The sequence below is a fragment of the Bradyrhizobium sp. 17 genome, from assembly GCF_023073515.1.
GTDB classification, from domain to species: Bacteria; Pseudomonadota; Alphaproteobacteria; order Rhizobiales; family Xanthobacteraceae; genus Bradyrhizobium; species Bradyrhizobium canariense_D.
In genome coordinates, this window is sequence record NZ_JADPJQ010000106.1 from 30319 (window position 1) to 86779 (window position 56461).

The 56461-nt window shown below is 64.2% G+C and carries 50 protein-coding genes and 2 pseudogenes (1 of these 52 cut by a window edge); 36 read left to right on the forward strand and 16 right to left on the reverse strand.

Translation table 11 applies throughout. From position 1 onward, the window contains the following. From IVB13_RS21025 to IVB13_RS21035, 3 genes and pseudogenes are all read right to left on the reverse strand, one after another. Positions 1–2150 (reverse strand): annotated as a pseudogene (locus tag IVB13_RS21025) (hypothetical protein); the annotation flags it as partial. A 367-nt stretch (positions 2151–2517) separates the two neighbouring features. Next, positions 2518–4478, reverse strand: a pseudogene (locus IVB13_RS21030) (EAL domain-containing protein). A gap of 344 nt (positions 4479–4822) precedes the next feature. Beyond that, entirely contained in the window at positions 4823–5188 is a 366-nt protein-coding gene (locus IVB13_RS21035; RefSeq protein ID WP_018455021.1) for a nuclear transport factor 2 family protein, read from the reverse strand. A 100-nt stretch (positions 5189–5288) separates the two neighbouring features. Between IVB13_RS21035 and IVB13_RS21040 the strand changes: the two genes are divergently transcribed. The 3 genes from IVB13_RS21040 to hemC are packed head-to-tail and all read left to right on the forward strand — an operon-like array spanning position 5289 to position 8562. Further along, complete coding sequence (locus tag IVB13_RS21040; protein ID WP_247490305.1) at positions 5289–5879, forward strand: TetR/AcrR family transcriptional regulator; 591 nt, start codon at positions 5289–5291, stop codon at positions 5877–5879. Between the two features lie 51 nt (positions 5880–5930). After that, positions 5931–7556: a choline dehydrogenase gene (locus IVB13_RS21045; protein ID WP_018455019.1), complete on the forward strand. Its 1626-nt coding sequence runs from the start codon at positions 5931–5933 to the stop codon at positions 7554–7556. A gap of 25 nt (positions 7557–7581) precedes the next feature. Further along, positions 7582–8562 carry a hydroxymethylbilane synthase gene (gene hemC / locus IVB13_RS21050; RefSeq protein ID WP_247490307.1) on the forward strand — a complete coding sequence of 327 codons (981 nt, stop codon included), beginning with the start codon at positions 7582–7584 and terminating at the stop codon, positions 8560–8562. A gap of 202 nt (positions 8563–8764) precedes the next feature. Here the strand turns inward: hemC and hemE are convergent, their stop codons facing one another. Next, positions 8765–9799, reverse strand: a complete 1035-nt coding sequence (gene hemE / locus IVB13_RS21055) for a uroporphyrinogen decarboxylase (protein ID WP_247490309.1) — start codon at positions 9797–9799, stop codon at positions 8765–8767. Positions 9800–9909: 110 nt separating this feature from the next. Here hemE and IVB13_RS21060 point away from each other — a divergent pair, with 110 nt between their 5' ends. Then, positions 9910–10125 carry a hypothetical protein gene (locus IVB13_RS21060; RefSeq protein WP_007595236.1) on the forward strand — a complete coding sequence of 72 codons (216 nt, stop codon included), beginning with the start codon at positions 9910–9912 and terminating at the stop codon, positions 10123–10125. A 171-nt stretch (positions 10126–10296) separates the two neighbouring features. Beyond that, positions 10297–12201: a diguanylate cyclase gene (locus tag IVB13_RS21065; RefSeq protein WP_247490311.1), complete on the forward strand. Its 1905-nt coding sequence runs from the start codon at positions 10297–10299 to the stop codon at positions 12199–12201. Positions 12202–12207: 6 nt separating this feature from the next. On the opposite strand, the gene IVB13_RS21070 is transcribed toward IVB13_RS21065, so the two are convergent. Both IVB13_RS21070 and IVB13_RS21075 read right to left on the reverse strand, forming a co-directional pair. Further along, positions 12208–12426, reverse strand: coding sequence for a SlyX family protein (locus IVB13_RS21070; protein WP_007606917.1), 219 nt, complete (start codon positions 12424–12426; stop codon positions 12208–12210). Then, on the reverse strand, positions 12416–13198 hold the full coding sequence (locus tag IVB13_RS21075; RefSeq protein WP_247490313.1) for a rhodanese-related sulfurtransferase: 783 nt from the start codon (positions 13196–13198) through the stop codon (positions 12416–12418). Before IVB13_RS21075 ends, IVB13_RS21070 begins: the two co-directional genes overlap by 11 nt. Before the next feature lie 185 nt (positions 13199–13383). Here IVB13_RS21075 and ggt point away from each other — a divergent pair, with 185 nt between their 5' ends. From ggt to IVB13_RS21100, 5 genes are all read left to right on the forward strand, one after another. Further along, positions 13384–14970, forward strand: a complete 1587-nt coding sequence (gene ggt, locus IVB13_RS21080; protein WP_247398037.1) for a gamma-glutamyltransferase — start codon at positions 13384–13386, stop codon at positions 14968–14970. A 167-nt stretch (positions 14971–15137) separates the two neighbouring features. After that, positions 15138–15752 (forward strand): (2Fe-2S)-binding protein, encoded by a 615-nt coding sequence (locus IVB13_RS21085; RefSeq protein ID WP_247398041.1) that lies wholly within the window; start codon positions 15138–15140, stop codon positions 15750–15752. 4 nt (positions 15753–15756) lie between these two features. Further along, positions 15757–16773, forward strand: coding sequence for a xanthine dehydrogenase family protein subunit M (locus IVB13_RS21090; RefSeq protein ID WP_247490314.1), 1017 nt, complete (start codon positions 15757–15759; stop codon positions 16771–16773). Positions 16774–16775: 2 nt separating this feature from the next. Further along, positions 16776–19067 carry a xanthine dehydrogenase family protein molybdopterin-binding subunit gene (locus IVB13_RS21095; protein WP_247490316.1) on the forward strand — a complete coding sequence of 764 codons (2292 nt, stop codon included), beginning with the start codon at positions 16776–16778 and terminating at the stop codon, positions 19065–19067. 60 nt (positions 19068–19127) lie between these two features. After that, a complete protein-coding gene (locus IVB13_RS21100) occupies positions 19128–19592 on the forward strand; it encodes an FKBP-type peptidyl-prolyl cis-trans isomerase (protein ID WP_007606926.1) in 465 nt (154 codons plus the stop codon). A 57-nt stretch (positions 19593–19649) separates the two neighbouring features. Here IVB13_RS21100 and IVB13_RS21105 read toward each other — a convergent pair whose 3' ends face one another. Then, on the reverse strand, positions 19650–19868 hold the full coding sequence (locus IVB13_RS21105) for a CsbD family protein (RefSeq protein WP_247475132.1): 219 nt from the start codon (positions 19866–19868) through the stop codon (positions 19650–19652). 127 nt (positions 19869–19995) lie between these two features. Between IVB13_RS21105 and IVB13_RS21110 the strand changes: the two genes are divergently transcribed. From IVB13_RS21110 to IVB13_RS21120, 3 genes are all read left to right on the forward strand, one after another. Continuing rightward, positions 19996–20508, forward strand: coding sequence for a cupin domain-containing protein (locus IVB13_RS21110; RefSeq protein ID WP_247475133.1), 513 nt, complete (start codon positions 19996–19998; stop codon positions 20506–20508). Between the two features lie 132 nt (positions 20509–20640). Next, entirely contained in the window at positions 20641–21069 is a 429-nt protein-coding gene (locus tag IVB13_RS21115) for a VOC family protein (protein WP_204513805.1), read from the forward strand. A 41-nt stretch (positions 21070–21110) separates the two neighbouring features. Further along, positions 21111–21599, forward strand: a complete 489-nt coding sequence (locus tag IVB13_RS21120; RefSeq protein WP_204513806.1) for a VOC family protein — start codon at positions 21111–21113, stop codon at positions 21597–21599. A gap of 158 nt (positions 21600–21757) precedes the next feature. On the opposite strand, the gene IVB13_RS21125 is transcribed toward IVB13_RS21120, so the two are convergent. Together IVB13_RS21125 and IVB13_RS21130 are read right to left on the reverse strand one after the other, a co-directional pair. Then, complete coding sequence (locus tag IVB13_RS21125) at positions 21758–22924, reverse strand: hypothetical protein (RefSeq protein ID WP_247475134.1); 1167 nt, start codon at positions 22922–22924, stop codon at positions 21758–21760. Between the two features lie 2 nt (positions 22925–22926). After that, a complete protein-coding gene (locus IVB13_RS21130) occupies positions 22927–23625 on the reverse strand; it encodes a FecR family protein (RefSeq protein WP_346731706.1) in 699 nt (232 codons plus the stop codon). 51 nt (positions 23626–23676) lie between these two features. Between IVB13_RS21130 and IVB13_RS21135 the strand changes: the two genes are divergently transcribed. Further along, on the forward strand, positions 23677–25107 hold the full coding sequence (locus tag IVB13_RS21135) for a phospholipid carrier-dependent glycosyltransferase (protein ID WP_085352672.1): 1431 nt from the start codon (positions 23677–23679) through the stop codon (positions 25105–25107). Positions 25108–25164: 57 nt separating this feature from the next. Here IVB13_RS21135 and IVB13_RS21140 read toward each other — a convergent pair whose 3' ends face one another. Continuing rightward, entirely contained in the window at positions 25165–25806 is a 642-nt protein-coding gene (locus IVB13_RS21140; protein WP_018455001.1) for an OmpA family protein, read from the reverse strand. A gap of 513 nt (positions 25807–26319) precedes the next feature. Between IVB13_RS21140 and IVB13_RS21145 the strand changes: the two genes are divergently transcribed. The 13 genes from IVB13_RS21145 (at position 26320) to IVB13_RS21205 (ending at position 42461) form a co-directional block, all read left to right on the forward strand. Further along, on the forward strand, positions 26320–26565 hold the full coding sequence (locus IVB13_RS21145) for a hypothetical protein (RefSeq protein WP_018455000.1): 246 nt from the start codon (positions 26320–26322) through the stop codon (positions 26563–26565). 119 nt (positions 26566–26684) lie between these two features. Continuing rightward, the gene (locus tag IVB13_RS21150; RefSeq protein WP_007595197.1) at positions 26685–26933 is read left to right on the forward strand and encodes a hypothetical protein; all 249 of its coding nucleotides are present in this window, start codon (positions 26685–26687) and stop codon (positions 26931–26933) included. A gap of 108 nt (positions 26934–27041) precedes the next feature. Beyond that, complete coding sequence (locus tag IVB13_RS21155; RefSeq protein ID WP_247475136.1) at positions 27042–28205, forward strand: crosslink repair DNA glycosylase YcaQ family protein; 1164 nt, start codon at positions 27042–27044, stop codon at positions 28203–28205. Positions 28206–28351: 146 nt separating this feature from the next. Further along, on the forward strand, positions 28352–29683 hold the full coding sequence (locus IVB13_RS21160) for an MFS transporter (protein ID WP_247475137.1): 1332 nt from the start codon (positions 28352–28354) through the stop codon (positions 29681–29683). A 218-nt stretch (positions 29684–29901) separates the two neighbouring features. Further along, a complete protein-coding gene (locus tag IVB13_RS21165; protein ID WP_247475138.1) occupies positions 29902–31008 on the forward strand; it encodes an efflux RND transporter periplasmic adaptor subunit in 1107 nt (368 codons plus the stop codon). Between the two features lie 179 nt (positions 31009–31187). Then, complete coding sequence (locus tag IVB13_RS21170; protein ID WP_247398087.1) at positions 31188–34325, forward strand: efflux RND transporter permease subunit; 3138 nt, start codon at positions 31188–31190, stop codon at positions 34323–34325. A 34-nt stretch (positions 34326–34359) separates the two neighbouring features. Further along, positions 34360–34959: a TetR family transcriptional regulator gene (locus IVB13_RS21175; RefSeq protein ID WP_085361299.1), complete on the forward strand. Its 600-nt coding sequence runs from the start codon at positions 34360–34362 to the stop codon at positions 34957–34959. 177 nt (positions 34960–35136) lie between these two features. Then, complete coding sequence (locus IVB13_RS21180) at positions 35137–35760, forward strand: flavin reductase family protein (protein ID WP_247475139.1); 624 nt, start codon at positions 35137–35139, stop codon at positions 35758–35760. A 176-nt stretch (positions 35761–35936) separates the two neighbouring features. Beyond that, a complete protein-coding gene (locus tag IVB13_RS21185) occupies positions 35937–38204 on the forward strand; it encodes an acyl-CoA dehydrogenase (protein ID WP_247490323.1) in 2268 nt (755 codons plus the stop codon). Continuing rightward, positions 38204–39487, forward strand: coding sequence for an acetyl-CoA C-acetyltransferase (locus IVB13_RS21190; protein WP_018454992.1), 1284 nt, complete (start codon positions 38204–38206; stop codon positions 39485–39487). The genes IVB13_RS21185 and IVB13_RS21190 overlap by 1 nt, the downstream gene beginning before the upstream one ends. 2 nt (positions 39488–39489) lie before the next feature. Next, positions 39490–41586 carry a 3-hydroxyacyl-CoA dehydrogenase NAD-binding domain-containing protein gene (locus IVB13_RS21195; protein ID WP_247490449.1) on the forward strand — a complete coding sequence of 699 codons (2097 nt, stop codon included), beginning with the start codon at positions 39490–39492 and terminating at the stop codon, positions 41584–41586. A 50-nt stretch (positions 41587–41636) separates the two neighbouring features. Next, entirely contained in the window at positions 41637–42047 is a 411-nt protein-coding gene (locus IVB13_RS21200; protein WP_018454990.1) for an acyl-CoA thioesterase, read from the forward strand. Between the two features lie 222 nt (positions 42048–42269). Next, positions 42270–42461, forward strand: a complete 192-nt coding sequence (locus IVB13_RS21205) for a hypothetical protein (protein ID WP_018454989.1) — start codon at positions 42270–42272, stop codon at positions 42459–42461. 230 nt (positions 42462–42691) lie between these two features. Here IVB13_RS21205 and IVB13_RS21210 read toward each other — a convergent pair whose 3' ends face one another. Further along, on the reverse strand, positions 42692–43168 hold the full coding sequence (locus IVB13_RS21210; protein ID WP_026232853.1) for a nuclear transport factor 2 family protein: 477 nt from the start codon (positions 43166–43168) through the stop codon (positions 42692–42694). A 154-nt stretch (positions 43169–43322) separates the two neighbouring features. Here IVB13_RS21210 and IVB13_RS21215 point away from each other — a divergent pair, with 154 nt between their 5' ends. After that, on the forward strand, positions 43323–43997 hold the full coding sequence (locus tag IVB13_RS21215; RefSeq protein ID WP_247372638.1) for an HAD-IA family hydrolase: 675 nt from the start codon (positions 43323–43325) through the stop codon (positions 43995–43997). A 91-nt stretch (positions 43998–44088) separates the two neighbouring features. Beyond that, the gene (locus tag IVB13_RS21220) at positions 44089–44931 is read left to right on the forward strand and encodes a DeoR/GlpR family DNA-binding transcription regulator (protein ID WP_018454986.1); all 843 of its coding nucleotides are present in this window, start codon (positions 44089–44091) and stop codon (positions 44929–44931) included. Positions 44932–44933: 2 nt separating this feature from the next. On the opposite strand, the gene IVB13_RS21225 is transcribed toward IVB13_RS21220, so the two are convergent. Next, on the reverse strand, positions 44934–45359 hold the full coding sequence (locus IVB13_RS21225) for a type II toxin-antitoxin system VapC family toxin (protein WP_247372640.1): 426 nt from the start codon (positions 45357–45359) through the stop codon (positions 44934–44936). Beyond that, positions 45356–45634, reverse strand: coding sequence for a type II toxin-antitoxin system Phd/YefM family antitoxin (locus IVB13_RS21230; protein WP_085361304.1), 279 nt, complete (start codon positions 45632–45634; stop codon positions 45356–45358). Before IVB13_RS21230 ends, IVB13_RS21225 begins: the two co-directional genes overlap by 4 nt. Before the next feature lie 230 nt (positions 45635–45864). Here IVB13_RS21230 and glpD point away from each other — a divergent pair, with 230 nt between their 5' ends. The 7 genes from glpD (at position 45865) to IVB13_RS21265 (ending at position 53567) form a co-directional block, all read left to right on the forward strand. Beyond that, positions 45865–47415: a glycerol-3-phosphate dehydrogenase gene (gene glpD, locus IVB13_RS21235; protein ID WP_247490325.1), complete on the forward strand. Its 1551-nt coding sequence runs from the start codon at positions 45865–45867 to the stop codon at positions 47413–47415. After that, positions 47412–48551 (forward strand): ABC transporter ATP-binding protein, encoded by a 1140-nt coding sequence (locus IVB13_RS21240; RefSeq protein ID WP_018454982.1) that lies wholly within the window; start codon positions 47412–47414, stop codon positions 48549–48551. Before glpD ends, IVB13_RS21240 begins: the two co-directional genes overlap by 4 nt. A 12-nt stretch (positions 48552–48563) precedes the next feature. Beyond that, positions 48564–49649 carry an ABC transporter ATP-binding protein gene (locus IVB13_RS21245; RefSeq protein ID WP_247391643.1) on the forward strand — a complete coding sequence of 362 codons (1086 nt, stop codon included), beginning with the start codon at positions 48564–48566 and terminating at the stop codon, positions 49647–49649. Then, on the forward strand, positions 49649–50551 hold the full coding sequence (locus IVB13_RS21250) for a sugar ABC transporter permease (RefSeq protein WP_247490327.1): 903 nt from the start codon (positions 49649–49651) through the stop codon (positions 50549–50551). Before IVB13_RS21245 ends, IVB13_RS21250 begins: the two co-directional genes overlap by 1 nt. After that, on the forward strand, positions 50551–51357 hold the full coding sequence (locus IVB13_RS21255) for a carbohydrate ABC transporter permease (protein WP_018454979.1): 807 nt from the start codon (positions 50551–50553) through the stop codon (positions 51355–51357). The genes IVB13_RS21250 and IVB13_RS21255 overlap by 1 nt, the downstream gene beginning before the upstream one ends. A gap of 10 nt (positions 51358–51367) precedes the next feature. Next, complete coding sequence (locus IVB13_RS21260; protein WP_018454978.1) at positions 51368–51697, forward strand: DUF2160 domain-containing protein; 330 nt, start codon at positions 51368–51370, stop codon at positions 51695–51697. 127 nt (positions 51698–51824) lie between these two features. After that, a complete protein-coding gene (locus IVB13_RS21265; protein WP_039799251.1) occupies positions 51825–53567 on the forward strand; it encodes an ABC transporter substrate-binding protein in 1743 nt (580 codons plus the stop codon). A 202-nt stretch (positions 53568–53769) separates the two neighbouring features. Here the strand turns inward: IVB13_RS21265 and IVB13_RS21270 are convergent, their stop codons facing one another. From IVB13_RS21270 to IVB13_RS21280, 3 genes are all read right to left on the reverse strand, one after another. Beyond that, positions 53770–54870, reverse strand: coding sequence for an alkene reductase (locus tag IVB13_RS21270; protein WP_247490329.1), 1101 nt, complete (start codon positions 54868–54870; stop codon positions 53770–53772). 183 nt (positions 54871–55053) lie between these two features. Beyond that, positions 55054–55557, reverse strand: coding sequence for a DUF1993 domain-containing protein (locus IVB13_RS21275; protein WP_018454975.1), 504 nt, complete (start codon positions 55555–55557; stop codon positions 55054–55056). A 256-nt stretch (positions 55558–55813) separates the two neighbouring features. After that, positions 55814–56461 carry the final stretch of a lytic murein transglycosylase gene (locus IVB13_RS21280; RefSeq protein ID WP_247490331.1) on the reverse strand. Its footprint extends 654 nt past the window's final position, so 648 of the gene's 1302 nt are visible here — the last part of the coding sequence; its start codon lies off the right edge, out of view — the gene reads right to left on this strand; its stop codon occupies positions 55814–55816.

The window sequence follows — 56461 nt, forward strand, 5'->3', positions numbered from 1 at the left end:
TTGGCGAGACCGGAGCCGGTCAGAGCGAACAGCGCGTTGAAGCCCGCCGGCATGTTGGCGCCGGCCAACAGCGCATTGTCGATTCCGGCCGCGACGTTCTTCTGGTTGATATTGGCGTTGGCGGGCAGGTTCGGCGACAGCAGGCCGGGATCGACCGTCAGTAATACCTCGTTGCCGACATAACTCACCCGCGCATTGCGGGCGAAACTGTTGCCGGCGAGAACGCCCGCCGTGTCGAAGGTGCCGTTGACGGTGCCCGCGATCATGATGGTGTAGGTGGTGGTTGCGCTGATGCGCGCCAGCGGATCGACCGTGACCTTGCCCGCAAGGTTGGCGATGCCGGTCACAACCGTCATGTCGCTCGATGCGCCCGATATCTGCACCAGATAGGTCGATGCCGCCGTCATCGTCAGGCTGCCGCTGACGGTGAGCGTGCCGATCGAATTGCCAGGCGCCAGCGTGCCGCCGTTGACGTTGGTGTTGCCGACCGTGCCGATGCCGCCAAGCGTACCTCCAGTGTTCACGGTGATGCCGCTTGCCGAGGTGATATCGCCGTTGACCGCGAGCGTGCCACCATTGACGTTGACCGGACCTGCAAAGGTGCTGGTGCCGGTCAGGGTCCAGATCGAATTGTCGACCTTGTTGAAGGTGCCGAACCCCTGATACTGCGCGGCCGCGTCGATCTGCGAGACATCGAAGCTCGCCGCGCCAGTGCCGCCGAGCTGGAACGTGTCGGCGCCGGTGCCAAGCACATTGGCCGTGATCACCGAGCCCGGCGCCAGCGTCAGCGTATTGCCACCGACGGCAAACCGGATCGCGGCGGTGCCACCGCTGATGGTACCGGCATTGAAGACCGAAGAACCGGCGCCGGTGGCGTAAATTCCGTACTGGCCACTGGTGATGCTGCCGGAATTGGTGACGTTGGCAAAGCCTCCGATGGCGCCAATGGCGACGACGGTGCCGGTGATGTTGCCGGAATTGGTGACGTTGGCGGAGCCTGCGGCGACGTAAATTCCCACCTTGCCGCCCGCAATAGTACCGCCGGCCTTGTTGGTTACTGTTGCCTTCTGGTCGGCAATAATACCACCGTCGACGAAACCAGCGATGGCGCCGCCGGTGATGCTGCCGGAATTGGTGACATCGGCGATCGCGGCCCTAATTCCATACAGGCCGCCTGTAATACTGCCGCCGGCACTGTTGGTTACCGTTGCGGTCGTTTGGGCGAAAATACCGGCGTCGGTGCCGCCGGTGATGCTGCCGGAATTGGAGACATTGGCAAAGCCTCCGACGGCGGAAATTCCGCTCTCGGCGCCGCTGATGTTGCCGGAGGCATTGTTGGTCACCGTCGCGTTGGACTGAGAGATGACGCCGAAGGAGCCCGCGCCAGTGCCGGTGATGCTGCCGGAATTGGAGACATTGGCAAAGCCTCCTCCGACGGCGGCAATTCCGAACCCGCCGCCCGTGATGTTGCCGGCAGCATTGTTGGTCACCGTCACGCCGACTGAGCCGGCAATGCCGACCTGGCCGCCCGTGATGTTTCCCGAATTGGTGACATCGGCGACCGTGGCGCCAATTCCGTAAAAGCCGCCCGTAATACTGCCGCCGGCATTGTTGGTTACCGTTGCAGTGCCTACCGCGCCAATACCGGCGTTGGCGGCGCCGGCGATGCTGCCGGAATTGGTGACATCGGCAGATCCGAGAGCAAAAATTCCGTGCGCGCCGCCTGTGATGCTGCCGGCGGCAAGGTTCGTCACCGTCGCGTTGGTGTCGGCGTAAATGCCGCGGCCCAAAAGGCCGTCGGTGCCGGTGATGCTGCCGGAATTGGTAACAGCGCCCGAACCGAGAGCGAGGCCGTTCTGAAGACCGGTGACGGAGGCGTTGATATCGACAGTGACCGTGACGCCAGTTTCGACGGCGGTGCCGTAGCCGTTGTTGGGGTCTGCGCTGGTGCCGGGCGCGCCGGCGCCCTGATTAATGGTGATCCCGGTACAGGTCGCGGTGACATCGTTGGCGGATGCGGGGGTGCAATCCGCCTGCGCGGCTGTATCGGCCAGCAGCACGATTGCGATGGCGGCGACCAGAGTTGGCGCCGCGGCCGTGATGGCACGCCACCAGGCGGAGCCACTACGCAGCCGCGCAGTCCCGGACATTTGCGCTAGCCCCGTGGCTGCGCGCGATTCCGTTAGTGCAGTATCCGAGCGAGCGCGATGGCGCGCATTGAGCAACTGTCGCGCCATACAAATTTCCGTTATTCCAAAATTGATCTTCACTGTGGACTATCGTCAGCATCAAAGATTCCGCCGCTGAACCACGGGGCGCAGTTTGATGGTGATCGTTGCCTCAAAGGCACAGCTGGGTGAGATGGCAAACCTGGTGCGGTCCGAAAACCCCCTAATTAGGTGGCTCGCTGTCTTTTATGCATGCCCGACTTGGGCCAAAGGTCGAAACTGCGGGACTGCTTGTGCAAGTCTGCTTGAACTTCAAAAGCGGACACTTCCACTTTTATGAGTCCACGTTCTACGCCGCGTAGGTCGCCCGCAACTTCTTCGGATCAAGCAGCGCCAGAACGCCATCCGCCGACACCGGCCGGCTGATGAGATAACCCTGCACCTCGTCGCAATCGATCTGGCGCAGATATTCGAGCTGGTCGGCGGTCTCGACGCCTTCGGCGACCACGCCGATGCGCAGGTCGCGCGCGAGCCCAACACCGATTTCACGATCGCGGCGCAGTCGGGGTGCACCAGCATGTCGCGGATGAAGGACTGGTCGATCTTGATGCGGCTGAACGGCAGCTTGCGCAGGTAAGTCAGCGAGGAGAAGCCGGTGCCGAAATCGTCGAGCGCCACGGTGACGCCGAGCTCCAGCAGCGCGTTCAGGACCGACGCGGCCGAGGCGTATTTCGACAGCAGCATCGATTCCGTGATCTCGATCTCGAGCCGGTGCGGGGCGATCTTCGCGTCCGCGAGCGCCTGCACGATGATCTGGAGGAGGCCGTTGCTGTGAAACTGCGCGGCCGAGAAATTCACCGCGACCCTGATCTCCTCGGGCCACTCGGCAACCGTGGCGCAGGCGCGGCGGACAACCCATTCGCCGATCTCATGGATGAACCCGGTTTCCTCGGCGATCGGAATGAACTCGCTCGGCGGCACCAGCCCGCGCTGGGGATGCTGCCAGCGCAGCAGTGCCTCGAAGCCGGTGATGCGGTTGCCGTCGAGGTCGAGGAACGGCTGGAACACCAGGAACAGCTCGTTCCTGGCGACGGCGCCTTCCAGATCCGATTGCAGCGCCTTGCGGTCGCGTGACGAGCGGTCGTCGGCTTCCTCGAAGAAACACACCGTGCCGGGTCCGGCCTTCTTGGCGCGGTAGAGCGCGGTGTCGGCGTTCTTCATGATGTCGAGTTGCGTGCTGCCGTCGCGCGGCGCCAGCACGATGCCGACGCTGGTCGCGCCGACGATCTGGCGACCCTCGATCTGGAACGGTTCGTCGAAGGCCGCGACGAAGCGCTCGGCGATCTCGAGCGCATCCTCCGGCCGCGCCCGATTGGCCATCACCAGCGCGAACTCGTCGCCGCCGATGCGTGCGACATGCTCGGCCGCGCGGGTGCAGCGTTGCAGGCGGCTCGCGATCTGGACCAGAAACTCGTCGCCGGCGGGATGGCCGAACTTGTCGTTGACCTCCTTGAAACGATCGAGATCAAGCAGAAGCACCGCGAATTCCTCGCCGGACAGAGCGAGCCGCTTCAAGGCTGCATCGAGCGTTTCGTTGAACGCGACGCGATTGGGCAGATGGGTCAGCGAGTCCTGCCGCACCGTACGCTCGGCCTCGATCTGCCGCATCACGCGCCGTGCGAACGCGATCGAATTGACGAACACGCTGCGCAGCAGCACTGATCCGTAGACGACCACCAGGAAAGCGATCAGCAGAAACGCCGGATCGCCATTCCTGCCGAGGCAGATCGCGATGCCAGCGAAGATCGGGGCCGTGAATGCGATCGCGGCGATCGGGATGGTGGCGAAGGCCAGCGCGCCCCCCGCCAGCATCCCCGAGCAAAGGCAGGTGATGACGAGCTGCCCGCCCGTTGAGGCATTGACGAAGAATGCGACCGGAACGGTGCCCCAGGCGGCGCCGAGGATGAAAGCATTGCGCACCAGCCGATGCATGGCCCGGCGCGAGACGAATTGCGGTTTGGTGATGCGGCGCGCGGCATGGGATTGCAGGCCGAACGCGATCGCGGCGCCCGCCACGATGGCGGCCCAGATCAAGGCCAGCTTCAAGTCCGGCGAATGCCACAGCGCGACGACGAGTACCCCGGCGTTGCAGGCATTGGCCAGCATGATGCCGACCGAATAGCCGAGCACCAGCGACATCTGTTCGGCGCGGATATGGCCGGCGACGGCTTCGTCGGTTACGGGACCGCCAAAGGCCGACAGATCGCCGGCGAACAGCCGCGCGAAATAGCTGGTCGTTTGAGTCCGCATTCCAGAGCCTAGCAGCATGGGCCGCTTGTCCGGCCCGGTCAGGAGAATTCGCTGCAAACCTTTGACGAACTATGAATTATCCAAACTTGCGACGATTGCTCTGACCACTTCTGCGTGTTCGCGATATTGTATCGATAACAAATCGATACAAATGCGGCGCCTCGCGTTACGGCTGTGACGGGAGGCTATGTTCGCTACCAATTCCGCTGTCATGCCTCGCCTTGTGCGCACTTGCGCACTGGGGCGGGGCATCCAGTACGCCGCGGCCTATCGGATCAATCACGCCTGTCTCGGAGTACTGGATCGCCCGGTCAAGCCGGGCGATGACAGTTGTGCTTCAGGCATCACCGCCCCAACTGCTTCGGATCGTAATAGAACCGCTCTTCGATCAACTGATCGCCCCGCCAGGTCTGCCATGCGATCTCATCCAACGTTCGGATGATGCCTTCGGCATTGGTGAAGCTGAATCTCCAGCGCGTCGCGACATGATCCCCTTCGATCAGGCTCGGCCCAATGCGCACCGCCTTGACCTCCTTGAAGGCTGCCAGCACGCCGCGCTCCTTGGCGGCGAGCTTGTCGCGTCCGACCACGGGATCGCCCTGGTTTTCATAGGTGGCGGCGTCCGGCGTGTAGTAGTCGAGGATCGCCCCGACGAAATCCCCGTCCTCCAATCGTTTGGCAAAAGCTTCGACGACATCACGGCTCGGCATGGTGCACCTCACGAATAAAACCGACTGTTGGTCGGTAAATACCGACCGACGGTCGAAAAGTCAACTGGCTGTCCTCGTCCATTTCGACTACAGCAGACCCATGGCGAAACAGGCGGAGCGGCGGGCTGCGACATTGGAGGCGATCCTGACGGCGGCGCGCCGCCTGTTCGGGACGCAAGGCTTTGTCGCGACGACGATGGACGAGATCGCCGAAGCCGCCCACGTCGCCAAGGGCGCGGTGTATCATCACTTCAAGACCAAGGAGGCGGTGTTCGAAGCGGTGTTCAATGAGGTCTCGCGCGACCTCGTCGCCGAAATCGACAGCACGGCCCGTGCCGAGAAGGACGTGCTTGCCGCGATGGTCGCCGGCACCCAGCATTATTTCGCCGCGACCGCGAAGGGCCCGACCGGCCAGATCATCCTGCGCGACGGCCCGGCCGTGCTCGGCTGGGAGCGCTGGCGCGAGATCGACGCCAAACATTTCGGCGGCAAGCTGCCGCGCGCGATTGCGGCGGCGATGGAGGCCGGCCTGATCGCGCGGCAGCCGGTCGAGCCGCTGGCCCGGCTGCTGCTCGGCGCGGTAACGGAGGCCGCCGTCGCCTGCGCCGGACGCGCCGATATCGCAAGGGCGGGTGCGGAATATGCCCGTGCGTTCAGGTCGCTGGTCGAGGCGCTGCGCGTGGCTGCATGATCGTGCTAAGTGATGATTGGAAACGCCCGTCAACAAAAAGAACAGTAGCGCATGAACGCAACTTCCTCCCTGACACCCTCCGACCCTGAATTCGACTACATCATCGTCGGTGCCGGCTCTGCCGGCTGTGTGCTCGCCAACCGGCTGTCGGCCAACGGCAAGCACAGCGTGCTGCTGCTCGAGGCAGGCCCGAAGGATTCCAACATCTGGATCCACGTGCCGCTCGGCTACGGCAAGCTGTTCAAGGAAAAGACCGTCAACTGGATGTACCAGACCGAACCGGAGCCTGAGCTGAAGGGCCGTCAGGTGTTCCAGCCGCGCGGCAAGACGCTGGGCGGATCGAGCTCGATCAACGGCCTGCTCTATGTCCGCGGTCAGCACGAGGATTACGACAGATGGCGTCAGCGCGGCAACGCCGGCTGGGGCTATGACGACGTGCTGCCCTATTTCAAGAAGGCCGAGAACCAGTCGCGCGGCGCCGATCAATACCACGGCAGCGGCGGCCCGCTGCCGGTCTCCAACATGGTGGTGACCGACCCGCTGTCGAAGGCCTTCATCGATGCCGCGGTCGAGACCGGTCTGCCCTACAATCCTGATTTCAACGGCGCCACCCAGGAAGGCGTCGGTCTGTTCCAGACCACGACGCGCAACGGCCGCCGCGCCTCGACGGCGGTGGCCTATCTCGGCCCCGCCAAGGCCCGTCGCAATCTCAAGATCGAAACTGGCGCGCTTGGCCAGCGCGTGCTGTTCGAGGGCCGCCGCGCGATCGGCGTTGAATACCGTCAGGGCGCCACATTGCGCCGCGCCCGTGCGCGCAAGGAGGTCGTGCTGTCGAGCGGCGCCTACAACTCGCCGCAGCTGCTCCAGCTCTCCGGCGTCGGACCCGCCGACCTCCTGCGCAAGCACGGCATCGACGTCGTGCTGGACGCGCCGGGCGTCGGGCACGATCTCCAGGACCACATGCAGGTCCGCATCGTGATGCGCTGCTCGCAGAAGATCACGCTGAACGACACCGTCAATCATCCGCTCCGCCGCACCATGGCTGGCGCGCGCTATGCGCTGTTCCGCAAAGGCTGGCTGACGATCGCGGCCGGCACGGCGGGCGCGTTCTTCAAGACCAGTCCGCGGCTGGCCTCGCCCGACATCCAGGTCCACTTCCTGCCGTTCTCGACCGACAAGATGGGCGAGAAGCTGCACGATTTCTCCGGCTTCACGGCGTCGGTGTGCCAGCTCCGTCCCGAAAGCCGCGGGTCCTTGCGCATCAAGAGCGCCGACCCGACAGTGCCGCCGGAGATCCGCATCAACTACATGTCGACCGAGACCGACCGCACCACCAACGTGGAAGGCCTGAAGATCCTGCGCAAGATATTGCATGCACCGGCGCTGAAGCCGTTCGTGGTCGACGAGTACGATCCCGGAGCGAAGGTGTCCACGGATGCCGAGCTGCTGGACTATTGCCGTGAGCGGGGCAGCACCATCTACCATCCAACCTCGACCTGTCGTATGGGCAATGATGCGCTCGCGGTGGTCGATCAGCGGCTGAAGGTGAGGGGCCTCGAAGACCTCCGAATCGTCGACGGTTCGATCATGCCCGATCTCGTGTCGGGGAACACCAACGCGCCGATCATCATGATCGCCGAAAAGGCCTCCGACATGATATTGGAGGATGCGCGGTAAACTCGCGTCTTGAGAGGATTTGGGCTTGGCTACGCGATTCAAGATCGGCACACGCAAGAGCGCGATGGCGCTGGCACAGACGGAAGAGATCGCGCGCCGCCTGACCGCCGCCATGCCCGATCTCGACGTCGAGATCGTCAAGTTCGACACCACGGGCGATCTCGACCAGACCAGCAAGCTGTTGCCCCATGGCGGCAAGGGCGGTGCCTTCGTGGCGCAGATCCGCGCCGCGGTGCTGTCTGGCGAACTCCACGCGGCGATGCATTCGCTGAAGGACATGCCCGGCAACGAAGACACGCCCGGCCTCGTGATCGGCGCCACGCTCTCGCGCGATCCTCCCAACGACGCGCTGGTGCTGCGTGACGGCGTGACGCTGGAGGCGTTGCGCCAATCTCGTGGCAAGGGTTTCAAGATCGGCACCAACGCCGTCCGCCGCGCCGCCTATGCGCGGCGGTTGTTTCCGGACGTGGAGATCATCCACTTCCGCGGCGCCGCGGACACGCGCGTGCGAAAACTCGACAATGGCGAGAAGCAGCGCCTGCCGGATGGCGGCGCGGTGGGGCCTGCGGATGCGCTCATCATGGCGCGGTCCGGCCTCGACCGCGTCGGCCTTTCACAGCGCATCGCCTACGAGTTTACCGCAGCCGAGATGCTGCCGGCAGCGGGGCAGGGCATCGTCGCCGTCGAATGCGCCGCGCAGGACTGGCAGACGCGTCGCATCCTCGCATCGATCGACGATCCCGCTGCCCACGCCTGCGCCGATGCAGAGCGCGAGGTGCTGTGGGTGCTGAACGGCCATTGCAATTCGCCGGTGGCGGGCTTTTCGACCATTGCGGGTGATCAGATGTCGCTCACCGCGTCCGTGCTCGATCTCTCCGGCAACACCATCATCGAAGCCTTGCGTTCGGGCCCCGCCAATCGCCCACGCGAACTCGGCCGTGCGGTGGGACTGGATCTGCTGGCCAAGGGCGCCGCGGAGATCATCGAGCGCAGCCGGCCGCGCTAAGTCGGCCGCGAGGCGGGCATCGGTGGATGATGGCATCATGCGCCTGTTTTGCCCGACGGGTCAAATGTTGGCGCGCTCTGATGCGATGACGGCGCACCTGATTTCAGTCCGCCCTAAGTCATTGATCGGGCGTGGCCTCTCTACTGTGCATGGGGTTGTTTTCGCGTTTTTTTGTTTTTCCGCTCCCCAGGCGCAAAATAAATCAGCCCCGAACCCGCTTCAGCATCTGCTCGACATGGGCGATCGGCGTCTCCGGCTGGATGCCGTGGCCGAGATTGAAGATGAACCGCCCTTGCGCGAAATTCGCCAGCGTGTCGTCGACCGCGCGGTCGAGCGCGGCGCCGCCTGTGATCAGCACCAGTGGATCGAGATTGCCCTGAACCGCAACCTTGCTCTGCACGCGCTCGCGGATGAAGGCCGGCTCCGCGGTCCAGTCGATGCTGACGGCGTTGACGCCGGTCGCCTCGACGAACCCGGGCAGTTGCGCACCGGCACCGCGCGGAAAGCCGATGATCTTGGCGTCCGGCACCTTGGCGCGCACGCCTTCGACGATGCGCCGGGTCGGCTCGACCGACCAGCGCGCGAACTCGGAGGGTGGCAGCACGCCGGCCCAGGTGTCGAAGATCTGCAAGGCGTTGGCGCCGGCCGCAAGCTGCGCCAGCAGATATTCGATCGAGTTCTCGACCAGCACGTCGATGATAGCTGCGAACGCCTCCGGATGCCGGTAGGCCATCATCCGCGCCGGGGCCTGGTCGGGCGTACCCTGGCCGGCGACCATGTAGGTCGCCACCGTCCACGGAGCGCCGCAGAAGCCGATCAGCGCGATCTTGGGATCGAGCGCGCTGCGCACGATCTTGAGGGCCTCGAACACCGGCGCGAGCTTGCCGAAATCGGCGTGCTTCGCCAGTGTTGCGACCTTGGCGGGATCATCCAGCGGTTCGAGCCGCGGACCCTCGCCGACCTCGAAGCGCACGGAACGTCCGAGCGCATAGGGGATCAGCAGGATGTCGGAGAAGATGATCGCCGCATCGAAGCCGAACCTCCGGATCGGTTGCAGCGTCACCTCGGCGGCAAGCTCCGGGTTGAAGCAGAGATCGAGAAAGCCGCCGGCCTTGGCGCGCACCTCGCGATATTCGGGCAAGTAACGGCCGGCCTGCCGCATCATCCAGATCGGCGGAACGACCTGCCGCGGGCCGGAGAGGACGTCGATGAATGGTTTGGTCGCAGACTGGGGCACGAACGGTCCTGAAGATGGTTAGGGCTCCTGATACACCGCCACGGCCCGAAGCGGAACAGGGGAACCAAGCGCAATTGGGCCGCGTTGACCAGCCAACGGAGGACGAGACCATGGCTGAGACATTCAACCCCGCGCCGCATGACAAGCACGCCGACGATCTGCACGAAGCGCTCGCCGCCGACCGCCACGCCAAGCTCGACGCCGGTCTGAAAGATACCTTCCCGGCGTCCGACCCCGTGAGCGCCGCCCAGCCGACGCCCTCGAAGGCCGATGCGGAGGCCGACAATCCCTCGCTCTGGGACAAGGTTAAGGCGATCTTCAGCTAAGGCGGAGAGCGCCGGATTCCGATAGGTTTGCTAATGCCTTGTTAGCGATGCGCTGATTCCGGCGTCCGTACGACTACGGAAAGCCGGGGACATCACTGCATATTTCTCCCGGTGTTTCAGAGTTCAATAACAGAAGCAGCAGAGTTTCCGGTCATCGGAGAATTCTGCTGCATGAGTGCTGTAACCCAAAGAGCCGGATGGAGCCGCCTGCCGCTGCGGGCGGCTGCGTTCGTCGCGCTGACCTGCGTGGCCATCCTCGGCGTCAGCGGCTGGCGGGAATGGGCGGCCCGCGACGCGGTGCTCAAAGGCGCCGAGGCAGAAATGGCGAACGTTGCGCGCTCGCTGACGCAACATGCAGAGGACAGCCTCGATCTCCTGGATTCAGGCGTCGTCGGCGTCGTCAGCCGGCTGGAGATGGACGGCAGTGAGCCGGCCACGATCGCCAAGCTCCGAAACCTGCTGGAGGCGCGCAAGAAGGCGATAGAGCGCATCCATAGCCTCGCCATCATCGACGAGCGCGGCAACTGGTTGACCTCGCCTGGCACGATCGGCTCGACGCTCAATGACGACGCGTTCTTCCGCTATCACCAGCTCTCGCCGAAACGGGAACCCCATGTCGGCCGTCCCGTGAAGAGCCTGCTCGACGGCGAGTGGGTCGTCACCCTGTCGCGCCGTTTCAACAAGCTGGACGGCAGCTTCGGCGGCGTGGTGCTCGCGACCATCAGCTCGGGATATCTCTCGCATTTCTACGAACAGTTCGAGCTCGGCCGCAACAGCTCGGTGGCCTTGACGCACGGCGACGGCCTGATCATCGCGCGCAATCCGAGCAACGACAGGTTCGTCGGCCGCAGCGTTGCCGATACGCCGCTGTTCCGCGATGCCGCCTTGCAGCGGCCGGGCGGCGCCTATCATTTCAAGTCGCCGCTCGACGGCGCCGAACGCGTCAGCTTCTTCAAGCGCTCCGGCCGTTATCCGCTGGTCCTGCTCGCCACCGTCGACAAGGCCGAATTGCTGGCGCCCTGGCGTGCTGCGGCGATCTCCCGCATGCTCTACGTGCTCGCGCTGGTCATGCTGATCGCGATCATCGGTGCGGTGCTGGTGCGGCAGCTGCAACGGGGCCAGAGTATGGCGGCCGCGCTGGTCGAGAAGGAAGCGCATTTCCGACTGCTTGCCGAAGGCTCCAGTGACATGGTGACGCGTATCGGGCTCGACGAGCGGCTGCGCTATGTCTCGCCGTCATCGATTGGCGTCGTTGGCTGGCGCGCCAATCAACTTATCGGTACCCTCGCGCTGGCCGGCATTCACCCGGACGACCGGCCGCAGGTCCAGGCCCTCGTCGACGCCATGAAGCGCGGCGATGCGGAGGAGGCGCGGGTCACCTATCGCAATGTGCACCGGCAGAACTCGGAAGTCTGGCTCGAATCGACCATGCGCGTGACCCGCAAGGAGAATGGCCGCGTCGACGGCGTGGTCGCGATCTCGCGCGACATCACCGAGCAGAAGAAGCTCGAGACCCGGCTCGAAACGCTCGCGATCGAAGACAGCCTCACCGGGCTTGCCAATCGCCGCCGCTTCGATGAACGATTGAAGGAGGAGTGGGCGCGTGCCTATCGCGAGCGCTCCAGCCTCTCTTTGCTGATGATCGACGTCGACCACTTCAAGTCTTACAACGACGACTACGGCCATCCCGCGGGCGATGCCTGCCTCCGGCAGGTGGCCCAGATCATCGCTGCTGAGGCGCAGCGTTCCGGCGATCTTGCGGCGCGTTATGGCGGCGAGGAGTTCGCCATGTTGTTGCCGAACACCGACGCTGCGGGCTGCGCCCTGATCGGCGACCGGATTCGACGGGCGATCCGTGATGCGGGCCTGGTCCACACCAGCAACCATGTGGCTGGCTGCGTCACCGCTTCGCTCGGCGGTGCTGCGTGCCGGCCGGCGCTGGAGCGCACGGCCGGCGTCACCTCGCTGATCGAGGCCGCCGACCAGGCGCTCTATGCCGCCAAGGAGGCCGGGCGCAACCGGCTGATGATGTCGGGCGAGGTGAGCAACCTTCTGCTCAAGGCGTCCGGTCAGTAAGCCCGCTCAATAATGCGGCGGACGCTCATTGGCGGCTCCCGGCGCATTCGCCTCGGCCTCCTGCAGCCGCTCGCCGAGCTCTGCGATTCTCCGCGTCAGCGCGTCGATCTGCTTCCACTGCGCGGTGATGGTCTGGTTCAGCGTCTCAATCGCGTCGTCCTGATAGGCGAGGCGGGTCTCCAGCGTGTCGATGCGCTCGCCGAGCGTCTTGATCTCATTCGTCACGTGCCGCGTCCTTGTCCCGCTCGCGCAATCCAAATTCTTGCAAACCAAGTTGTTGCAAACCGTGGCCGAGCGCGACGCGCTCGTCGAACACGAAGCATTCGCCGCGCCAGCGACTCTGAGCCTCCGGCACCTCTTCCAGATATTTGAGAATGCCGCCCTTGAGGTGATAGACCTCGGCAAAGCCGCGCGCGAGCAGGTGCGCGCTCGCCTTCTCGCAGCGGATGCCGCCGGTGCAGAACATCGCGATTCTGCGGTGTCTGGCGGGATCGAGCTGCTCGGCCGCAAATTCCTTGAACTGGCCAAAACTCCTGATGCCCGGGTCGACTGCGCCGTCAAACGTCCCCGTCGCCACCTCGAAGGCGTTCCTGGTGTCGAGCACCAGCGTATCGGGCGCCTCGATCAGCGCGTTCCATTCGCTCGCATCGACATAGGTGCCGACCTGCCGCGTCGGGTCGGCGCTTTCGTCGCCGAGCGTGACGATCTCCTTCTTCAGCCGCACCTTGAGCCGGCCGAATGGCATCGTCTCGGCGGTCGAGAACTTCAGTTCGAGATTGTTCAACCTGCCGCCGAACATGTCGCCGTGCGCGAGCTCTTGGGTAAGCGCGTCGATCGCCTCGCCCGCGCCCGCGACGGTGCCGTTGATGCCCTCCTGCGCGAGCAGCACGCTGCCCTTCAGCGCCAGGCCAGCGCAGAACGCGCGCAGCGGCTCGCGCAGCTCGCGGTAATCGGGCAGGGCGGCGAATTGGTAGAAGGCGGCGACCTTGTAAATCATGGCGCCCGTTTAGCAGGCGGGGCTCGCCCGGAAAACCCGCATCGAGCAGCTCTATTCCCGGCGGATGGCAGCCATTTCCCTGGCATGCCAGCATTGCCCCGGCCGGCCGGAATGTGTCATGTAGGCCCGGTTTTTCCGAGATGGCGCGCCATCCGCACCAGACGCCCAATGAGAGCAAGAATTCGATGAGAAACTTCCATTTCCCCGGCAGGTCCACGGTCCACGCCACCAACGCGATGGTGGCGACCTCGCATCCGCAGGCGTCGCTCGCCGCGATCGAGGTGCTGCGCGAGGGCGGCACGGCGGTGGACGCGGCCGTCGCGGGTTCGGCCATTCTCGGCGTGATCGAGCCGCAATCGACCGGCATCGGCGGCGACTGCTTTGCGCTGATCCAGCCGCGCGGCGAGGGCAAGATCATCGCCTATAACGGCTCCGGCCGCGCCCCGAAGGCGGCGAACGCCGATTGGTATCTCGAGCGCAAGATCAACTCCGTGCCGCTGACCTCGGCGCATGCGGTCTCGATCCCCGGCGTGATCGACGCCTTTGCAACCGTCTTGCGCGATCACGGCAAGTTCGGCTTCGACCGGCTGCTTCAGCCCGCGATCAAGGCGGCCGAGGAAGGCTACGTCGTCGCCCCCCGCATCGCCTTCGACTGGAAGAACCAGTTCGAGAAGCTGAAGGCCGGCACCAACACGGAGCGATATCTGCTGCCGCACGGCAAGCCGCCGGTGGCCGGCGACGTCATCCGCCAGGCCGAGCTCGGCAAGACGCTGCGGGCGATCGCCAAGGACGGCCGCGACGCCTTCTACAAGGGCCCGATCGCGGAAGACATGGTGGAGACCCTGCGCGGAATCGGCGGCCTGCACACGCTCGACGATTTCGCCGCGCACACCACCGAGACGACGACGCCGATCGGCACCATGTACAAGGGCTACGACGTCTGGCAGTGCCCGCCGAACGGACCCGGCCTCACCATGCTGCTGATGCTCAACATCCTGTCGCGTTTCGACCTGACGAAATACGCGCCGCTCAGCATCGAGCGCTTCCACCTCGAAGCCGAGGCCGCGCGCATCGCCTACATGCATCGCGAGCTGCATGTCGCCGATCCCGAGCACATGCAGATCGAGGTCGCCAGGATCCTCGCCAAGGAATACTGCAACGAGCACATCGACAAGATCCGCATGGACGGCATGCTCGACCTGCCGAACGTCGCGCCGCCGATGAACCCGTCGACCATCTACATCACCGTCGTGGACAAGGACCGCAACGTCTGCTCCTTCATCAACTCGGTTGCGCATTCCTTCGGCTCGGCGATCGTCTCGAACAAGACCGGCATCCTGCTCCAGAACCGCGCCGGCGGCTTCCGCATCCAGCCCGGCCACCCGAATTGTATCGCCGGCGGCAAGCGTCCACTGCACACGATCATGCCAAGCCTGCTCACCAAGGGCGGCCGTTCCGTGATGCCGTTCGCGGTGATGGGCGGACAATATCAGCCGGTTGGCCAGACCCATGTGGTGACCAACATTCTCGATTATGGCTGCGACGTGCAGGAGGCGATCGATATGCCGCGCGGCCTGCATTATGAAGGTCAGTACCAGCTCGAGGACAGCGTGCCGGCCGCCATTGTCGAAGGCCTGAAGAAGCTCGGCCACAAGACCACCAGCGTCGTCGGTCCGCTCGGCGGCGCGCAGGCGATTTGGATCGACTGGGACAAGGGCACGCTCACCGGCGGTTCCGATCCGCGCAAGGACGGTTGCGCGCTCGGATACTGACCACCGCGCGGAGTTCCCCGCGCGAGATCAGGAAAAGTTGACGAAGGGCGACGCGGCATTTGCTGCGTCGCCCTTTCTCGTTCGGAACGGAGCTCATTGCTTCAGGTTAAGGGCCGATGAGCGGTGCAGGCGTGCGCTGCTCTTGCTCGAAGCGGCGGAGGCCCTCCATGTCCGAAAAATCAGGTTCCGGACCGTCTGGATTCGATCGGCGCGCCTTCATGGCCGGCGTTGCCGGCAGCGCGCTGCTCCCCATGACGGCGCGTGCGGCCGCGCAGGATGCGAGCGTGTCGGCCGCTCAGGATCCGGCGCTTCCTGTCGATGTCACGCTGCGGGTCAACGGCAAGGACAAGCGCCTGCGCATCGACGCCCGCACGACGGTGCTCGACGCGCTGCGGGAGCATCTCAAGCTCACCGGCAGCAAAAAGGGCTGCGACCACGGCCAATGTGGTGCCTGCACGGTACTGATCGACGACCGGCGCGTGGTGTCGTGCCTGACGCTCGCGCTCGCGGCCGAGGGGCAGGAGATCACCACGATCGAGGGCCTTGCCACCGACGATCATTTGCATCCGATGCAGCAGGCCTTCGTCGACAACGATGCGTTTCAATGCGGCTATTGTACGCCGGGCCAGATCATGTCCGCCGTTGCCTGCGTCAAGGAGGGGCATGCGGGCAGCGAGGCCGACATCCGCGAATACATGAGCGGCAACATCTGCCGCTGCGCCGCCTATCCCAACATCGTCGCCGCCGTGAAGCAGGCCGCGCCCGAGATCATGAAAGGCTAGGCGCATGCGACCGTTTTCGTTTCAAAGGGCAACAGACCCCGACATGGCGGTGCAGGCGCTCAGTGCTGCCGCAACTGCGAACAATCCGCTGACGAAGGCTACAGCACAGCCGCTCGCTGGTGGCACCACGCTGATCGACCTGATGAAGCTGGACGTGATGCGGCCCGCCGCGATCGTCGATATCAATCCGCTGGCGCGGGGCTGGTCGGCGATCGAGCCCGGCAGTGACGGCTTGCGGCTCGGCGCGCTCGCGAAGATGTCCGACGTGGCGGCGCATGCCGAAATCCAGCGCCACTACCCGGTGATCGCGAATTCCCTGAAGCTTGCCGCCAGCGCCCAGCTGCGCAACATGGCGACGCTCGGCGGCAACGTGATGCAGCGAACGCGTTGCAGCTATTTCCGCGACGTCTCCTATGAGAATTGCAACAAGCGCAATCCTGGTTCGGGCTGTGCCGCCATGGATGGCGTCAATCGCACGCATGCGGTGCTGGGTACGTCCGATCAGTGCATCGCGACCTATCCCGGCGATTTTGCCCAAGCGCTGGTCGCGCTCGATGCGGTGGTCGAGATCACCGGCAGGTCCGGCACGCGCAACCTGCCGTTCGCAGATTTGCACAAGGCACCCGGCAGGACGCCCGACATCGAGACCACGCTTCGGCCCGGTGAGCTGATCTCGGCGTTCTCTATTCACGGCCGCTGGCCGCGCTCGGTGTATGTCAAGGCGCGCGACCGGCAGTCCTACGAGTTCGCGCTGTCGTCGGCTGCGGTCGCGCTCGACGTGCAGGATGGCACGATCAGGGACGCGCGTGTCGCGCTCGGCGGCGTCGCCACCGTGCCGTGGCGGGCGCGCGGGGCAGAGGCGCTGCTGAAGGGCCAGAAATTCGACGACGGTCTGGCGCAGCGTGTGGCCGACGCCGCGTTTGCCGACGCCAGGGGCCGCCAGCACAACAGCTTCAAGATCGCGCTCGGCAAGCGCGTGGTGGCGCGCGCGCTCCAGCAGGCTGTAACGATGGAGATCTGATCATGACCGCTGCAGCTCCCGAGCCGAAAGCGAACATGGGCAAGCCCGTGCCGCGCTATGATGCGGCCGCAAAGGTCACGGGCCGGGCGACATATGCGTCCGACATGCCGCTCGACAATCCTGCCTACGCATTCCTGGTCACCAGCGCCATCGCCAAGGGCCGCATCGACAGTTTCGATCTCGACGATGCCAGGCGGGTCCGCGGCGTGATCGACATCGTCACGCATGAGAACGCTCCGAAGCTGAAGGAATCGAAACTGTTCAGCAATGGCGGCTATGCCGGCACCACGATCCAGCCGCTGAAATCGGCTGACATCGCCCATGACGGCCAGATCATCGCCGTCGTCATCGCCGAGAGTTACGAGGGGGCGCGCGAGGCCGCCAATCGCGTCAAGGTCAGCTACACGGCCGTAGCGCCGAGTGCGAGCTTCGACTCGCCGGGGACCACCACGGCAGCGGCAAAGGGACAGAACGCACAGTTCAGGGAAGACCCGGAGGTCGGCGATTTCGCCAAGGCGTTCGACGCGGCCGAGGTCAAGCTCACCGCCTCTTATGAAACGCCGACCCAGCACCACAATCCGATGGAGCTGTTTACGACGAGCTGCGCCTGGATGGGCGACGAGCTCGTCGTCTACGAGGGCAGCCAGTACGTCTACGGCCTGAAGAACGGCGTCGCCGAGCAGCTCGGTATCGACGCCGACAAGGTCCGTGTCGTCAATCCCTATGTCGGCGGCGGCTTTGGTTCGCGCGGTTCGATGACGTCCCGCACTGCCATCATCGCCGGCATTGCCAAACGCCTGAACCGGCCGATCAAGCTGGTGCCAACCCGCGACCAGGGTTTCACCATCGCCACCTACCGCGCCGAGACGCGCCATGAGATCAGGCTTGGTGCGGGTCGGGACGGCAAGCTGGTGGCTTTGAGGCACGACGGCGCGGAGGTTTCGTCGCGTCCGGATGCCTATTGCGTCGGCGGCACCAAGACGACGACGCGGCTCTATGCCTGCCCGAACGTCGCAAGTCTGGTGTCGATCGTGCGCGCCGACCGCAATACGCCCGGCTTCATGCGCTCGCCGCCGGAGGTGCCGTATCTCTTCGCGCTGGAGAGCGCGATGGACGAGCTCGCTGTGAAGCTGAACATGGACCCCGTCGAGCTCCGCCGCATCAACGACACCACCGTCGAGCCGATCGGCGGCAAGCCCTATACATCGCGGTCCTTGATGGCGTGCTTCGACGAGGCCGCGAAGGCGTTCGGCTGGTCGCAGCGCTCGCCGCAGCCGAAATCGATGTCGGACGGCGACTGGCTGGTCGGCTATGGCTGTGCTGCCACCTGCTATCCGACGCAGATGGCGCCGTCTGCCGCGCGCGTCCGCCTCCAGCGCGACGGCCGTACCCGGGTCGAGATCGCCGGTCACGAGATCGGCACCGGTGCGTATACCGTCATCGCCCAGACCGCGGCCGAGCGGCTCGGCGTGCCCTTGGAGAAGGTCGCGGTCTTCCTGGGTGACAGCGATCTGCCGCCGGCGCCCGTTGCCGGCGGTTCGAACTCGACTGCCAGCACCTGCTCGGCGGTGATGATGGTGTGCGACCGCATTCGCCAAAGGCTGTTCAAGGCCGTGATGCCGAGCGACAGCCTCGCTGACAAGGCCAAGGAGACTGTCGGCATCAGCCAGGCGCCGAGCACGCAGGCGGCGCAGAGCGATCGTCCACTCGATCTCGAGAAGGCCTTCGACGCGCTCGGCGTCGGCATCGTCGAGGAATACGGCGAGTGGAAGGCCGAAGGCGCGCCGCTGGATTCCTTCACGGCCATGCACAGCGGGCACGCGCGACTCGTCGGTGGCCATCAGATGAAAGACAAGATCGCCTATGCCTTCGGTGCTGAGTTCGTCGAGGTCCGCGTCAACCGCTTTACCCATGAAATCCGCTGCCCCCGGCTGGTGGGAGCGTTTGCGGCGGGCCGCATCATGAATCCGCGCACGGCGCGCAGCCAGCTCATGGGCGGCCTGATCTGGGGCATGTCCTCGGCGCTGCTGGAGGCCACCGAGATCGACGAGCGCAATGCACGCTACGTCAACGATAATCTCGCCGACTATCTCGTGCCCGTGAATGCCGACGTGCCCGGTGTCGAAGTGATCCTGCTCTCCGAGCAGGACGACCGTATCAACCCGGCCGGCGTGAAAGGCCTTGGCGAGCTCGCCAATGTCGGCACCAATGCGGCGATCTGCAATGCGATCTATCACGCCACGGGCCAGCGCATCCGCAAGCTGCCCGTGCGGCTCGAAAATATCGAGATGTGAGGGGTGGAAACGGCGTCAGCGTTGCGCTAGACACCTTGCGCCTCAAACGGAAGGTCTCTTATGCAGCGTTTACAGCGCGTGCTCCTCGCCATCATGTCGGCACTCGCGATCACCGTGATCGCCGGCGTGTCCGATTTCGTTTCCACCACGGCCTCGGCCCAGACCGCAGGGAAGACCATGACCACAGCTTCAGGTTTGCAGATCACCGACAGCGTCGCCGGTACCGGTGCTTCGCCCAAGCCCGGCCAGATCTGCGTGATGCACTACACCGGCTGGCTCTACGAGAACGGCCAGAAGGGCAAGAAATTCGACTCGTCGGTTGACCGCAACGAGCCGTTCGAATTCCCGATCGGCAAGGGCCGGGTCATCGCCGGCTGGGACGAGGGTGTTGCCTCCATGAAGGTCGGCGGCAAGCGCACGCTGATCATTCCACCGCAGCTCGGCTATGGCGCCCGCGGCGCAGGCGGCGTGATCCCGCCGAACGCGACGCTGATGTTCGACGTGGAATTGCTCGGCGTGAAGTAGCCCGCAAACAAAAAGACCGGCCTCTCGGCGGGTCTTTTCGCTTTCAGTGCGACGCCGTTATTCCGTCGCGCGCTTCGCAGCAGCCGCGGCGCGATCGACCGCGTCCTTCGCGGCGTCCTTGGCATCGCCCATCGCTTGCTGGCCCTTACCCTTCACTTCCTGAACCGCACCTTCGCCCTTCATGCGCTCGGACCCGGTGGCTTCACCGATGCCCTGCTTGGCCTTGCCCATTGCCTCGTTTGCGGTGCCCTTGATCTTGTCGGTCGTGCTACCCATGAAACTCTCCTGCGGTTTGCTCTCTGGGACAACGTCCAACGGCTATGAGGGTTCCGTTTTTGTTATGGCTCGATGTCGCGGCTTTGGGTTAGTTTGCCGCACACGGAACCAATAGAAAGCAAGTCTTATGACCGGCCATGACCATTCGCATTCCCACCATGACCCCGATCACGATGATCGCTGGAAACATGACGGCGTGCGCGTCATCCCCGGCAACCAGCTCGATACCAACGTGCCGTCGACGGCGGGCATGGACCGCGCGGCCGCGATCAATTTCGCGCGCGTCGGTGCGCAGAAGTTGTGGGCGGGCACGGTCAGCATCAAGCCCGACGCCAAGACGGGCGCGCATCACCATGGCCATCTCGAAAGCGTGATCTATGTGGTGAAGGGCAAGGCGCGGATGCGCTGGGGCGAGAGCCTGCAATTCACCGCGGAGGCAGGCCCCGGCGACTTCATTTTCGTCCCGCCCTACGTGCCGCATCAGGAGATCAACGCCAGCCCGGACGAGGTGCTGGAATGCGTGCTGGTGCGCAGCGACGGCGAGGCGGTCGCGATCAACCTCGACATCGAGCCGGTCGAGAAGCCCGAGACCGTGCTGTGGGTCGATCCCATTCACCGAGATCCCAACGAGAAGAAGTGAGGAGCACCTGAAAGCCAGCGGGTTCTGTGCGACAGAACCTCGCAGGCAAGGGTCCAAAAAAGATCCGGAAGCCGTGTCGGATCGCCGCTTGGCCGTCCGTCCTTGGGGCAGAACCCCGCCCAAGGAGCTCCGATGCCCAGGATGATTTTCCTCAATCTGCCCGTGACCGACCTCAAGCGCGCCACGGCCTTTTACGAGGCGGTCGGTGCGACCAGGAATCCGCAATTCAGCGACGAAACAGCGAGTTGCATGGTCTTTTCCGAGACCATCTACGCGATGCTGACGACCCACGAGAAATTCCGGCAGTTCACGCCGAAGCCGATCTCGGATGCAAAGACCTCAAACCAGGCGCTGTTCTGCCTGTCCGCCGATAGCCGGACCGAGGTCGACGATATCGTCGGCAGGGCCGCGGCTGCAGGCGGGGTGGCCGATCCCAGCCCGAAGGACGAATACAGCTTCATGTACGGCCGCAGCTTCGAGGATCCAGACGGCCACATGTGGGGCGTGAACTGGATGGACATGGCAGCCTTCGCGGCGCAGTCCGACATGGCGAACGCCTGATCTGAGCGCGCGAACATCACAACTGAAGAGGAGCATTCACGATGTCCAAGGTCGTTCCCTGCATGTGGTTCAACGGCGATGCCGAGGAAGCCGCGAAGTTCTACGTCTCGCTCGTGCCGAATTCGGCGATCACGCATGTTCAGCGCAACGTTTCAGATGGCCCGTCCGGCAAGGAAGGCTCCGTGCTCGTCGTCGAATTCTCGGTGGCGGGACAGCCCCTCGTCGCCCTCAACGGCGGCATGAAAATGGAATACACCCACGCGATCTCGCTGATGATCCATTGCGACGATCAGGCCCAGGTCGACAGCGTCTGGAATGCGTTCCTGGCCCATGGCGGCAAGGAAGAGCAGTGCGGCTGGCTCAGGGATCGCTGGGGCGTGGCCTGGCAGGTCGTGCCGAAGGTTATGTTCGAATTCCTCTCGAGCCCCGACAAGGCGGCTGCCGCACGCGCGATGCAGGCCATGATGAAGATGGTCAAGCTGGACGTGGAAACCTTGCGCCGCGCGTTCGAAGGCAAGTCGGCGGCGTGAGCCGGTGAGCTCGCACCACACACTCACTGTCATCGCACGGCTTCGACCGCGCGATCCAGTACGCCGAGACGGTCATTGGTCAATCGATCGGCCGCGGCGTACTGGATGCCCCGGTCGAGCCGGGGCATGACAGCGGAATCTGAGGCGAAGGCCCGCCGCTAATAATTGATCCGCAGCCCCACGCCGCCATGGATGGTGTTACCCACCGGCTGCGGGCCGAGCGTGCCATTGGCGAACAGGTCGACGATCCAGCCCTTCTGCACCCGGAAGCCGAGCCGGCCGCCATATTCGAACCAGCCTTGGTTGCCCATGGTCGGCACCACCATGCCGTCGCCGGTCACGGTCGCGACGATGCCGCTATGGCCAGCGAATGACTGCACCCAGCCACCGTTGATGTTGGCCTCGATATTGCTGCCAAAGAGATGCGTCCACTGGCCGCCGATCTTGACCAGGCTGGTGCGGTCGGTGCCGGTCGCGATGCTGGCGTCGAACGGATTGAACGCCACTGCGCTGTCGGTATAGCCCGAGACGCGCTGCCAGAGCTGCCAGACCTCGATCGAGGCGGCGACCTCGTCGCGGGGCGACACGCGGCTCATCCAGCCGGCGCGGCCATAAACGGCGTAGTTCGCGGCGTTGGTCGAACCCGTGACGTTCACCGGGCCGAGGCTGGTGTTGTAGCTGCGGGTGTAGCGCGCCTTCTCCCACGGCGTCAGGATCGTGCCGACGTCGAAGAACGGGCGCGACGAGCCCCAGTCGGTGAAATCATAGCGCAGCGCGAACGCGGCGATGGGAGCGCTTGTGATGTTGTAGCCGCCCTCGCTGTACTGCGTGTAGGCGATGCCGGCGAGCAGCGACAGATTGTTGGTCAGCTCCTTGCGGCCGTGGATGCCCGCTGAAAACGAGCCTGCGGAGCCGAACGCGCTGACGCAGTTGTTGCAATTGATCTGCTCGTTGACGCCGAGCAGCACCGTGCCAAGCACCCGGTTGGTGATCATCTGGTTGAAGCGCTGGTTGGCGAGGCCGCCGATCGAGCCGCCGCTGGAATCCGCGCCGGTCGGCCTCGGCGTCGGCGTTGGGCTCGGTGTCGGCGTCGGCGTCGGGCTCGGCGTGGAGGACGGATAAGGGCTCGGCGATGGCGAGGGGCTGTAGGTCGGCGTCGGCGAGGGTGAATAGCTCGGCGCCGGGGTGGGCGTCGGCCCTCCGCACTCGGACTCGCAAATCGTGGCGGCTGCCGCCGGACGGGCCTCGACCGCGATCAACGCAAACGCAGCCACGACGGTCAGCACGCTCGCGAGCATGAAGCGCCTGACGTTGAATACTTCCATCGTTAGCGCCCGCACAGCATGCCGTCGTCTTGGGCGGGCGTGATGGTCGGCGACGCGTCCGCATATTGGCTGACCGCGCACAGTCCCGCGCTCGCGGCGCAGGTCGCGGCAAAGGTCCAGGGCGGCGTATTGGTCTTACTGATGGAGATCTTGCCGCCGGTCGAGGTGATGATTGCGGTGTCGCCGGGCTGGGTGAGCTGCACGCATTGCTGGCTCGTCGTGCAGACGCTGGCGGCACCGTCCTGCAGCACGACGACCGAGCGGCCGCGCTGGGACAGGATATCGAGTGTGGTACCGCGCACGCCGATGGTCGCGAGCGGGGTCGTGATCTTGTAGGCGGTCTTCTCGGAATGTCCCGTGACGAAACGGAATGCGCCCGTCGTCATGCGGATCGCGACGTCGCGATAGCTGTGCTCGTCGTTGAAGACGGTGCGGTCGAGCTTGAGCGTCGCGCTCGGGCCGAGCGACAGATTGGTGCTGTCGGCCATCACGAAGCGAGCCGCGCTGCCGGCGCCGGTGCGCACGGTCTCGTCCCGCAGCATGCTGTCGCCGACGCTGATCGGCGTCGTGGTCGAGGCCACGCGAACGACTTCATTCTGGATCAAGACGGCTTCACCGACGCGCGTCTGGGCTTGGGCGCAAGGGGCCGCGCACAAGAGGGTCGACAACAGCGTGGAGAAAAGCCAGAAACGCAAATTCATTTCGCAACCGATCGATGTGTCCCTGATCGTACCGGATCACGCGCGCTTGCGATGTGGCGGAATTATCACAAGCAGCGCGAGACCTGCGTTATGCTTAGTGACAGTTGCGGCAGAATGCGTTCAATGAAAACCGCGATCTCTATTATTCTCCGCGGTGACGCAAAATTGCCACGCAAGACATCCCCACAAACGCGACTTGACTTGCCTGCGGTTCCGAAGGTGTCGCGGAGCGCAGTGATTGCTGTCGCGATTTTCCTGGTCGCGCATCTTGCCCTGCTGATTGGCCTGACGACGCCGGAGAAGTTCGTCTTCGACGAAGTGCACTACGTGCCGGCGGCGCGGCAGATGCTGGCACCAGCGGTGTCGCAATCGATGCTCAATCCGATGCATCCACCTTTGGCGAAAGAGCTGATCGCGCTATCGATCGCGGCCTTTGGCGACAGCGCGCTGGGCTGGCGCTATCCCGCGACATTGTTCGGCGCGCTCGCGATCGTCGCGATCTATCTGTGCGGCCTCGCGCTGTTCGCCGCGCAAGGGCCTGCGATCGCCGCCGCGCTGATCGCCGCCTGCAACCAGATGCTGTACGTGCAGGCGCGCGTCGCGATGCTCGACATTTTTGCACTCGGCTTCGGCCTGCTCGCGATTGCCGCCTTCATGCATGGCTTTCGAAAGGATCGTCCCCATGCATTATTCGCGGCTGCCGGCAGCCTGTTCGGCTGTGCGGCCGCCTGCAAATGGAGCGGCCTGTTTCCGCTCGGAATCTGCATCGTCATCGTCGCGGTGATCCGCCTGATGCAGGGCTGGCACACCCTGTTTGCCGACGCGAAGCCGGGGGATTGGTACCGGCCTGATCTCTGGCCCGACTTCAGATTACATCACGTCGTGCTCTGCTTCACTGTCCTGCCCGCGATGACATATCTTGCGGCCTTCGTCCCACTCTACGGCGTGTCGCTGCCGGATCTGGTCGAGGCGCAGCGCCGGATCTTCGCGGACAACACCACCACTGCCATCGCCGGCCACACTTATATGAGCGCCTGGCCGTCATGGCCGCTGCTCGCGCGCCCGGTGTGGTTCCTGTTCGACAAGACCGTGGACGACAATGTCTCCGCGATCGTCTTTCTCGGTAACCCCCTGGTGCTGTGGCCGACGCTGCTCGCGCTCGCCGTCGTGCTGCGCGATTTCGTCGTCGCGCGTCGCCGGGATGCGTTCCTGATCGCGGTCTTCTATTTCGGGTCCTGGCTCGCCTGGGCGTTGCTGCCGCGTACGCTCGCCTTCATCTATTACTATCTGCCGGCTGCGACCGTGGCGTCGCTCGCGCTGGTCTACGTGCTGCGGCGGGACGGTCTACCGGGCTGGCTGTTGTGGGCCTATGTCGGGGTCGTCGCGATCGGCTTTGCCGCCATGCTGCCGATCTCGGCGGCCTTCGTCGGCACATCGATGCAGACCTTCAATCGGCTGATGCTCTTCCAAAGCTGGATATGAAATCGCCGCCCGCCGGGAGAACGGCAGGCGGCGTCTTGATGGGCGACAATTTCGGAATCACTTCGACGCGGTCTTGGTGTCCATGTTCACGACCTGGACGCGGCGGTTGATCGGGTCGGCGCCGTTGGCGGCGTCCTTCAGCTTGGTCTTGCCGTAGCCGACGGTGACGAGATCGGTGCCGGTGAGACCGTAGTTCAGCACCAGGTATTTCTTGATGGTGTCGGCCCGCCGCTCGGAGAGCCCCTGATTGTAGGCCTCGGTGCCGACCGCATCGGTGTGGCCGGCGACCACGAAGGTCGAGCCCTTCAACGAGGGATCGGACAGCGCCTTGCCGAGCGCCTGTACCGACGGCACCGACGTCTTGGCGATGTCGGCCGAGTTGTAGTCGAACTGGATCTCCAGATCGATCTTCGGCTTGGTCGCGGCGAGCTCGGCAATCTGCTCGCGCTCGCCCGTCGACAGCGACCGCGTCGAGCGGTTGCGCACGGTGTTCAGGAACGTCGATTCCTTGGCCTGGACCGCCGGATCAACCTGCGGACCTGCGGACAGACCCCGGGTCACGGGCTTCGGCTTCAGTGCATCCAGGATCTGGTTGGTAGAGACATTGCCGTCGCCGGCCATAGCCAAGCCGGCTGTCATCGACAGAATTGCCGAGAGGGTCACCGCCTTCAGTGCAAAAGAATTATTGAAACGGGTCATTGTCGTATCCTCGTTGTGACGCCTGATGGCTATTTGATGCTGCGAGCATAGGGCAGGTTCAAAAGCCCTGGTGTGATCTTGGTCACGGTGGAAACGGGGCCGTCCTGGACCACGGCAGCGTATTTCAAGCGGTTTCGGTTCATAGAGAGCCGACCCGCGGTCCGCTCCGAGGAGGGGCGCCAGCGCGGGAAGAGAAGTGGTCGCACACCTCTCCGGCGATGGTTCGAGCCGTCGCAGTCCTGTCGTGATCCGCATCACTGAGGACCGCCGCGCCGAGGTGCCGCTCGGGCGGCGGGGGCCGGTTCACTCAAGGAAACCCATGCTCACCGATTGTCGCAAAGCCGTCGCGTGTTGGCCTGTCTGTGAACAATTTTTCGGCCAGATGGACGCCTAGCAGGGCACAGCCTCCAACAAGCGCAAACGAAGGGAGCTGAGTTCCACCCAGTGCCGAGGCCAAGTGATTACCAGTTTTATCGCAATGGCCCGCCGGATCGGACCGTGTCCCTGAGCTCCATGCCCATCTATATCGGGGCGGCGATGATCGCGGTGGCGATCTTGCTGTCGACACTAATCACGGGGCTGACCTCCCGCTATGTCGGGCTTCAAGCGCCGACCGACGAGAACATGTGGCTGGTCGATCGTCTCACCGGCAACGTCTATCGCTGCCAGGCGGAGGAGCGCGGCAAGGCCTCGTGCGAACCCGATGTCGCAACAGGCAGCGTCGGCGACCGGTCCAAAGCCCCGAAAGCCGGCCGCTGAGTCCTACCGTCTTCGCACCGCAGCAAGAAATTGTCTTCTCCACGAAACGTCTTCGCGGGAGAATACGTATTGCGAAGGCCGACATGACGCCGGTTTCGTTTTACGGAGGAGACTTTTCGATGAAAATCTTGCTCACAGCTGCAGCTTTGGTCGCGTTCGCCGTTTCCCCTGCATCTGCCGCGATGATGGCGTGCACCAGCGACAATATGATGAAGTCCGCCGCCATGATGGGCGGCACGGCGGATACGCCGGCCAAGACGGCCATGAACAAGGAAATGGCCATGGCCAACACCGACATGAGCAACGGCAAGATGAAAAGCGCCTGCATGCATTACATGAAGGCGCAGAAGGCCATGTCGATGAAGTAGCAAGCGCCTTCCGACCGCGCTGTCAGCAGATGGCGGCGCGGTTTTTCCTTGTCCGCTCCTGGATCGGCTTCTTGGCTGGATGCGAATCCCGCTACACTGCATTCCGCAATGTCCCGCGCGCCCAAACCGATTCCACTCACCACGACACAGGCCCGGCAAATCTGGCTTCATGCCCAGCGGCTGGACGAGCGCGCGCCGTTCGGTGACGGCGCGCAAGCCGTCTCCGACGCGGTTGCCCATCTCGGCTATGTGCAGATCGACACCATCAACGTGATCGAGCGCTGCCATCATCACATCCTGTTCAGCCGGATCCCGTCCTACCGGCGCGCCGACCTGCGCCATGCCCAGAGCGTCGACAAGAGCGTCTTTGAATATTGGACGCATGCGCTGTCTTACGTGCCGGCCGGCGACTTCCGCTTCTTCCTGCCGGCGATGCGCGAGCACCGCCGCGAGGGGCACAAATGGTTCGCCTCGGTGAAACCTGCCGACATGCGCAAGGTGATGCGGCTGGTGCGCGCCGGCCCGCTGACGATCCGCGACATCGAGGACGACGTGCTCACCGAGAAGGAGCATCTCTGGCAAAGCCGAAAACCCTCGAAGCGGGCATTGCAGCTCGCCTTCTACATGGGTGCCGTGACCGTCAGCGAGCGCCAGGGCATGCTCAAGACTTATGAGCTGATGACGCGCCATTTCGGCTGGGACAAGCTGCCGAAGCCGGCGTCGGCAAAGGACATCACGGTCTATCTGCTCGATCGCGCGCTGCGATCGCAAGGTGTCGTGAGCCTCGATTCGGTCTGCCATCTCAACGCGCCGCGCAAGCCGGCGGTGGCTGCCCTGATCGGCTCGCGCGTCCGCCGTGGCGAGCTCGTGCCTGTCGCCATCGACGGTGCCGGCAAGCAGGAGCACTGGGCAGTGCCGGCTGCGCTCGAGCCGGGCGAGTGCGCGCCGCCGGATCTGGTCCATATCCTGTCGCCGTTCGATCCGCTGATCATCCAGCGCAAGCGCACCAATCTCATTTTCGGTTACAACCATTTGTTCGAGGCCTATGTGCCGAAGGCCAAACGCAAGCTCGGCTATTTCGCGCTGCCCGTGCTGGTCGGCGACGAGATCGTCGCCGCGCTCGATCTGAAGACCGACCGGCAGGCGAAGAAGCTGCTGATGCAGAAATGGACCTGGGTCGGCGAGGGGAAGAAGACCGCGGGGCGCAAGGAGCTCAAACGGAAGATTGAGGAGGAGCTCGATCGCTTTGCGAAGTTTCAATTGGCAGAGTAGTTGTGCGCGGCGCGGATCACCGAGCTCAGTCGTAGCGCAACGTGGTGGCCGGCTGCGCCCCTTGCATTGCTTGCTCCATTGACTCTTTCGCGGCGATGCTCAAAACCCCGGATCAGCCCATAAAAGCAACAACCCGGCGGGAAGCCATGAGCCAGACCACGACCTATGCCGGTTCGACCGGCGCAGCCAAGTCGAAAATCGAGACCTCGACGATCCGCGCCATCTCCTGGCGCCTGATCCCGTTCCTGGTGCTGGCCTATTTCTTCTCCTATCTCGACCGCGTCAATCTCGGCTTCGCCGCGCTGACCATGAATGCCGAGCTGAAATTCACGCCGCTGATCTTCTCTTGGGGCGCCGGCATCTTCTTCATCGGCTATTTCATCTTCGAGGTGCCGAGCAATCTGGCGCTGGAGAAGTTCGGCGCCAGCCGCTGGATCGCCCGCATCATGGTGACCTGGGGCATCATCTCGGCGCTGATGGCGCTCACGAGCGGGGTCACGAGCTTCTACGTGCTGCGCTTCCTGCTCGGCGTCGCCGAAGCCGGCTTCTTCCCCGGCATCATCCTCTATCTCACTTATTGGTATCCGGCCGAATATCGCGCCCGCTTCCTCGCGGCCTTCGCCATCGCCGTTCCGGTCTCCACCGTGATCGGCGCGCCGGTCTCTGGCCTGCTGCTCGGCCTCGACGGGGCCATGGGCCTGAAGGGCTGGCAGTGGCTGTTCATCATTGAGGGCATTCCCTCCGTGCTGCTCGGCATCGTCACCTGGTTCTATCTCACCGACAGGCCAGAGAAGGCGGATTGGCTCTCGGCCGAGCAGAAGGCCTGGCTCAAGACCAAGCTCGATGCCGAGATCGCGGCCAAGCAGGCGGTGAAGCATATGTCGCTCGGCGAGGCGCTGACCTCACCTAAGGTGATCATGCTGAGCCTGGTCTATTTCGGCTTCGTCGGCGCGCTCTATGGCATGCAGTTCTGGCTGCCGCAGATCGTCAAGGCGTTCGGCCTCACCAACGCCCAGACCGGCTTCGTCACCGCGATTCCGTATCTGTTCGGCACCATCGCAATGATCCTGTGGGCGCGGCATTCCGATGCCACGCGCGAGCGCGTGATGCATGTCGGCGCGCCGTTGCTGCTCACCGCCGTCGCTCTCGGCGTCTCCAGCTATCTCACCGACCCCACCCTGACGATGATCGTGCTGACGGTTGCCGCGATCGGCGTGTTCTGCTGCTTCGGCGTGTTCTGGACCCTGCCGACGGCCTGGCTCTCCGGCACGGCGGCGGCCGGCGCCATCGCTCTGATCAACTCGATCGGCAATCTCGCCGGGTTCGGCGGACCGTATCTGATCGGCTGGGTCAAGGAAGCCACCGGGCAGACCTCGACCGGACTGCTCGTGCTCGCGGTGCTGCCGCTGATCGCCGGCATCCTGGTCTTCATCGGTGGCCACGACAGCAAGCACGAGTTCGCCGAACAGGGGCGGTAGCCTCGAAATGTCGCCCTGGCGAAAGCCAGGGCCCATTTCCGCGCGGTCCCTCTGGGGCCGCGGCGCGAGCTCTCTTCCAACAGTCCGGGCTTTCCGCCAAGGGCAGCGGGGAGGTTACCACCTCTTAACGATCACGCTTTCCTGATGACTGACGATTATTGACTTTCATCAGTGATTAGTCGACATTCCTCTCATTGCAGCCGAGGGAGTGTCCTCTGATGTTCGTCCGATCCGTTTTATCCAGCTATTCGAGGCTCTTGGCCGGTGTTTCGCTGGCGCTGATGGCTGCCGCCCTCGCTGGGTGCAATGACACCGTCGCTGAAAACGCCGACCCGCCGCGGCCGGTCCTGGTCGCCACCGCCCACTACGATGCCGAAAAGCCCGAGCGCAGCTTCGTCGGCACCATCAGGCCGCGGATCGAGAGCGATCTGGGCTTTCGGGTCGCGGGCAAGGTCGCCAAGCGTCTGGTCGAAGTTGGCCAGACCGTCGAGATCGGTCAGCCGCTCGCGGTCCTCGATGAGGTCGATCTGAAGCTCCAGGCCGAGCAAGCCGTCGCCGAGCAGACCGCTGCGACCGGCGTGCTGGCCCAGGCCGCCGCCGCCGAGCAGCGCGCCAAGGATTTGAGGGCCAAGGGCTGGACGACCGACGCGCAGCTGGATTCGAGCCGCGCCGCCGCCGACGAGGCCCGTGCCCGTCTGAACCGGGCCGAGCGCTCGGTCGAATTGACCAAGAATTCCCTTTCCTACGCGACGCTCAACGCCGACGCCCGTGGCGTCGTCACCGCAACACTGATCGAGCCCGGCCAGGTGGTTGCCGCAGGCCAGACCTCGATCCGTGTCGCCCGCTTTGCCGAAAAGGAAGCGGTCGTCGCGATCCCTGAGACGCTGGTTGGACGTGCCAAATCGGGCGCCGCCAGCGTCACTCTTTGGTCGGAGCCGGGCAAGAAATATACGGCCAAGCTGCGCGAGATCGCGCCCACCGCAGATCCCGCCACGCGCACCTATCTCGCAAAATTCTCCCTCCCCGAGGCTGACGACAAGGTCTCGCTCGGCATGACGGCGACGCTGACTCTGTCGGACGCTGCCACCGAGCGCGTCGCGCGGCTGCCGCTGTCGGCGCTGTTCAACGAAGGCGACAAGCCGTCCTTCTACGTCGTCGACGACAACGGCGGGGTGACGCTGAAGCCGGTGACGGTGAAGTCCTACGAGAGCAACGACGTCGTCATCACCGGTGGTGTCGAAGAGGGTGCCAAGATCGTTGCCCTCGGTGTTCAGAAGCTCGATCCGGGCCAGAGGGTGCGGATCGTGTCGTCACTGTCCTTTTAAGTCTCGCTTACGAGTTACGTCGTGTGAGGTGAGTTTCGGCCCGAGCGCAAATGCTGGGGCTGAAGCGGCGAAGCGATCCAGAACCTGCCCAGCCCCCTGGATTGCTTCGCTGCCTCGCGACGACGCGTTCAACAGGGTGGCTGTGGTTTTTTGCAACCGGATCATCTTTGGAGAGTGCGATGAAGCGCTTCAATCTTTCGGCCTGGGCCGTCAGCCATCCGACGCTGATCCTGTTCCTGATGCTCATACTCGGCGTCGCCGGATTCTTCTCCTATCAGAAGCTCGGTCGCGCCGAGGATCCGTTCTTCACGGTGAAGGTGGTCAACGTCTCCGTGCTGTGGCCGGGCGCGACAGCGCAGGAAATGCAGGCGCAGGTCGCCGATCCCATCGAGAAGAAGATCCAGGAGCTGCCTTACTTCGAGAAGGTGCAGACCTATTCCAAGCCCGGCTTCACTGCGCTCCAGGTCACCTTCCGCGATTCCACGCCGCCGAAGGACGTTCCATATCTCTTTTATCTGCTGCGCAAGAAGCTGGCTGACGTGCAGGGCCAGCTGCCCGCAGGGATTCTCGGGCCCGTCGTCAACGACGAGTTCTCCGACGTCGATTCCATCCTCTACATGATGACGGGCGACGGCGCCGACTACGCCCAGCTCAAGAAGGTCTCGGAAGGTTTCCGTCAGCGCCTTCTGAAGGTGCCGGGCGTGACCAAGGTCGACGTTTACGGCAACCAGGATGAGCGCATCTTCGTCGAGTTCAGCCATGCCAAGCTCGCCACGCTCGGCATCACGCCGCAGGCGCTGTTCGATTCGCTCGCCAAGCAGAACAACGTGACGCCGGCCGGCACGGTCGAGACCTCGTCGCAGCGCGTGCCGCTGCGCGTCACCGGTGCGCTCGACGGCGCCAAGGCCGTCGCCGAAACCCCGGTCGAGAGCAACGGTCGCGTGTTCCGCCTCGGCGACATCGCCACCGTCACCCATGGCTATGTCGACCCGCCGAGCTTCGTCGTGCGGCAGGAAGGCAAGGCCGCGATCGGCATCGGCGTCGTCACCGCCAAGGGCGCCAACATCCTCGATCTCGGCAAGGAGGTCGAGAAGGCGACGGCTGAATTCATGAAGGCGGTGCCGCAGGGCGTCGACGTCAAACTGATCGCCGACCAGCCCAAGGTGGTCGAGCACGCGGTCGGCGAGTTCGTACACTCTTTCATGGAAGCCCTCGTCATCGTGCTGTTCGTGTCGTTCCTGGCGCTTGGCTGGCGCACCGGCATCGTGGTCGCATTGTCGGTGCCCCTGGTGCTCGGCATCGTCTTCGTCGTCATGAACACGATGTCGCTCGACCTGCACCGCATCACGCTCGGTGCGCTGATCATCGCGCTCGGCCTGCTGGTGGATGACGCCATCATCGCCGTCGAGATGATGGTGGTGAAGATGGAGCAGGGCTGGGACCGCATGCGTGCGGCGTCCTTTGCCTGGGAATCCACTGCGTTTCCGATGCTCACGGGAACGCTGGTCACGGCCGCTGGCTTCCTCCCCATCGGCTTTGCCAATTCCGCGGTCGGCGAATATGCCGGCAGCATCTTCTGGATCGTGGCGATCGCGCTGGTCGCGTCCTGGTTCGTGGCGGTGATCTTCACGCCCTATATCGGCGTCATGCTGCTGCCCAACATCAAGGTGCACCACAATCACGATCCGCACGCGGTCTACGAGACCCGCATGTATCGGGGCCTGCGCGCCATCGTGCAGTGGTGCGTCGACCACCGCATCACCGTGGTGGTCGCGACCGTCGGCGTCTTCATCGCCTCGATCGTCGGTTTCGGCCACGTCCAGCAGCAGTTCTTCCCGCTGTCCGAGCGTCCCGAGCTGTTCCTCCAGCTTCGCCTGCCCGAGGGCACCGCCTTCAACGTCACCGAAAAGGCGGTGAAGAAGGCCGAGACCATGCTCAAGGACGACAAGGACATCGAGACCTACACGGCCTATGTCGGACAGGGCTCGCCGCGCTTCTGGCTCGGCCTCAATCCGCAGCTTCCAAACGAGGCTTTTGCCGAAATCGTCATCGTCGCAAAGGGCGTCGAGGCGCGCGAGCGCATCAAGGCCAAGCTTGAAAACGCCGTTGCCGACGGCGCGCTCAACGAGGCCCGCGTGCGCGTCGACCGCTTCAATTTCGGTCCCCCGGTTGGTTTTCCCGTGCAGTTTCGCGTCATCGGCCCCGACGCCAACAAGGTGCGCGAGATCGCCTACCAGGTCCGCGACGTCATGCGGCAGAACAAGAGCGTCAAGGACGTCCAGCTCGACTGGAACGAGCAGTCGCCTTACCTCAAGCTTGTCGTCGACCAGGATCGCGCACGCGCCATGGGCCTGACCCCGCAGGACGTGTCGCAGGCGCTGTCGATGCTGATCTCGGGCTCGCAGGTGACGACCGTGCGCGACGGCATCGAAAAGGTCGGCGTGGTCGCGCGCGCCGTCTCGTCCGAGCGGCTCGACCTCGGCGCCGTCGGCGATCTCACCATCACCTCGCGCAACGGCGTGGCCGTGCCGCTGCAGCAGATCGCCAAGATCGAGTATGCGCACGAGGAACCGATCATGTGGCGGCGTAACCGCGACATGGCGATCACCGTGCGCTCCGACGTCGTCGACGGCGTGCAGGCGCCCGACGTCACCGGCCAGATCGCGCCGAAGCTGAAGGCAATCAAGGACAACCTGGAGCCGGCCTACCGCATCGAGGCGGGCGGCGCGTTCGAGGAATCCGCCAAGGGCAACGCCTCGATCTTCATTCTCTTCCCGCTGATGGTCATGGTGATGCTGACGCTGCTGATGTTCCAGCTGCAGAGCTTCTCGCGCCTGATCCTGGTGTTCCTGACCGCGCCGCTCGGCATTGTCGGCGCCTCCTTCGGGCTCAACATCGCCAACGCCCCGTTCGGCTTCGTGGCCCTGCTCGGCCTGATCGCGCTTGCCGGCATGATCATGCGCAACGCGGTCATCTTGGTGGATCAGATCGAGACCGACGTCTCGCACGGCCTGACCCGCCGCGAGGCGATCGTGGAGGCCACCGTCCGCCGCGCCCGTCCGGTGGTGCTGACGGCGCTTGCCGCCATCCTCGCCATGATCCCGCTGTCGCGCTCGGCGTTCTGGGGGCCGATGGCGATCACCATCATGGGTGGCTTGTTCGTCGCGACCTTCCTGACGCTGCTGTACCTGCCGGGCCTCTACGCCCTCTGGTTCCGCAAGAGCCTGGATGAGGCGGGCACGCCCGAGCAGCCTGCCGCGCCGCAGCATGGGAGCGATGACCAGAACGCAATTCCGCTTGCTGAGGCGGCTGAATAAGTGAAGATGAACTGCTGATTGACGAGTCTGACAGATGACACTGGTTTCGGAACATATCGAAGGCGACACCCGGGAACGCATTCTCGAGGTGGCCGAGAGGCTGTTCCGCCAGATCGGCTATCTCAAGACCACGGTCGGCGACATCGCCAAGGAGCTCAAGATGAGCCCCGCCAACGTCTATCGCTTCTTCGAATCGAAGAAGGCGATCCATCAGGCGGTGGCCCGTTCGCTAATGGGCGAGGTCGAGCTGGAAGCGCAGCGGATCGTGGCCAGGCCCGGTCCGGTACTGCCGCGATTCCGTGAGCTGCTCACCACCATCAATCGCATGAACACCGAGCGCTATGTCGGCGACAATAAGCTGCACGAGATGGTCGAGATCGCGATGCAGGAGGACTGGGACGTCTGCGTCAACCACATGGAGTGCATTGCCGGGGTCATCGGCCAGATGATCGCGCAAGGCGTGGCTTCCGGCGAGTTCGAGGCGCCGGACCTGCAACTGGCTGCGCTGTGCGCCTGCACCGCGATGATGCGCTTTTTCCACCCCCAGATGATCGCCCAGTGCGCTACCAAGCCGGGCCCGACCATCGACCAGATGATCGATTTCGTCATCGCGGGATTGTCCCCGCGCCACTGACGCGGCGGCGGATTTCCTCCTATAAGCAGGCCGACCGCCACGGAATCACGGCTGATGGCGGGCAAGGACGGATCAACAACTCCGTCATTGCGAGCTTTGCGAAGCAATCCAGACTGTCTCTGCGGAGGGATTCTGGATTGCTTCGCTGCGCTCGCAATGACGGGAAGGAAACAGCGCGTGACCGACAAAGACCTGCACTTCTACGAGCCCGCCAAGGGCCACGGCCTCAAGCACGATCCCTTCAACGCCATCGTCGCGCCGCGGCCGATCGGCTGGATTTCGTCGCGCGACACCAACGGCCACGTCAACCTCGCGCCCTACAGCTTCTTCAACGCTTTCTGCTACGTCCCCCCGATCATCGGCTTCTCCTCCACCAACTGGAAGGACACGGTCGAAAACATCCAGCAGACCGGCGAGTTCGTCTGGAACCTCGCCACCATGGACCTGGCCAGGCACATGAACGCGACTGCGGCGCATGTTGGCCCTGAGGTCGACGAGTTCAAAGTTGCGGGCCTCACCGCCGTGCCCGGCAGGCTCGTCAACGTGCCGCGCGTCGGCGAGAGTCCCGTCGCCTTCGAATGCAAGGTGTCCGATATCGTCCGCCTCAAGGGCGCCGACGGCAAGGAAGCCAATGCCTGGCTGACGCTCGGCGAGGTCGTTGCCGTCCACATCGACAAGGCCATGATCAAGGACGGCGTCTACCAGACCGCCGCCGCCCGCCCGATCGTACGCGCCGGCCGCAGCGGGGATTATTTCGAAATCAAGCCGGAAAACATGTTCGAGATGGCGCGGCCGGATTAGACCGGCCGACCGCGAAGCCATCCCCTCCCGGAACTGCCACCACGCCTCGGCCGTTATGGCCCCTGGGCGGCTGCCCGGCCGCGTCAATTCGCGTCTTTCCGCAGGCGAAGTCTTCACCGCCGCCGGCCACTTTCCGCTAAAATGCCCGATCACCGCGCCGATGCATGAGGTCCGCCATGAGCTTCCGCCGCGACACCCTGACCAAGCCGATTTTCTCCTGGGCGCGCGGCGTGCTGCCGGCGATGTCGGACACCGAGCGCGAGGCGCTGGAGGCCGGCGACGTCTGGTGGGACGCCGATCTCTTCACCGGCAACCCCGATTGGTCGAAGCTGCTGAAGGTCCCGCAGGCAACGCTGACCGAAGAGGAGCGGGCCTTCCTCAACGGCCCCGTCGACGAGCTTTGCGCCATGCTCGACGAGTGGAAGATCTTTTGGGAATGGCGCGACCTGCCGCCCGATGTCTGGCACTTCGTCAAGCGCGAAAAATTCTTCGGCATGATCATTCCGAAGGAGTTCGGCGGCCTCGGCTTCTCGCCCTATGCGCATTCGGAAGTGGTGCGCAAGATATCGACCCGCTCGATCGCCGCCGCGGTGACGGTGATGGTGCCGAACTCGTTGGGCCCCGGCGAGCTCCTGATGCACTTCGGCAAGAAGGAGCAGCAGCAGCGCTGGCTGCCGCGTCTTGCCGATGGCCGCGACATTCCCTGCTTCGGCCTCACCAGCCCCGAGGCCGGCTCTGATGCCGCCTCGATGGTCGACACCGGCATCATCTGCAAAGGCACCTTCGAGGGCCAGGAGGTGCTGGGCCTGAAGCTCAACTGGCACAAGCGCTACATCACGCTCGGCCCCGTCGCGACGCTGCTTGGCCTCGCCTTCAAGGCCTATGATCCCGATCATCTCGTCGGCGACCAGGAAGAGCTCGGCATCAGCGTGGCGCTGATCCCGACCAATCTTCCCGGCGTCGAAATCGGCAAACGCCATTTGCCCTCGATGCAGGTCTTCCAGAACGGTCCGAATTGGGGCCGCGACGTTTTCATTCCGCTCGACTACGTCATCGGCGGCCAGGCGCGGCTGGGGCAGGGCTGGAAGATGCTGATGACGGCGCTCGCCGCCGGCCGCGGCATCTCGTTGCCGTCGCTCTCCGCCGCCGGCGCCGCCTATGCCGCCCGCACCACCGGCGCCTATGCCCGCATCCGCGAGCAGTTCGGCATCTCCATCTCCAAATTCGAGGGCGTCGAGGAGCCGCTCGCCCGCATTGTCGCCACTGCCTATCAGCTCGAGGCGGCGCGACGGCTGACCTGCGCGGCACTGAATACCGGGATCCATCCCGCCGTCATCTCGGGCATCATGAAGCTGCACGCGACCGAGCGGATGCGCACCGCGGTCGACGACGCTATGGACATCCATGGCGGCAAGGCCGTGATCGACGGTCCGCAAAACTATCTCGGCAATCTCCACCGCGCCGTTCCGGTCGGCATCACCGTCGAGGGCGCCAATATCCTCACCCGCAATCTCATCGTGTTCGGACAGGGCGCCATCCGCGCCCATCCTTATCTGCTCGACGAGATGAATGCGCTTGCCGATGCCGATCGCGAGCGCGGGCTCACCGCCTTCGACAAGGTGTTCTGGAAACATGTCGGCCACAGCTTCGAGACACTCTTGCGCGCGTTCGGCCGGAGCTGGAGCTTTGGTGTCTTCGCGCTTGCACCCGATGCGGGTGACGCCAGACCATTCTATCGTCAGCTCTCGCGCTACTCGGCGGCTTTTGCCCTCTGCGCCGATATGGCGCTGTTGACGCTCGGCGGCGCGCTCAAGCGCAAAGAGATGCTGTCGGCGCGCTTCGGCGACATCCTGTCCGAGCTGTATCTGCTCTCTGCCGCGCTGAAGCGCTGGCAGGACGAGGGCCGGCAGAAGGAGGATTTTGCCGCGCTCGAATGGTGCATGGCGACGGGCTTTCGGACCATCGAGAACCGGCTTGCCGAGATTCTCGCCAATCTGCCGAACCGCTTCGTCGCAGGCATGCTCAAATTCGTGGTCCAGCCCTTCGGCGCCCGCGTGCTGGGTCCCTCCGACCGGGTCGTGCATCAATGCGCGAGCCTCGTGCTGGAGCCGTCGGCCGCGCGCGACCGCCTCACGCCCGATCTCGCTTATGTCGACGACGATGGCGGCTTCGCCCGGCTGGAGCGCGCGTTCAACCTGATCGCAGGTACGGACGCCATCGCCAGGCGCATGCGCGCGGCTCATCTGAGCGACTGGAAGGATGCGGTGGCCAACGGTGTGATCACGCAGGCGGAGGGCGAGCAGCTGGCCGCGGCCCGCGAAGCCGTTACAAAGGTGATCGAGGTCGACGATTTTGCGCCGGAGGCGCTGTCGCCGATTTACAAGAAAACCGGCGACGTGCATCAGTTCTTCCAGGAACTCGGTGAACAGAGGGCGGCGAGCTGATGGCACGACCGGTTTTCATCGTCGACGGCAGTCGGACGCCGTTTTTGAAGGCGCGTTCGGGGCCGGGGCCGTTCACGCCGGTCGATCTCGCCGTGCAATGCGGCCGGCCACTGCTGGCGCGTCAGCCGTTTTCGCCTGATACCTTCGACCAGGTCATCCTCGGCTGCGTCAACGTGATCGCGGACGAAATGAACCCGGCTCGCGTCGCCGCGCTCCGGCTCGGCATGGGCGAGGACATGGTCGCCTTCACCGTTCAGATCAATTGCGGATCCGGCATGCAGTCGATCGACACCGCGTACCGCTACATCCGCGAGGGCCATGCCGACATGATCCTGGCCGGCGGTACCGAGGCCTTGAGCCACGCGCCGCTGGTCTGGCCCAATTCCGGCGTGCGCTGGTTCGCCGGCCTCGCCACCGCCAAGGGCGTCGCCGCGAAGCTTGCCGCGGCCTTCAAGCTGCGGCCGCGCTATCTCAAACCGATCATCGGCCTCGAGCGCGGGCTGACCGATCCTATTACCGATCTCAACATGGGCCAGACGGCCGAAGTCGTCGGCCATCTCTTCGGCATCACCCGTGCGCAGTCCGATGCCTATGCCGCCGAGAGCCATCGCCGGCTCGCGCATGCGCAGGCGGAAGGTTTTCTCAAGGGCGAAGTCGAAACCGCGTTCTCCCGCGACGGAAAATTCTTCGACCATGATGATGGCGTGCGTCCGGACTCGACGGCCGAGAGGCTCGCAAAACTCCGGCCCGTGTTCGAGCGTCCCTGGGGCCAGGTCACCGCCGGCAATTCCTCGCAGATCACCGATGGCGCGTCCTGGGTGATCCTGGCGTCCGACGAAGCGGTCGCCAGGCACAAGCTGACGCCAAAGGCCGTCATCGTCGACAGCAACTGGGCCGCACTCGATCCAAGCATCATGGGTCTCGGTCCTGTGATGTCGGCGACGCCGTTACTGAAGCGCAATGATCTCACCATCCAGGACGTCGAGACCTGGGAGCTCAACGAGGCGTTCGCCACCCAAGTGCTCGGCTGCCTCGCCGCCTGGAATGACGACAAGTTCTGCCGCGAGATTTTGGGACTGGACGGCGCTGCCGGCGAGGTCGATCGCGACAAACTCAACGTCGATGGCGGCGCTATCTCGCTCGGGCATCCCGTCGGCACGTCCGGCAATCGCATCGTGCTGCATCTCGTCAACACCATGAAGCGGCTCGGCACGCGGCGCGGCGTTGCCACCGAATGCATTGGCGGCGGGCTCGGCGGCGCCATGCTGATCGAGGCGGTATGACCATGGATTCCAGGATCATGACCGCGCTCGGCGATCGCGTGCTGGAGCTCGGGGCGAAGCCCGCTGCCGATAGTCCCTACAAGCATTTCAAGCTGGCGCGCGATGCCGACGGCGTTGCCTGGCTGCTGTTCGATCGCGCTGACGCCAGCGCCAATACGCTATCCTCGGACGTGATGGAGGAGTTCGATGCCGTGCTGGCGGCGATCGAGACCGAGCGCCCTGCCGGCCTCGTGATCCGCTCCGCAAAGCCGTCCGGCTTCATCGCGGGCGCCGACGTCAACGAATTTCGCGGCGCCAGTGATGCCGGGATGGTGGAGACGCGGATCCGCGCCGCCCATGCGGTGGTCGATCATCTTGAAGCCTTGAGGTTGCCGACGGTCGCGGTGATCCACGGCTTCTGCCTCGGCGGCGGGCTCGAAGTCGCGCTCGCCTGCCAATCGCGCATCGCGATCGACGGCGCGCGCTTCGGCTTCCCTGAGGTGATGCTGGGGCTACATCCCGGTCTCGGCGGCACCGCGCGTTTCACTGCGCTGGTCAATCCGACACAATCGATGGCCCTGATGCTGACCGGCCGCACCATCGATGCCCGCCGCGCCAGATCGCTCGGCCTCGTCGATACCGTGACGCAGGAGCGCCACGTTCGCAATGCCGTCAAGGATGCGCTGTTCGGCCGCCTCAAGAGGGCGTGGCCGGGTTTTCTGACGCGTGCGGCGAATTTCGGCCCGGTGCGCGGGCTGCTGGCCAAACGGATGCGATCGGAGGCGGCGAAGGCCGCGTCCCGCGAGCATTATCCGGCGCCCTATGCCTTGATCGATCTCTGGGAGACCCATGGCGGCAGCAAGGCCGCGATGCTCGGGGCAGAGCAGGCCTCGTTCGCCAAGCTGATGGTGACGCCGACCGCGCAGAACTTGATCCGCGTGTTCTTCCTGCGCGAGCAGATGAAGAAAGCGGCAGGCTCCGGCAACACGATCAGGCATGTCCACGTCATCGGCGCCGGCGCCATGGGCGGCGACATCGCGGCCTGGTGCGCGGGGCAGGGGCTGCGCGTCTCGCTCGCCGACATGAAGGCGGAGCCGATCGCGGGCGCAATCAAGCGCGCCGCCGAGCTCTACGGCAAGATCATCCGCAAGCCGACCGAGGTGCGCGACGCGCTCGATCGCCTGATCCCCGACATGGACGGGGAGGGCGTCCGCAACGCCGATCTCATCATCGAGGCGGTCCCGGAGAAGCTCGAGCTGAAGCAGAAGGTCTATGCCGGCCTCGAGCCGCGGATGAAGCCGGGCGCGATTCTCGCGACCAACACGTCCAGCATTCCGCTCCAGGATTTGCGCACCACGCTGGCGCGGCCGGAGCGGCTGGTCGGCCTTCACTTCTTCAACCCGGTGTCGCGGTTGCAGCTGGTCGAAGTCGTCAGCCATGACGGTAACGATACGCAGGTGCTGAAGGAGGCACTCGCCTTCGTCGGCGCGATCGATCGGCTGCCGTTGCCGGTGAAGAGCTCGCCGGGCTTCCTCGTCAACCGCGCGCTGACGCCTTACATGCTGGAAGCGATGGTGATGCTGGACGAGAAGATCGACCAGCGCCTGATCGACGCCGCCGCGGAGCAGTTCGGCATGCCGATGGGGCCGATCGAACTGGCCGACCAGGTCGGGCTCGACATTTGTCTCGATGTCGGGGACATGCTGCGCACCAAGTTCGGCGATCTGCTGCCGCCGACGCCGGCCTGGCTCCGCGAGAAGGTCGCCAAGGGCGAACTCGGCCGCAAGACCGGCAAGGGCTTTTACGTCTGGCGCGACGGCAAGGCCGAGAAGGCGCCGTTGCCCGAGACCGGTCCGCGCGTCACCGACCAGATGATCGACCGCCTGGTGCTGCCGATGTCCAACGTCTGCGTCGCGGCGCTTCGCGAGGGTATCGTGGATGATGCCGACATGGTCGACGGCGCCATGATCTTCGGCACCGGTTATGCACCGTTTCGTGGCGGCCCGTTGAATTATGCGCGCACGCGTGGCGTGGATCATGTCGTATCCACCTTGCGCGCGCTGGCCGGAAGATTCGGCGAGCGCTTTGCGCCGGATCCGGGCTGGGATAATTTCAAGTGAGCAGTTTCAGGTGAGCAATTTCAAGTGAGCAATCCTCAAGTGAGAGCGGCATGAACGAGCAAGCCGATGCCGGGCCGGGCGGCGATCTCTGCATTCGCACGCTGGCGATGCCTGCCGACACCAACGCCAACGGTGACATCTTCGGCGGCTGGCTGCTCAGCCAGATGGACGTCGGCGGCGGCGTGTTTGCGTCAAAGGTCGCGAAGTCGCGCACCGTGACCGTCGCCATCGAGGCGATGAATTTCCGCAAGGCCGTCTATGTCGGCGATCTCGTTTCGGTCCACGCCCACCTCGTTCGCGTCGGGCGCACCTCCATCACCGTGCATCTGGAAGCATGGGCGCTGCGCCGCGGCGAGCAGCAACCGTTCCTCGTCACCGACGGCAACTTCACCTACGTCTCGATCGACGAGCACGGCCGCCCGCAGCCGGTTCGCCCGACCGACACCGCGATCGCGACGTAATCGCACGCGGCGTTGCGCCTCATCTGTCTGATGCGTGCGGCAACGCCAAACGCGGCGCGACTGAGTCCCGCCGCCGCGGCTTTGCCAAGAACCAGTCATAAAACGGATGAGGTCCCGGCGTACTCCGTCGCGTGTCGATCCGGGGTGGAAACGGCGTCAAAATGCCCAGGAACCTTTGGGCAGAACTGCCGTTGTTTGCCCGCACTGAGGAATCCACGGACCATGCCGGACAGCTACATCATCGAAGTCGATTCGCAGACCGCAGGTATCGTCGTTCGTTCCCAGGGAGGCTACTGCTTTTTCGCCTCGTCCAGCCGCTTCAACCGTCTCGAAGGCCAGCTCTTCCGCAACGCCCGCGAAGCCGAGCGCGCCGCGCGCAAGCTGGTTAACGGTGATGTGAAGGAAGCGGCTTAGTCCTCCCGCGGGTCATTCCGGGCCGCGTGTGGCCCGAGAGGTGGGAATCTTTTGCCGCGAACTCTGCCTTCCCTTCTCGCCTTGTTGGAGAAGGTGGCGCGTAGCGCCGGATGAGGGGTCGTCTCCGCGAATTCCAATGCGAGAGGATTCGTTGTCGGACAGAAACCCCTCACCCGACTTCGCTTCGCGAAGCCACCCTCTCCCGCAACGGAGAGGGGAAGAGCCGTTGTTCACAACTTCGTCGCCGCCCGTGAGAGCAGCTTCCAGTCGTCGCCCTGCTTCTGCCAGTTCATCAGGATGTGAAGGTTGGTCGGCACTTTTTTCCCATCAGCCGCCATCTCTTGTTCCGCCACCCAGTGGAAGCGCACGATCGCGGCGGGGCCGACGACCTTGATGGTCGGGTCCTTGTACTCGATCGACAGGAATTTGGATTTGCCGTCGGTGGCGTTGGCGATGAAGGTCGCCTTGTCCTCGACCTTGCCGCTGGAATGGCTGTAGCTCACCTCTTCGGCGCAGAGTGCGCCGAGCGCCTTGGGATCGGCCGCGATCTGGGCGAGACGGAACGCCTCGACCTTCTTCGCCACGGCTTCCTCGTCGGCCGAGGCCGCCAGCACCGGTGTCGTGAGCGCTGAAACTGCAAGAGTGGAGACGGCAAGAGCTGGGACGGCAAGAGTCGAGAGAGCGAGATCGCGTCGGTTGATCGTCATCGTTTCCTCCTTTTTGGTCTTGCATGGAGTGTTGCAGTCGCACGCGACTTTGTCGAGGGTCGCGTATTGGTCATGCACGTGCGTCATTGCGCGATTGACGCTGTATTGATACGGCTTTCGTATTGATGCGTCATATATTCGGGAAAGTACGGACATGATCGAGGCTATCGGCAGGGCGTTGCTGTTCGACATCGACGGTACGCTCGCCAACACCGATCCGCTGCACTTGAAGGCGTTCAATCTGGTGCTCGGCCCTCGCGGCCACGTCTTCGATCACGCGCGCTTCTCCAGAGAGCTGCAAGGCTTCGCGAATGTATCGATCGGCGAGCGTTTTCTGCCCGACGAGGCGCCCGAACGGCGTGCCTTGATCCTCGATGAGAAGGAGGAAGTCTTCCGCACGCTTGTTGCCGGGCAGATCGAGCCGCTGCCGGGCCTGATGGCGCTGCTCGACAGGGCGGATGCGGCCGGTATTCCCATGGTTGCCGTGACCAATGCCCCGCGGCTCAATGCGGAGCTGCTGCTGTCCGGCCTCGGCATCACGCACCGCTTCAAGGCGCTCGTGATCGGTGCCGAGCTGTTGCACGGCAAGCCGCATCCGCTGCCTTATCAGGAAGGGTTGCGCTTTGCCGGCGCCAGCGCCATGGCCTCGATCGCGTTCGAGGACTCCCGCACCGGCGTGCAATCGGCCGCAGCGGCCGGCATTCCGACCATCGGCATCCGGACCAGCCTCAACCATGCTGATCTCGTCGCCGCCGGGGCTATCGCCTCCGCCAGCGGCTTCGACGATCCCGATCTGCTGACGCGCCTCGCCGCCGCGATGGCATGGTGAGGACCTTCGTCCGTTAACCGTGATCGGCGCGCGCATTGACCGAGCGCGCGAACCGCCGCACCATGCAGCTTCCTGATTTGAGGCCATCGCCGTGACCGGACTGACTCATCGACAAGCCGAAATCCTCAACATCGCGCGAGCCTCGGGCCGCGTCATGGTCGAGGAGCTGGCGCGCCGGTTCGAGGTCTCGGCGCAGACCATCCGCAAGGATCTCAACGACCTCTGTGAGCGGCGCTCGCTGACCCGCATTCATGGCGGCGCCATCATCGCATCCGGCGTCGAAAACCTCGCCTACGAGGCGCGGCGCTTCGTCGCCGCCGACGAGAAGAAGGCGATTGGAGCCGCGGCCGCCTCGCTGATCCCGAACGGCTGCTCGCTCTTCATCAACATCGGCACCACGACCGAGGAGGTCGCGAGCGCGCTGACCTCGCACGAGGACCTCCTCGTTATCACCAACAATCTGAACGTCGCCATGCTGCTCTATCGTCATCCCCGCATCGAGGTGGTGGTCGCCGGCGGCACGGTGCGGCGCGCCGACGGCGCGGTGGTCGGCTCGACCGCGACGCAGCTGATCGGCCAGTTCAAGGTCGACTATGCCATCATCGGAGCGTCCGCGATCGACGAGGAGGGCGCGCTGCTCGACTTCGACTATCGCGAGGTGCAGGTGGCGCAGGCCATCATCGCCAACGCCCGCAGCGTCATGCTGGTCGCTGATTCCACCAAGCTCCGGCGCAGCGCGCCGGTCCGCATCGCGCATATCAGCCAGATCCAGACCTTCGTCACCGACCAGGAATTGCCAGAGCGCCTCGCCACCATCTGCCACGGCAAGGGCATCGAGGTGATGGCCGCGATGCCGAAGGGGGCGGACGTCGATGAGGCTCAGGCCGAGGCACAAGAAGCGCCCGAGGCCGCGCCGGTGGTGCGGCTGAGGTAGGACTATGGGTTGTCCCACGGGTTCAGCAGCGGCACGCCGAATACCGCAAAATCCTTCACATTGCGCGTGACGAGCATGAGGTTGTTTGCCAGCGCGGTCGCGGCAAAGAAGCCGTCCATGACAGACAATGCGAGGCCGCTTCTGCGACTCTGACCCATCAGGTCACCCCAGCGTTCCGCGACCGCGTGGTCGATCGGCAGTGTGCGCCCGGCAAAACGCTCCGGCAGATCGCGGGCAAGCCAGGCGGCCAGTGCTGCACGGCGACGGCCGTCCTCCAGCAACGCGATGCCGCGACGAAGCTCGGCGATCGATGCCGCGCTGATGAACGCACGATCCTCGTCGATCGTATCAAGCCATGACAAGACTTTCGGCGAAGGGGCGGGCCTCTGGACCTCCGATAACACGTTGGTGTCGAGCAGTAGATTCACGGCAGCTCGTCGTGCGGCGCGTCGTGAACGCGTTCAAGCTTGAGGTCGGCGCTGCGCAGCGGCGAAGCCAGCAGGAATTCGGCCAAGGTACCTTTGCGCGCCGTCTTGCGCGCCCATTCCTCGACGGAAACGATCACCGCGTTGGGCTTGCCGTGTCGGGTGATGATTTGCGGGCCGGCTTGGGCACGATCGATCACCTCGGAGAGCCGGGCCTTGGCGTTGGCAAGCGTCCACGAGTCCGTCGCTGGTGAATCTGGTGCAGTGTGTTCTGTCATGCAAATAACGACCAATATGACTATTCTTACTAATAAGGGTCATCGACGACTTTTCAAGAGCAATAATGCCGCTCAAATCCCTCCTGAACTGCCTATTTCGCCCCCCGTGTGCCCACTTAAAAGTTCCGCTTTCACTTCGTTTCTCTCCTCTTTCATCTTGCTTTCGTTTTCTGGTGTGATCTAATCAAAAGCGAAAGTAACCGCTCGATTGAACGGGCGGTCGCCGGGGGATGCGTCTGTTGGATCGTATTTTCGACCTCGCCATTATTGGAGGCGGTGTTAACGGCTGCGGCATCGCGCGCGACGCGGTGGGCCGCGGCAACGCGGTTTTCCTGTGCGAAATGAACGATCTGGCGAGCGGGACGTCGTCCTGGTCGACCAAGCTGGTGCATGGCGGCCTGCGCTATCTCGAATATTACGAGTTCCGGCTGGTTCGCGAGGCGCTGATCGAGCGCGAGATTCTCTGGGGCATCGCGCCGCACATCATTCGCCCCCTGCGTTTCGTTTTGCCGCACCATGCGGGCCTGCGGCCAGCCTGGCTGCTGCGCCTCGGCCTCTTTCTCTATGACCACATCGGTGGCCGTCATCTGTTGCCGGCGACGCGCTCGGTTGACCTCCGACGCGACGAGGTCGGCCGCCCGCTGATCCCGAACCGCTACGGCCGCGCGTTCGAATATTCCGACTGCTTCGTCGACGACGCCCGTCTCGTCGTGCTCAACGCACGCGATGCCGCCGACAAGGGCGCCGAGATCCGCACCCGCACTCGCGCGACGGATATCAAACAGTCAGACGGCATCTGGACCGTCAGCATGATCGACACGCTGACAGGCGCGCGCTCGTCGATCCAGGCCCGTGCGGTTGTCAATGCCGGCGGGCCCTGGGTCGAGGATGTGCTCGGCCGCGGCGCCGGCGTCAACGCGAAAGCCAAGGTGCGCCTGGTGCAGGGCTCGCACATCGTCGTGAAAAAACTCTACGACCACGACCGCGCCTACATGTTCCAGAATGCAGATGGCCGCATCATCTTCGTCATTCCCTATCAGGACGATTTTACGCTGATCGGCACCACCGACCGCGACTATGACGGCGATCCCGCCAAGGTGAAGGCGACGGCCGAAGAGATCCAGTATCTCTGCACGGCGGCGAGCGAATATCTGGCCAAGCCTGTCACGCCCGATGACGTGGTTTGGACCTACTCCGGCGTACGTCCGCTCTATGACGACGGGGCCAGCGAAGCCAAGGCCGCGACGCGCGACTATGTGTTCGAGCTCGACACGCCCGGCGGCGTGCCGCTGCTGTCGATCTATGGCGGCAAGATCACGACCTATCGCCGTCTCGCCGAGGAGGCGCTGGAGCGGCTCGCGCCCTATCTTCGCAGTGCGAAAGCACGCGAAGGCTGGACCGGCAAATGGCCGCTGCCCGGCGGCGACATGGGCGTGTCCGATGTCGACGGCCTGATCGCCGAGCTTCAGCGCGGCTATCCTTTCCTCAGCCACGAGCATGCGCGGCGCCTGGCGCGCTCCTATGGCACGAGGGCGATCAAGCTGCTTGGGGATGCGAAATCGGCGGTCGATCTCGGCCAAGCCTTCGGTGCGACGCTGACCGAGCGCGAAGTCCGCTATCTCATCGCCAACGAATGGGCCGTTACTGCCGAAGATATCGTCTGGCGCCGTTCCAAGCTCGGCCTGCGACTAAGTGCCGACGAGATCGCGGCGCTGGACGACTGGATCAGGACCCACGCCGTGCAGCAAAGTCCCCTGCTGGAAGCCGGAGGACGCTCATGACGGTGACACTCGATCACGTGACCCGGACTGTCGACGGGGTCCCACACATCCGCGACGTCTCGCTGACGCTCGAGAGCGGCACGCTCAACGTGCTGCTCGGGCCGACGCTGTCGGGCAAGACCTCGATCATGCGGCTGCTCGCTGGCCTGGACAAACCGACATCGGGCAAGCTGCTGGTCAACGGCAAGGACGTCACCGGGGTCGACGTGCGCCAGCGCTCGGTCGCCATGGTCTATCAGCAGTTCATCAACTACCCCTCGCTGTCGGTCTACGAGAACATCGCTTCGCCTTTGCGCGTGCAGGGCAAGCCGCGCGCCGAAATCGAGGCGCGCGTTGCGGAAGCCGCCCGGCTGCTCCGGCTCGAGCCGTTCCTGAAGCGCACGCCGCTCCAGCTTTCCGGCGGCCAGCAGCAGCGAACTGCGATGGCGCGCGCGCTGGTGAAGGGCGCCGACCTCGTGCTGCTCGACGAGCCGCTCGCCAATCTCGACTACAAGCTGCGCGAGGAACTGCGCACCGAGCTGCCGCGCATCTTCGAGGCCTCCGGCGCGATCTTCGTCTATGCCACCACCGAGCCGACCGAGGCGCTGCTGCTCGGCGGCAACACGGTGTGCATGTGGCAGGGAGAGGCGCTCCAGATCGGCGAGACTCCAAAGGTCTACCGTCATCCGCAGACCTTGCGGGTCGCGCAGGTGTTCTCCGATCCGCCGCTGAATCTCGTCGGCATCGAGAAGAAGAACGGTTCCGTGCAATATGCGGGCGGCATTGCCGCGCCGGCGTCCGGTCTCTATTCCTCGCTCGCGGACGGCGCCTATCGCGTCGGATTTCGCGCCCATCAGCTCGCACTTGCCAATGGCGAGACTGACCGCCACGCCTTCCATGCCACGGTAACGGTGACCGAGATCACCGGTTCGGAGAGTTTCGTGCATCTGACCCGCGACGGATCGAACTGGGTGGCGGTGCTGCACGGCGTGCACGAATTCGAGCCCGGCCAGACGCTCGATGCCGTGCTCGATCCCAACGACGTGTTCGTTTTCGATGCTGCCGACCGGCTGGTCGCGGCACCCGGTCCCATAGCGTTTTCAAGCGAAGTGCCGAGCGGTTCGCGTGAAGAAAACGCGTCAAAGAAAAAAGCCTGAGGGGGATGCGACATGGCCCGCATTGACCTCGTCGATCTCGCCCACTCCTACGGCGGCAATGATGCCCCGCAGGACAGCTTTGCTCTCAAGCCTGTCACCATGACCTGGCGGCAGGGCGGCGCCTATGCGCTGCTCGGGCCGTCCGGCTGCGGCAAGACCACGCTGCTCAACGTCATCTCCGGCATCATCACGCCGTCGCGGGGGAAAATCCTGTTCGACGGCGAGGACATCACACCGCTGTCAACCCAGAAGCGCAACATCGCCCAGGTGTTCCAGTTTCCGGTGATCTACGACACCATGACGGTGGGGCAAAATTTGGCGTTCCCTCTGAAGAACCGCGGCGTGCCGAAGGCTGAGATCGACAAGCGGGTCGCCGAGATCGGCCGCTTGCTCGACCTCGAGCCCTATCTGAACCGCAAGGCGACGCGGCTCACGGCCGATGCCAAGCAGAAGATCTCGCTCGGCCGCGGCCTGGTACGCTCCGACGTTGCCGCCGTGCTGTTCGATGAGCCGCTCACCGTGATCGACCCCGAGCTGAAATGGCAGCTCCGCTCCAAGTTGAAGGCGCTGCATCGCGAGCTCGACCTGACGATGATCTACGTCACCCACGACCAGACCGAGGCGCTGACCTTCGCCGACACCGTGGTGGTCATGCATGACGGCCGCGTGGTGCAGAGCGGCACGCCGGCCGAGTTGTTCGACAAGCCGGCGCACACGTTCGTCGGCTATTTCATCGGCTCGCCCGGCATGAACATCCTGCCGGCCGAGGTGAGGGGCCGTGAGGCCAAGATCGGCGGTCACGTCATTGCGCTCAACCGCAGCTACGACAAGCTGCCTGCTGGCGCGAAGATCGAGATCGGCGTCCGTCCGGAATTCGTTGAGGTCGTGGCGCCGGCGCCCGGCCTGCTCAGTGCGAAGATCGAACGCGTCGACGACCTCGGCCGGATCCGCTTCGCGCGCGCGCGGCTCGGTGACGCCAAGCTAGCGGCGCGCGCGCCGGCCGGCTTCACCAGCCCGGACGGCACGGCCGGCCTGAAATTCGATCCGTCGCACGTCCACGTCTATGCCGACAGCCTTCTGGTGGAGGGAGCCGCCTGATGGACAAGACTATCAACCAAAAAGCCTGGTTCCTGGTGCTGCCGGTGTTCCTGGTCGTCGCCTTCTCGGCAGTGCTGCCGTTGATGACGGTGGTGAACTATTCGATGCAGGACACCTTCGGCAACAACCAGTTCTTCTGGAACGGTGTCGGCTGGTTCAAGGAATTGCTCGATCCTTCGACCGATCTCGGCGGCCGCTTCCTCGCTTCGCTCGGCCGCAATCTGTTCTTCTCGCTGGTGATCCTCGCGATCGAGGTGCCGCTCGGCATCGTCGTCGCGCTCTCGATGCCGCGCCAGGGCTGGACGGTTGCGGCCTGCCTCGTCATCCTCGCGTTGCCGCTGCTGATCCCGTGGAACGTGGTCGGCACGATCTGGCAGATCTTTGGCCGTCCCGACATCGGCCTGCTCGGCTATGTCCTCAATGCGACCGGCATCGATTATAATTACGTCTCCAACGACATCGACGCCTGGGTCACCGTCATCGTGATGGACGTCTGGCACTGGACCAGCCTGGTCGCGCTGCTGTGCTACGCCGGCCTGAAGTCGATTCCCGAAGCCTATTATCAAGCGGCGCAGATCGACGGTGCCTCGCGCTGGGCTGTGTTCAGGGCGATCCAGCTGCCGAAGATGAACCGCGTGCTGCTGATCGCGGTGCTGCTGCGCTTCATGGACAGTTTCATGATCTACACCGAACCGTTCGTGGTGACCGGTGGCGGGCCCGGCAATTCGACGACTTTCGTCTCGATCGAGCTGGTCAAGATCGCGCTCGGCCAGTTCGACCTCGGCAAGGCCGCCGCGCTGTCGCTGGTCTACAATCTCATCATCCTGATCGTCTGCTGGATCTTCTACACCGTCATGACCAACGCCGGCAGCGATCGGAAGCCGCAGGAAGGAGCCGTGTGATGCACTCGATCCCCGGCCGTCGCCTCATCATGGCGCTGTTTTTGATCTTCCTGCTGTTGCCGATCTACTGGCTCGTCAACATGAGCTTCAAGACCAACGCCGAGATCGTCTCGACGATGACGCTGTGGCCGCACGCGCCGACGCTGCAGCACTACAAGCGCATCTTCACCGATGAGAGCTGGTATTCCGGCTATATCAACTCGCTGGAATATGTCGTCCTCAACACCATCATCTCGATCTCGGTGGCGCTGCCGGCGGCCTACGCGTTCTCGCGCTACCGTTTCCTCGGCGACAAGCATCTGTTCTTCTGGCTGCTCTCGAACCGCATGGCGCCGGCCGCGGTCTATGCCCTGCCGTTCTTCAATCTCTATTCGGCGATCGGGCTGTTCGATACGCCCTGGGCGGTCGCGCTCGCGCACTGCATCTTCAACGTCCCGCTGGCGGTGTGGATCCTGGAAGGCTTCGTCTCCGGCGTGCCGCGCGAGATCGACGAGACCGCCTTCCTCGACGGCTATTCCTTCCCGCGCTTCTTCATCAAGATCCTGGTGCCGCTGATTGCGAGCGGCATCGGCGTCGCCGCCTTCTTCTGCTTCATGTTCTCCTGGGTCGAGCTGCTGCTCGCGCGCACGCTGACCTCGGTCTCGGCCAAGCCGATCGCGGCGATCATGACGCGCACGGTGTCGGCTGCGGGCATGGACTGGGGCCTGCTGGCGGCAGCCGGCGTGCTGACGATCATCCCGGGCGCACTCGTGATCTGGTTCGTCCGCAATTATATCGCGAGCGGTTTCGCGCTCGGTCGGGTCTAGGGAGGCATCAATGGAATGGATTGCATGGATGGCCTGGACGCCGCCGACGGCGATCTTTTTTGTCGCGCTCGCCTGCACGCTGGCTGTGATGACCTGGCTCGGGGTGGCTTATCCCGAAGCCGAGCGCGTCGGCGTGCTGCGCATCCCGACCACGCGCGGCGACCGCCTGTTCATCTCCCTGATCACGGCGGCGGTCATCCACTTGCTGTGGATCGCCTTCGCCGGCACCGACCCCCTCGCCACGCTGCCGATCGGCGAGGACGGAGTTGAAATTTCGCGCCTTTGGATCGCATCAGGAATTTCGCTGGCCACGGCCGTACTCATTTTCCGCACGGTCTAGCCCGCGAAGGAACGGCCAGATCCGGGACCAACCCGGGCCTGTAAAAAGTTTGTCGCTGCAACGGAGGAATAACATGCGGCAGTTTAGGAGAAGGGAACGTCCATTGACCAAGAATAGCTTTCTGACGATGTCCAGCGTCGCCGCCATCGTCGCGGTGTCGCTGGCCGTCTCGGCGCCGGTGCGCGCCGCCGACGACGCCGCGATCCAGAAGTGGATCGCGGAATTCCAGCCCTCGACGCTGTCGAAGGAAGACCAGAAGAAGGAGCTGGAGTGGTTCGCCAAGGCCGCCGAGCCCTTCAAGGGAATGGAGATCAACGTGGTCTCCGAAACCATCACGACCCACGAATATGAGTCGCAGACGCTGGCCAAGGCGTTCTCCGAGCTCACCGGCATCAAGCTCAAGCACGACATCATCCAGGAAGGTGACGTCGTCGAGAAGCTGCAGACCCAGATGCAGTCCGGCAAGAACGTGTACGACGGCTGGATCAACGATTCCGATCTGATCGGCACCCACTTCCGCTACGGCCAGACCATCGCGCTGTCGGACTATATGACCGGCGAGGGCAAGGACGTCACCGACCCCATGCTCGACGTCAACGACTTCATCGGCAAGTCGTTCGGCACGGCGCCGGACGGCAAGCTCTATCAGCTGCCCGACCAGCAGTTCGCGAACCTTTACTGGTTCCGCTACGACTGGTTCACCAACGCCGACTACAAGGCCAAGTTCAAGGCCAAGTATGGCTACGAGCTCGGCGTGCCTGTGAACTGGTCAGCCTACGAAGACATCGCCGAGTTCTTCACCAACGACATCAAGGAGATCAACGGCGTCAAGGTCTATGGCCATATGGACTATGGCAAGAAGGACCCGTCGCTCGGCTGGCGTTTCACCGACGCCTGGCTGTCGATGGCCGGTAACGGCGACAAGGGCATCCCGAACGGTCTGCCGGTCGACGAATGGGGCATCCGCATGGAAGGCTGCCGTCCGGTCGGCTCCTCGGTCGAGCGTGGCGGCGACACCAACGGTCCGGCCGCGGTCTACTCGATCACCAAGTACCTCGAGTGGATGAAGAAGTATGCTCCGCCGCAGGCCCAGGGCATGACCTTCTCCGAGTCGGGTCCGGTGCCGGCGCAGGGCAACATCGCCCAGCAGATGTTCTGGTACACCGCCTTCACCGCCGACATGGTGAAGCCGGGCATCGCCGTGATGAACGCGGACGGTACGCCGAAGTGGCGTATGGCTCCGTCGCCGCACGGTTCGTACTGGAAGGAAGGCATGAAGCTCGGCTACCAGGATGCGGGTTCGGCGACGCTGCTCAAATCGACTCCCCCGGATCGCCGCAAGGCGGCCTGGCTCTATCTCCAGTTCATCGTCTCCAAGACGGTGTCGCTGAAGAAGAGCCATGTCGGTCTCACGTTCATCCGTGAATCCGACATCTGGGACAAGTCGTTCACCGAGCGTGCGCCGAAGCTCGGCGGCCTGATCGAGTTCTACCGCTCGCCCGCGCGCGTGCAGTGGACCCCGACCGGCAACAACGTGCCCGACTATCCGAAGCTGGCGCAGCTGTGGTGGCAGAACATCGGCGATGCGTCGTCCGGTGCCAAGACGCCGCAGGCCGCGATGGACTCGCTTGCCGCGGCCCAGGACTCCGTCATGGAGCGTCTGGAGAAGTCGGGCGTGCAGGGCGCCTGCGGTCCGAAGCTGCACAAGAAGGAGTCGGCCGAGTTCTGGTTCGCCAAGGCCCAGAAGGACGGCACGATTGCCCCGCAGCGCAAGCTCGCCAACGAGAAGCCGAAGGGTGAGACGGTCGACTACGACACTCTGATCAAGTCGTGGCCGGCACAGCCCCCGAAGCGCGCTTCGCTGCAGTAAGGCACATCAGCATAACGACGAAAGGCCGGGAGCAATCCCGGCCTTTTTTCTTTGTGGCACACACTTTCAACATTCTCGGTGTCATCGTCCGCGAAGGCGGACGATCCAGTATTCCAGAGACGGGCGTGGTCGAACCCGGAAGCCACAGATTACTGGATGCCCCGCCTTCGCGGGGCATGACAGCGCATGCGTGGAGAAGAGGCTATTCCGCGGGTTCAGCGGCCAGCGTCGGGTAATCCGTGTATCCCTTCGCGCCGCCGCCGTAGAACGTGTTCTTGTCCCAGTCGTTCAGCGCCGCGCCCTGCTTCAGCCGCTCGACCAGATCGGGATTGGAGATGAACGGCTTGCCGAAGGCGATGAGATCGGCCGCGTTCGCCTCGAGCACCTTGGCAGCGAGGTCGAAATCATAGCCGTTGTTAGCGATGTAGGCGCCGGGGAAGCGCTTGCGCAGGCCCGCATAGTCGAACGGCGCGATGTCGCGCGAACCGCCGGTGGCGCCTTCGACGACATGGAGATAGACGAGCTTGAGCGCGGCGAGGCCGTCGACGATATGGTCGTACAAGGCTTGCGGGTTCGAATCCGAGATGTCGTTGGCCGGCGTCACCGGCGAGATGCGGATGCCGGTGCGATCAGCGCCGGCCTCGGCGACGACGCCCCTGGAGACCTCGAGCATCAGCCGCGCGCGGTTCTCGATCGAGCCGCCATAGGCGTCGGTACGCTTGTTGGTGCCGTCCTTGGCGAATTGCTCGAGCAGATAGCCGTTGGCGCCGTGGATCTCGACGCCATCGAAGCCGGCTTCGAGCGCATTCTTCGTGGCGCGCCTGAAATCGTCGATGATGCCTGGAATTTCGGAGAGCTCGAGCGCACGGGGCTCGGAGACGTCGGCGAAAGTGCCGTTGACGAAAGTCTTGCCCTTGGCGCGGATCGCGCTCGGCGCCACCGGGGCTGCGCCATTGGCCTGAAGGTCGACATGCGAGATGCGGCCGACATGCCAGAGCTGGATGAAGACCTTGCCGCCGCGCTGATGCACCTGATCGGTGACCGTGCGCCAGCCGGCGACCTGGTCCTTTGAGTAGATGCCGGGGGTGTCCTGGTAGCCTTGGCCCTGCTGTGAGACCTGGCTCGCTTCGGTAATCAGAAGCCCCGCCGAGGCACGCTGGGCGTAATAGTCAGCGGCGAGCGCGCCCGGTACGAAGGTGCCGGGAACGGCGCGGTTGCGCGTCAGCGGCGCCATCACGAAACGGTTCGCCAGCGTGATCGGGCCGAGCTTGTAGGTCTCAAACAATTTGGTCGAACGGCTCATGAGAATGCTTCCAGGCGGTGAGAGATCCGGAACACTTGTGCATTGCGGCAATCAGCGCAAGGGAGGAGCCATACAGAAACTGCAGGCGAGATGCGCAGCCGAGCCGCGCAGCATAAAGCATGTGCAATTTCAGCCGCAGCAGCAGATTGGATCTCCCGCCGCGGCCGTCTGAATAATCGCCTTTCAGTTCGCGCCGAGGAAATCGCGCTTGCCGATCTCGACGCCGGCGTGGCGCAGAAGGCCGTGGGCGGTTGCGGCGTGGAAATAGAAGTTCGGCAGCGAGAACGCGCTCAGGAATTGCTGGCCCTTCATGGTGATGGACTTGTCGGGGCCGGCCGGGAAGGTGACGTCCTTGGTGTCGGCGCCCTCGAACTGCTCGGGCTTGAACGATTTCACGTAGTCGATGGTCTTCGCCAGGCGCTGCTTCAACTCCGCAAAGCTGGTCTCGGTGTCCGGTGTGGAGGGCACGTCGCTATGGGTCAGCCGGGCGCAACCTTTGGCTGCGAAATCGCTGACCAGCTGGATCTGCTTCGAGAGCGGCAGCATGTCCGGAAACAGGCGGGAGCCCAGCAGGACGCTGGGGTCGACCTTCTTGGCCGCACAATGCGCTTCGGCTTTCGTGAGCAGGCCGATCAGGCTGTTCAACATTTGCAAATAGGCGGGAACGACGGCGTCGTGGAAGGACATGTGATGCTCGCTTCAAAAGTGGGAAATCTCAGGAGAAACCTGAGCTACTCACATGGGAACGTCATGGAAAAATACAATCGCCGGAGGGGCTTGTGCAGTGCGAAAATTCTACCGAGCGGGCTGTGGTGCTATCGGCGTCATACCCTCGTGTCATCGCCCGGTTGACCGGGCGATCCAGTACTCCGAGCAGCTGTGATTGAAGGCCGCAGCGTACTGGATGCCCCGCTTTCGCGGGGCATGACAGCGATCCTGGTGCTTACCGGATCGTCCCCACTGGCTGCGCCTGTGCCGTGCCCCCACGCATGCGAGCGAGCAGTTCGGCCGTAGGCCAGGAATCGGCCGGCAGACCGTATTTGATCTGCATCGCCTTCACCGCGGCGCGGCTTTGCTGGCCCAGCACGCCGTCGACCTTGCCGACATTGAAGCCAGCCTGGACCAGAAGCTGCTGCAATTGCTTGAGCTCGTTGAATGGCAGCTGCGCGACCGGTGTGGACGGCTTTCGCATCGGAGCCGCGCCCGCGATGCGGGTGGCGAGATAGCCCGCGGTGGTCGAATAGATCAGCGAGTTATTCCACTCGGTGTAGGCCGCGAAATTCGGGTATGCCATGAAGGCCGGACCGAAGCGTCCCATCGGCAGCAGCACGGAGGCCGCGAGATTGTCGTTCGGCAGCGGCCGGCCGTCGGGATAGCTAACCCCGAGCTGCGCCCATTTTGAGCGCGGCAGCTGCACCGTGAGGTCGGTCTGATCCCACGGCAGGTTCTGCGGCACCTTGATCTCCTCCAGCCACGGCTCGCCGCGCCGCCACTTCAAGCCGTTGGCGATGTAGTTCGCGGTCGAGCCGATCACGTCGTCCTCGCTGCGGAGGAGATCGCGTCGGCCGTCGCCGTCATAGTCGACGGCATA

What these genes read in the sequence shown, in the direction of transcription:
- IVB13_RS21035 (WP_018455021.1), bottom strand. Translation starts at nt 5,188, where the DNA reads ATGCCGAGCCGTGATGTCGTCGAAGCTTTTGCCAAACGATTGGAGGAC.
- IVB13_RS21040 (WP_247490305.1), top strand. Translation starts at nt 5,289, where the DNA reads ATGGCGAAACAGGCGGAGCGGCGGGCTGCGACATTGGAGGCGATCCTG.
- IVB13_RS21045 (WP_018455019.1), top strand. Translation starts at nt 5,931, where the DNA reads ATGAACGCAACTTCCTCCCTGACACCCTCCGACCCTGAATTCGACTAC.
- IVB13_RS21060 (WP_007595236.1), top strand. Translation starts at nt 9,910, where the DNA reads ATGGCTGAGACATTCAACCCCGCGCCGCATGACAAGCACGCCGACGAT.
- IVB13_RS21065 (WP_247490311.1), top strand. Translation starts at nt 10,297, where the DNA reads ATGAGTGCTGTAACCCAAAGAGCCGGATGGAGCCGCCTGCCGCTGCGG.
- IVB13_RS21075 (WP_247490313.1), bottom strand. Translation starts at nt 13,198, where the DNA reads ATGATTTACAAGGTCGCCGCCTTCTACCAATTCGCCGCCCTGCCCGAT.
- ggt (WP_247398037.1), top strand. Translation starts at nt 13,384, where the DNA reads ATGAGAAACTTCCATTTCCCCGGCAGGTCCACGGTCCACGCCACCAAC.
- IVB13_RS21085 (WP_247398041.1), top strand. Translation starts at nt 15,138, where the DNA reads ATGTCCGAAAAATCAGGTTCCGGACCGTCTGGATTCGATCGGCGCGCC.
- IVB13_RS21090 (WP_247490314.1), top strand. Translation starts at nt 15,757, where the DNA reads ATGCGACCGTTTTCGTTTCAAAGGGCAACAGACCCCGACATGGCGGTG.
- IVB13_RS21095 (WP_247490316.1), top strand. Translation starts at nt 16,776, where the DNA reads ATGACCGCTGCAGCTCCCGAGCCGAAAGCGAACATGGGCAAGCCCGTG.
- IVB13_RS21100 (WP_007606926.1), top strand. Translation starts at nt 19,128, where the DNA reads ATGCAGCGTTTACAGCGCGTGCTCCTCGCCATCATGTCGGCACTCGCG.
- IVB13_RS21105 (WP_247475132.1), bottom strand. Translation starts at nt 19,868, where the DNA reads ATGGGTAGCACGACCGACAAGATCAAGGGCACCGCAAACGAGGCAATG.
- IVB13_RS21110 (WP_247475133.1), top strand. Translation starts at nt 19,996, where the DNA reads ATGACCGGCCATGACCATTCGCATTCCCACCATGACCCCGATCACGAT.
- IVB13_RS21115 (WP_204513805.1), top strand. Translation starts at nt 20,641, where the DNA reads ATGCCCAGGATGATTTTCCTCAATCTGCCCGTGACCGACCTCAAGCGC.
- IVB13_RS21120 (WP_204513806.1), top strand. Translation starts at nt 21,111, where the DNA reads ATGTCCAAGGTCGTTCCCTGCATGTGGTTCAACGGCGATGCCGAGGAA.
- IVB13_RS21125 (WP_247475134.1), bottom strand. Translation starts at nt 22,924, where the DNA reads ATGGAAGTATTCAACGTCAGGCGCTTCATGCTCGCGAGCGTGCTGACC.
- IVB13_RS21130 (WP_346731706.1), bottom strand. Translation starts at nt 23,625, where the DNA reads ATGAATTTGCGTTTCTGGCTTTTCTCCACGCTGTTGTCGACCCTCTTG.
- IVB13_RS21135 (WP_085352672.1), top strand. Translation starts at nt 23,677, where the DNA reads ATGTGGCGGAATTATCACAAGCAGCGCGAGACCTGCGTTATGCTTAGT.
- IVB13_RS21140 (WP_018455001.1), bottom strand. Translation starts at nt 25,806, where the DNA reads ATGACCCGTTTCAATAATTCTTTTGCACTGAAGGCGGTGACCCTCTCG.
- IVB13_RS21145 (WP_018455000.1), top strand. Translation starts at nt 26,320, where the DNA reads ATGCCCATCTATATCGGGGCGGCGATGATCGCGGTGGCGATCTTGCTG.
- IVB13_RS21150 (WP_007595197.1), top strand. Translation starts at nt 26,685, where the DNA reads ATGAAAATCTTGCTCACAGCTGCAGCTTTGGTCGCGTTCGCCGTTTCC.
- IVB13_RS21155 (WP_247475136.1), top strand. Translation starts at nt 27,042, where the DNA reads ATGTCCCGCGCGCCCAAACCGATTCCACTCACCACGACACAGGCCCGG.
- IVB13_RS21160 (WP_247475137.1), top strand. Translation starts at nt 28,352, where the DNA reads ATGAGCCAGACCACGACCTATGCCGGTTCGACCGGCGCAGCCAAGTCG.
- IVB13_RS21165 (WP_247475138.1), top strand. Translation starts at nt 29,902, where the DNA reads ATGTTCGTCCGATCCGTTTTATCCAGCTATTCGAGGCTCTTGGCCGGT.
- IVB13_RS21170 (WP_247398087.1), top strand. Translation starts at nt 31,188, where the DNA reads ATGAAGCGCTTCAATCTTTCGGCCTGGGCCGTCAGCCATCCGACGCTG.
- IVB13_RS21175 (WP_085361299.1), top strand. Translation starts at nt 34,360, where the DNA reads ATGACACTGGTTTCGGAACATATCGAAGGCGACACCCGGGAACGCATT.
- IVB13_RS21185 (WP_247490323.1), top strand. Translation starts at nt 35,937, where the DNA reads ATGAGCTTCCGCCGCGACACCCTGACCAAGCCGATTTTCTCCTGGGCG.
- IVB13_RS21190 (WP_018454992.1), top strand. Translation starts at nt 38,204, where the DNA reads ATGGCACGACCGGTTTTCATCGTCGACGGCAGTCGGACGCCGTTTTTG.
- IVB13_RS21195 (WP_247490449.1), top strand. Translation starts at nt 39,490, where the DNA reads ATGGATTCCAGGATCATGACCGCGCTCGGCGATCGCGTGCTGGAGCTC.
- IVB13_RS21200 (WP_018454990.1), top strand. Translation starts at nt 41,637, where the DNA reads ATGAACGAGCAAGCCGATGCCGGGCCGGGCGGCGATCTCTGCATTCGC.
- IVB13_RS21205 (WP_018454989.1), top strand. Translation starts at nt 42,270, where the DNA reads ATGCCGGACAGCTACATCATCGAAGTCGATTCGCAGACCGCAGGTATC.
- IVB13_RS21210 (WP_026232853.1), bottom strand. Translation starts at nt 43,168, where the DNA reads ATGACGATCAACCGACGCGATCTCGCTCTCTCGACTCTTGCCGTCCCA.
- IVB13_RS21215 (WP_247372638.1), top strand. Translation starts at nt 43,323, where the DNA reads ATGATCGAGGCTATCGGCAGGGCGTTGCTGTTCGACATCGACGGTACG.
- IVB13_RS21230 (WP_085361304.1), bottom strand. Translation starts at nt 45,634, where the DNA reads ATGACAGAACACACTGCACCAGATTCACCAGCGACGGACTCGTGGACG.
- glpD (WP_247490325.1), top strand. Translation starts at nt 45,865, where the DNA reads ATGCGTCTGTTGGATCGTATTTTCGACCTCGCCATTATTGGAGGCGGT.
- IVB13_RS21240 (WP_018454982.1), top strand. Translation starts at nt 47,412, where the DNA reads ATGACGGTGACACTCGATCACGTGACCCGGACTGTCGACGGGGTCCCA.
- IVB13_RS21245 (WP_247391643.1), top strand. Translation starts at nt 48,564, where the DNA reads ATGGCCCGCATTGACCTCGTCGATCTCGCCCACTCCTACGGCGGCAAT.
- IVB13_RS21250 (WP_247490327.1), top strand. Translation starts at nt 49,649, where the DNA reads ATGGACAAGACTATCAACCAAAAAGCCTGGTTCCTGGTGCTGCCGGTG.
- IVB13_RS21255 (WP_018454979.1), top strand. Translation starts at nt 50,551, where the DNA reads ATGCACTCGATCCCCGGCCGTCGCCTCATCATGGCGCTGTTTTTGATC.
- IVB13_RS21260 (WP_018454978.1), top strand. Translation starts at nt 51,368, where the DNA reads ATGGAATGGATTGCATGGATGGCCTGGACGCCGCCGACGGCGATCTTT.
- IVB13_RS21265 (WP_039799251.1), top strand. Translation starts at nt 51,825, where the DNA reads ATGTCCAGCGTCGCCGCCATCGTCGCGGTGTCGCTGGCCGTCTCGGCG.
- IVB13_RS21270 (WP_247490329.1), bottom strand. Translation starts at nt 54,870, where the DNA reads ATGAGCCGTTCGACCAAATTGTTTGAGACCTACAAGCTCGGCCCGATC.
- IVB13_RS21275 (WP_018454975.1), bottom strand. Translation starts at nt 55,557, where the DNA reads ATGTCCTTCCACGACGCCGTCGTTCCCGCCTATTTGCAAATGTTGAAC.